The organism is Mycobacterium sp. NAZ190054 (assembly GCF_001545925.1).
Lineage (GTDB): Bacteria > Actinomycetota > Actinomycetes > Mycobacteriales > Mycobacteriaceae > Mycobacterium.
This window is the reverse complement of sequence record NZ_LMVQ01000101.1, coordinates 1-41,071: the sequence shown is the minus strand read 5'-3', so window position 1 is coordinate 41,071 and position 41,071 is coordinate 1. Positions and strand designations below refer to the sequence as shown.

General features: G+C 69.8%; 24 protein-coding genes and 2 pseudogenes. 20 read left to right on the top strand and 6 right to left on the bottom strand.

Annotated elements, in window-relative coordinates:
- Positions 1–3,526: SDR family NAD(P)-dependent oxidoreductase (locus ASJ79_RS09115; RefSeq protein ID WP_082753739.1), on the top strand; the 3,526-nt coding region annotated here is incomplete at its 5' end.
- 9 nt (positions 3,527–3,535) lie between these two features.
- Here ASJ79_RS09115 and ASJ79_RS34970 read toward each other — a convergent pair.
- A pseudogene (locus ASJ79_RS34970) lies at positions 3,536–4,907 on the bottom strand (HNH endonuclease signature motif containing protein).
- A 223-nt stretch (positions 4,908–5,130) separates the two neighbouring features.
- On the bottom strand, positions 5,131–6,783 hold the full coding sequence (locus ASJ79_RS09105) for a (2,3-dihydroxybenzoyl)adenylate synthase (protein WP_067954386.1): 1,653 nt from the start codon (positions 6,781–6,783) through the stop codon (positions 5,131–5,133).
- Positions 6,784–6,895: 112 nt separating this feature from the next.
- On the opposite strand from ASJ79_RS09105, the gene ASJ79_RS09100 reads away from it, so the two are divergent.
- Genes ASJ79_RS09100 through ASJ79_RS09065 form a run of 8 tightly spaced genes read left to right on the top strand, consistent with a single transcriptional unit; the run spans position 6,896 to position 26,419 of the window.
- Positions 6,896–10,351: a non-ribosomal peptide synthetase gene (locus tag ASJ79_RS09100; protein ID WP_067954385.1), complete on the top strand. Its 3,456-nt coding sequence runs from the start codon at positions 6,896–6,898 to the stop codon at positions 10,349–10,351.
- Entirely contained in the window at positions 10,348–11,091 is a 744-nt protein-coding gene (locus ASJ79_RS09095) for a thioesterase II family protein (RefSeq protein WP_067954384.1), read from the top strand. Before ASJ79_RS09100 ends, ASJ79_RS09095 begins: the two co-directional genes overlap by 4 nt.
- A complete protein-coding gene (locus ASJ79_RS09090; RefSeq protein WP_067954383.1) occupies positions 11,088–12,398 on the top strand; it encodes a polyketide synthase in 1,311 nt (436 codons plus the stop codon). Before ASJ79_RS09095 ends, ASJ79_RS09090 begins: the two co-directional genes overlap by 4 nt.
- Entirely contained in the window at positions 12,398–15,319 is a 2,922-nt protein-coding gene (gene mbtD / locus ASJ79_RS09085; protein WP_067954382.1) for a mycobactin polyketide synthase MbtD, read from the top strand. Before ASJ79_RS09090 ends, mbtD begins: the two co-directional genes overlap by 1 nt.
- On the top strand, positions 15,312–20,441 hold the full coding sequence (locus ASJ79_RS09080; RefSeq protein ID WP_067954381.1) for a non-ribosomal peptide synthetase: 5,130 nt from the start codon (positions 15,312–15,314) through the stop codon (positions 20,439–20,441). The genes mbtD and ASJ79_RS09080 overlap by 8 nt, the downstream gene beginning before the upstream one ends.
- Positions 20,438–24,919, top strand: coding sequence for a non-ribosomal peptide synthetase (locus ASJ79_RS09075; RefSeq protein ID WP_067954380.1), 4,482 nt, complete (start codon positions 20,438–20,440; stop codon positions 24,917–24,919). Before ASJ79_RS09080 ends, ASJ79_RS09075 begins: the two co-directional genes overlap by 4 nt.
- A complete protein-coding gene (gene mbtG, locus ASJ79_RS09070; RefSeq protein WP_067954379.1) occupies positions 24,916–26,223 on the top strand; it encodes an NADPH-dependent L-lysine N(6)-monooxygenase MbtG in 1,308 nt (435 codons plus the stop codon). The genes ASJ79_RS09075 and mbtG overlap by 4 nt, the downstream gene beginning before the upstream one ends.
- Positions 26,201–26,419: an MbtH family protein gene (locus ASJ79_RS09065; protein WP_067954378.1), complete on the top strand. Its 219-nt coding sequence runs from the start codon at positions 26,201–26,203 to the stop codon at positions 26,417–26,419. The genes mbtG and ASJ79_RS09065 overlap by 23 nt, the downstream gene beginning before the upstream one ends.
- 55 nt (positions 26,420–26,474) lie before the next feature.
- Here the strand turns inward: ASJ79_RS09065 and ASJ79_RS09060 are convergent, their stop codons facing one another.
- A complete protein-coding gene (locus tag ASJ79_RS09060; RefSeq protein WP_011781006.1) occupies positions 26,475–26,789 on the bottom strand; it encodes a type II toxin-antitoxin system VapB family antitoxin in 315 nt (104 codons plus the stop codon).
- Positions 26,790–26,957: 168 nt separating this feature from the next.
- Between ASJ79_RS09060 and hrcA the strand changes: the two genes are divergently transcribed.
- The 10 genes from hrcA to era all read left to right on the top strand — a co-directional run bounded on the left by hrcA (position 26,958) and on the right by era (position 37,528).
- Positions 26,958–27,989 (top strand): heat-inducible transcriptional repressor HrcA, encoded by a 1,032-nt coding sequence (hrcA, locus tag ASJ79_RS09055; RefSeq protein WP_067954377.1) that lies wholly within the window; start codon positions 26,958–26,960, stop codon positions 27,987–27,989.
- A 40-nt stretch (positions 27,990–28,029) separates the two neighbouring features.
- Positions 28,030–29,178, top strand: coding sequence for a molecular chaperone DnaJ (dnaJ, locus tag ASJ79_RS09050; RefSeq protein ID WP_067954376.1), 1,149 nt, complete (start codon positions 28,030–28,032; stop codon positions 29,176–29,178).
- Between the two features lie 6 nt (positions 29,179–29,184).
- Positions 29,185–29,925: a 16S rRNA (uracil(1498)-N(3))-methyltransferase gene (locus ASJ79_RS09045; RefSeq protein ID WP_067954375.1), complete on the top strand. Its 741-nt coding sequence runs from the start codon at positions 29,185–29,187 to the stop codon at positions 29,923–29,925.
- Between the two features lie 110 nt (positions 29,926–30,035).
- A complete protein-coding gene (locus ASJ79_RS09040; RefSeq protein ID WP_082753738.1) occupies positions 30,036–30,455 on the top strand; it encodes an MmpS family transport accessory protein in 420 nt (139 codons plus the stop codon).
- The gene (locus ASJ79_RS09035; RefSeq protein ID WP_067954373.1) at positions 30,452–33,292 is read left to right on the top strand and encodes an RND family transporter; all 2,841 of its coding nucleotides are present in this window, start codon (positions 30,452–30,454) and stop codon (positions 33,290–33,292) included. The genes ASJ79_RS09040 and ASJ79_RS09035 overlap by 4 nt, the downstream gene beginning before the upstream one ends.
- A gap of 76 nt (positions 33,293–33,368) precedes the next feature.
- Entirely contained in the window at positions 33,369–34,424 is a 1,056-nt protein-coding gene (locus ASJ79_RS09030; protein WP_067954372.1) for a PhoH family protein, read from the top strand.
- An 8-nt stretch (positions 34,425–34,432) separates the two neighbouring features.
- Positions 34,433–35,005, top strand: coding sequence for an rRNA maturation RNase YbeY (gene ybeY / locus ASJ79_RS09025; RefSeq protein WP_067954371.1), 573 nt, complete (start codon positions 34,433–34,435; stop codon positions 35,003–35,005).
- A complete protein-coding gene (locus ASJ79_RS09020) occupies positions 35,002–36,300 on the top strand; it encodes a hemolysin family protein (protein WP_067954370.1) in 1,299 nt (432 codons plus the stop codon). The genes ybeY and ASJ79_RS09020 overlap by 4 nt, the downstream gene beginning before the upstream one ends.
- Positions 36,297–36,614 (top strand): cytidine deaminase, encoded by a 318-nt coding sequence (locus tag ASJ79_RS09015; protein WP_067954369.1) that lies wholly within the window; start codon positions 36,297–36,299, stop codon positions 36,612–36,614. The genes ASJ79_RS09020 and ASJ79_RS09015 overlap by 4 nt, the downstream gene beginning before the upstream one ends.
- Complete coding sequence (gene era, locus ASJ79_RS09010; protein WP_067954368.1) at positions 36,611–37,528, top strand: GTPase Era; 918 nt, start codon at positions 36,611–36,613, stop codon at positions 37,526–37,528. The genes ASJ79_RS09015 and era overlap by 4 nt, the downstream gene beginning before the upstream one ends.
- Here the strand turns inward: era and ASJ79_RS09005 are convergent.
- Complete coding sequence (locus ASJ79_RS09005; RefSeq protein ID WP_067954387.1) at positions 37,525–38,391, bottom strand: helix-turn-helix transcriptional regulator; 867 nt, start codon at positions 38,389–38,391, stop codon at positions 37,525–37,527. The two genes, era and ASJ79_RS09005, sit on opposite strands and share 4 nt — an antisense overlap.
- A gap of 124 nt (positions 38,392–38,515) precedes the next feature.
- On the opposite strand from ASJ79_RS09005, the gene ASJ79_RS09000 reads away from it, so the two are divergent.
- Positions 38,516–39,445 carry an SDR family NAD(P)-dependent oxidoreductase gene (locus ASJ79_RS09000; protein WP_067954367.1) on the top strand — a complete coding sequence of 310 codons (930 nt, stop codon included), beginning with the start codon at positions 38,516–38,518 and terminating at the stop codon, positions 39,443–39,445.
- Here the strand turns inward: ASJ79_RS09000 and ASJ79_RS08995 are convergent.
- Both ASJ79_RS08995 and ASJ79_RS08990 read right to left on the bottom strand, forming a co-directional pair.
- The gene (locus tag ASJ79_RS08995) at positions 39,442–39,861 is read right to left on the bottom strand and encodes a CAP domain-containing protein (protein WP_231750793.1); all 420 of its coding nucleotides are present in this window, start codon (positions 39,859–39,861) and stop codon (positions 39,442–39,444) included. The genes ASJ79_RS09000 and ASJ79_RS08995 overlap by 4 nt on opposite strands.
- A 76-nt stretch (positions 39,862–39,937) precedes the next feature.
- Positions 39,938–40,948: pseudogene (locus ASJ79_RS08990) on the bottom strand (amidase); the annotation flags it as partial.
- Positions 40,949–41,071: the final 123 nt, after the last annotated feature.

Below are 41,071 nucleotides of genomic sequence, written 5' to 3'. Positions count from 1 at the left end.
TCATTCACTCGCGTCCTCGATCCCGGCGAACAGGTCGGTCTCGGGCAGTACCACCGGCACCCTGGACCTGGCCAGCTCGAACTCCTCGGTCGGCCACAGCCGCTGCTGCCATTCCATCGGCGTGGTGGACCACGTGTTCGGCAGGGAGCTCGGTTTCTCGGCGCGGGACGCGCTGACCACCGGCGAACTGGGCGGCACGGACCGTATCCAGGCGCTCACCTTCGCGATGCAGGTCGGGCTCGCCGCGGTGCTGCGCGAGCGCGGCATGGAGCCGGCCGCGGTGATCGGACACTCGGTCGGTGAGGTCGCGGCATGTGTGGCCGCCGGCGTGTTCGACCTGTCCCACGGCGCGTCGATCGCGTGTCACCGCGCGCGGGGATTCCGCGCGGTGGCAGGTGAGGGCGCAATGGCGTTGGTGCGCTTGCCTTTCGGTGAAGCCGAACGCCGGCTCGGTGGCCGCACCGACGTGGTCGCGGCCATCAGCGCTTCCACCGAGTCCACGGTGGTCTCGGGGACGGTGGCCGCGGTCGACGAGATCGTCGAGGTGTGGACGGCCGCGGGGGTCATGGTCCGGCGCGTCAACACCGACGTGGCATTTCACAGCCCGGCGATGGACGCGCTCACCGGTGAACTGGCCCGGATGGTCGCGACGCTGCCCGCGCCGGGACGCGCCCGGGTGCCGCTATATACGACGGCGCTGGAGGATCCCCGGTCAGACGCTGCCCGCGACCCGGGCTACTGGGTGGCCAACCTGCGCGGCCGGGTGCGCTTCGCCGAAGCGGTGCAGGCGGCCGCGCAGGACGGGCGGCGGTTGTTCCTCGAGGTGTCCGCACATCCGGTGGTGGCCCATTCGATCGTCGAGACACTGACCGGCCTCGGCATGGACGACCACGCCGTGGTGCCGGTGCTGCGGCGTGGGCAACCCGAGGCCGATGCCGTCGAAGCCGCCGTCGCGACGCTGTACTGCCACGGCGCGCCGATCGCGCACGGGTACACCGCGACGATGCCGTGGGCCCCCGAGCTGCCGGGCACCCGATGGCAGCACCGCCGGTTCTGGCGCACACCGACCCCGCCGCCCAACACCCGTGCGCTGCACGACCCCGCGTCGCACACGCTGCTCGGCGGTGTCGTCGACGTGACCGGCGAGGTGCCGTCACGGGTGTGGCAGACCCGGCTCGACATGAACAACCGTCCCTACCCCGGCGACCATCCCGTCCAGGACACCGAGATCGTCCCTGCGGCAGTGCTTCTCAACACATTCCTGACCGCGGCGGGATCGGGTCTGACCGATGTGCGGTTGCGCACGCCGGTGCCGCCCGGCCGGGCCCGCGACATCCAGGTGGTTCTGCAGGACCGCTCGTTGCGGATCTCGTCGCGGCTCACCGACGACGACGCCGAGTCCGGATGGCTCACCCACAGCAGCGCGGTCGTGGCGACCGACGAGGACTTCCAGGGCGAGCTCAACGAGCTGATGGGCAGCGGCGTCGACGCGGCCATCTGGGACCGCTGCACCGAACAGCTGCCTCCGGGCCACGTCGTCGACACGCTCGCGACGCTCGGGGTGGCGGCGATGGGCTTCGGCTGGGAGGTGCTCGAAATACGCCGGGGTGCAGACGAACTCCTGGTGCGTGTCCGTGCCGAGGCGGACGGTTCGGCGCCGCGGACCTGGGCCGGCGTGCTGGACGCGGCGACGTCGGCGGCGTCCACGGTGTTCGACGGGCCGCCCCGGTTGCGGATGCCCGCCCGCATCGACCATGTGCACGTCTGCGGCTCGCCGCCCGCCGTCGCGCTGCTGCACGTTCGGCGTCGGGAGGGCACCACCACCGACGTCGCGATCGCCGACGAATCGGGGGCGGTGCGGGCGTCGCTGACGGCGATGACGTTCGAGGAGCTGGAGAGCGCCGCGGGTGCCGATACGGCACGGATGCTGCACCACGTGGCGTGGCATGAGACCGCGTTCGACGACGGCGACCGGCCCGCCGAGGTCGTATTGGTCGGCAGCGGGGTCGAGGCGGTGCTGCGTGACCTGGACGACGCCGCGGTGCCCCATCGCGTCTACGAAAGTGTCGACCAGGTGCCCGGCGACACCGGGCCGCGGTCGGTGGTGCTGTTGCTGCCGCGGCACGACGCACCCGAGGCTGCCGCCGAGCAGGTGTTGGGTGCGCTGAAGCACCTGAACGACAACGGGTCTGAGGCACGGTTGTGGGTTCTGACCCGCAACGTGCATGAGGGCGCCAACCTGGTGCACGCCCCGTTGTGGGGGATGTCGCGGGTGGCCGCGGCCGAACATCCGCATCTGTGGGGCGGCGTGCTCGACCTCACCGGCGGGGGAGTGCCCGTCGGGGTGCTGGCCTCGCTGCCCGGCCACGGCGTCGTGGTCTTCCGTGACGGTGCGGCGATGACGGCGCGGCTGGCCCATGCGCGGCCCGGCGGCGGCGCCCCGATGACGTGTACACCCGGTGGTACGTACCTGGTCACCGGTGGCACCGGGGCGCTGGGGTTGCGGATCGCGCACCGCCTCGCCGACCTCGGGGCCCGCCGGCTGGTGCTGCTGTCGCGGTCGGGTATGCCACACCGCGAGCAGTGGGCGCACGCCCCCACCGAAGCGATCCGCGCGGTGTCCGCGCTGGAGGAGCGCGGTGTGTCCGTGCGCGTCGCGCCGATCGACATCGGTGCCGAGGAGGCCGGCGACGCACTGCGTGCGGTGCTCCGCGACCTGCCGCCGGTACGCGGTGTGGTGCACGCTGCGGGTGTGGAAGCCGGTGCGCTGCTGTTGAATACGTCGGACGAAGACCTCCGCACCGCGATGCGTCCGAAGGTCGCCGGCACGTTGACCCTGCACGAACTGTTCCCGCCCGAGCAGCTGGACTGGATGGTGCTGTTCTCGTCGTGCGGTTATCTCGCGGGCTTCCCCGGGCAGGGGGCGTATGCGTGCGCCAACGCGTTCCTCGACGCGACCGCGCGGCACCGGCGCAGTCTCGGGGACAACACGGTCAGCGTCGCGTGGACGGCGTGGCGCGGTCTGGGCATGGGGTCGACGTCGGGGTTCGTCGCAGCCCAACTCGAAGCGCTCGGCATGGGTACGGTCGGGGCGGACGACGCGATGCGGGCCCTGGATTCGGCGATGCGCGGTGAGGAGCCGAATGTCGTTGTGCTGCCGCTCCTTCCCGAGGCGGCGGCGGTGCCGATCCTGGCTGATGTCGCACCCACCGGGGAGGACGACGCGGGCGATGTCGCACCGGCCGGCCCGGGCGACGCCGATCTCGGTGAATGGGTGGCCGAGCAGGTCGTCGACGCGGTCGCCGGCGAACTCGGGCTGGCGGCGGCCGATGTCGATCTGCGAATACCGTTGGTAGAGGCCGGTGTCGACTCGATCATGACCGTCGCGCTGCGGCGCGCCCTGGAGAAGCGCACGGGTCTGTCACTGCCTCCGACCCTGCTCTGGGAGCATCCGACAGCATCCGCGGTGATCGGCCGGATCGTCGAGCTACTCACGCCGCAGTCCGAAAAGGCCGATGTCGGTTAGACATTCACGCTACGGTCCTTCGTCGTTTTCGGGGAGTAGGTGGCGTTCGGGGTGGTGGTAGCCGTTGACGCGGTGCTGACCGGTGTCGAGTTCGGGTGGGGGGATCCATTCGGTCTGGTTTTTGGCGTTTTTGCGGGTGGTCCAGCCGGTGTTCTCGATCATCCGGTTGTCCGGACCGCAGGCGAAGGTGAGGTCGTCGATGTCGGTCTGGCCGTCGTTCTTCCAGTCCGCGACCGCGTGATGAACCTGGGCCCAGTAGCCCGGCACGGTGCAGCCGGGCCGGGTGCAGCCCCGCTCCCGGGCGTGCAGCACCAGTCGTTGGGCGGCGTTGGCCAACCGTTTGGCCCGACCCAGATACAGGGACTGGCCGGTGTGCCCGTCGAACACATACAGATAGTGATGCGCATCAGCGGCCATCCGGATCAGATCCGGCATCGGTAGCAGTGATCCGCCGCCGGTGACCGCGACCCCGGCGCCCTTCTCCAGTTCTTGCAGCGTGGTCGACACGATCACCGTCACCGGTAACCCGTTGTGGGTGCCCAATGCCCCGGATTCCAGGTTGCGGCGCAGCAAAGCCTTGAGGCCGTCGTGATTGCGCTGCCCCTGGGTACGGGTATCCCGGCCCGCCGCCTCCGATGACGGCGCGCCCTCCCCGGCCGGTTCCCGCGGGCTCCTGGGCGGGCATGTTGGCGCCGGGGGCGGCGTCTTTGGCCAGGGCGGCGTCCAGGTAGGCGCGGGTTTCGGCGTCGATGTAGCCGCTGATCTTGGACGATCCGTCGCGCTGCTGCTTGCCGATCTTGACCCAGCGTTTCCGGGCCCGCTCCTGCTCGGTGGGTTCGGGGCCGTCCTGATCGATCATCAGCAACAACCGCCCGGCGGCCTCGTCGAGTTCTTCGGGGCTCATTCCTGCACCCTTGCCCGCCAACTGCCGGTCGGCGTGGGCGCGGGTATCGGCATCCACCCAGGCCGGCAGGTTCTTGTGGAACGCCGCGATGACCTTGATGTGCTCCTCGTCCACCAAGCCCAGGGCTTGGGCGGCCGCGGTGGCCTCCCACACCGGCGCCAACGGTTCCCCGGTCATCGCCCGCCGCGGCCCCAACATCTTGGCCCGCCGTAGCCGCCGCTCGGCTTCAGCACCGCTGACCCGCAACGCCGTGGTCAGCACTTTCTTCCACGACGACGCCTCACCCAGCCGCGACGGTTCGGTCTCGTCCATCAACCGGGCCAGCACCTTGTGCTCGACCACCGGGACGCTGCGCAGCACCGTCGTCAACTCACTCAACAGCCCGATCAGCTCACGATGGGACAACTCGTCGGCAGCCTTCGACAGCACCGCGACCTGCTCGGCGATCGCCCCCACCGCCTCCGACACCAACTCCATGACCCGAACACTAGTTCGAAGGTCCGACAAAAACGGGTCCCGGCTGCGGGTGCGACCAAGAAAATTGTGGAAGATGTTCCGAAGTGCGGGCGGAAACGGAGGGCTGGGTGACATCCGGCGGTTTCGATCTGTCCATGGACCCGGCGCCGTCCGGCAGAAGCCGAGTTCGCCAACTGATGTCCAGGTTGGACATCGCCCTTCGGTCGGCTCCGCCCCAGAGCGCTCAGGACGTCAACTGAGCCACCAGTCGCTTCTTGTCGACCTTCCCGACCGCGGTCATCGGCAGTGACGGCACCGGTTTCAGTACGTCCGGGCGCGCGTGCATGGAGGCCCCCCGCTCGTCGAGGAACGCGTTCAACTCGGTCAAGGTAAGCGGCTTGCCGCGGAAGATGACAGCTGCACAGATCTTCTCGCCGAGATATTCGTCGGGAAGCGCGACGGCCGCTGCGGCGTAGACCGCCGGGTGGGTGTGCAGGTGGTCTTCCAGGTCGGTCGCCGAGACGGTTTCACCGCCGCGGTGGATCACGTCCTTGACCCGGCCGGTGACCTCCACGTAGCCGGCGCGCGGACCGTCGGTGAAGATGCGCACGCGGTCACCCGTGCGGTAGAAACCGTCGGGGGAGAACGAGCGGGCGTTCGCGTCGTCGGCCCGGTAGTAGCCGTTGAGCGTGTACGGTCCGCGCACCAGCAGTTCGCCTTCCTCGCCCGGAGGGACCTCGTCGCCGTTCTCGTCGACGACGCGCATCTCGTCGTGCGGGGACATCGGACGCCCCTGGGTGTGCACGACGACATCCTCGGGATCACCGGGCCGGGTGAAGTTCAGCATCCCCTCGGCCATCCCGAAGATCTGCGACATGCCCGGCGTCAACCGTTCGAGGATGAACCGAGCCTCCTCAGGGCTCATCCGCGATCCGCCGACCTGGACGAACCGCAGCGACGTCGGCAGCACCGGCTCCCACTCGCACGCCTGCGCCCACAGCTTGGCCAGCGCGTTCACCAACCCGGTCACCGTGATCTTGTACTTGTCGATCAACGCGAACGCGTTCTCGGGGCTGGGGTCGGCGGTGAACACCGTCGGCGCGCCGACCGTCATCGAACCGAGCAGCCCGGGGCAGGCCAACGGGAAGTTGTGCCCGGCAGGAAGCGCGACGAGATAGGCGTCTTCACCTGTCATATGGCAGGCCTGCGCGCATGCGGTGGCGTTGTAGACGTAGTCGTCGTGCGTGCGCGCGATCAGCTTGGGCAGGCCCGTGGTGCCGCCGGAGACCAGCAGCAACGCGGGCAGCGCGGGATCGACCGGACCCCGGTCGACCGGCGGGCCGTCGAAGTCGCGGACCGCCGACCACGCTACGAACGGGCCGTGTACGCCGTCGACGATCACATGGCGCAGCGTCGGGTGATCGTCGGCCAACGAGGCCGCCATGTCCCGGTAGTCGAACCCGCCGGCCTGGTCGGGGACGATCAGCGCCACCGCGCCGCTGACGTCGGCGAAGTGGCCGAGTTCGGCCGTCCGGTGCCCGATCAGGCACATCACCGGCACCGCGCCGGCACGCAACAGGCCGAACAGGGCAACAGCGAACTGGCACGAGTTCGGCAGCTGGAGCAGCACGCGATCGCCCGGGCGGATGCCCAGATCGGCCAGACCGGCGGCCGCCCGGTCGGCGACCGCATCAAGCTCGGCGAACGTGTAGCTCTGTGAAGCGTCGATGATTGCCGGCTTGTCCGGCCACCTGGCCGCGGCGTCGGTCAGGATGGAGTCGACGGGTCGGCCCGTCCAGTAACCGGCCTGCCGGTACACCGCGGCCCTGTCCTCGGGGAACGGGACGAAGCCGCGTGCCAGGTCATTGCCCTGCTCGGTCGGGAATCCGGCGCTCATCAGTCAAAATCACCGCTCTGGGTAGGAGTTTTGGGTGACCCGAATATAAGGTAGCCTCCTCAAAGTTAGGACAGCCTGCACTTAATTCCGACGGGGTTCGAGGAGGTTCGGTTTGGCGTCGACGACTGCACGGTCTGTCCGCGACGAGGTTGCCGAGCTCCTCGGCGTCAACCCCGCCGACCTCGACCCCGAGGCCGATCTGATCGCCTCCGGCCTCGATTCGATCCGGATGATGTCGCTGTCCGGCCGCTGGCGCAGACAGGGCATCGACGTGGGCTTCGCCGCGCTCGCGGCAAACCCCACCGTGGCCGCCTGGACGGAGCTCGTGGCCGGCGGTGCCACGCAGCCGGCGCAGGACGCCACCGCCCCGAAGGCCCAAGACGAGGACGACACATTCCCGCTCGCCCCGATCCAGCACGCGATGTGGGTCGGCCGCAACGACGATCAGCAGCTCGGCGGGGTCGCCGCGCACCTGTACGTCGAATTCGACGGGACCGGAGTGGATCCCGCGCGGCTTCAGGACGCGGCGACCAAGCTCGCCGCGCGGCACCCGATGCTGCGCGTCGAGATCCTGCCCGACGGCACCCAGCGGATCGGTGACCGCGGTCTGCCGGTCACGGTGTACGACCTGCGCGACCTCGACCCGTCGGCTGCCGAAGGACGCCTCGACGAGATCCGCGACGAGAAGTCGCACCAGATGATGCACGGCGAGGTGTTGCAGTTCTCGCTGTCGTTGCTGGCCGATGGCCGGACCAGGCTCCACGTCGACATGGACATGCAGGCCGCCGATGCGGTGAGCTACCGCAACTTCATGGCCGATCTTGCCGAATTCTACGGCGGGGCAAGCCTTCCCGAGCTCGGTTACACGTACCGCGAGTACCGGGCGGCGCTGACGTCGACGACCACCGAATCCGAGGAGGACCGCCGCTGGTGGGCCGAACGGATGCCCGACCTGCCCGAAGGTCCCGCACTACCGCTGGTGCCCCGTGGCGAGCAGGCCAATCCGAAACGGGCCAGGCGGCGGTGGCACATTTTCGACGTCGCCACGCGTGACGCGTTGTTCGCGGCGGCGCACCGGCGCGGGATCACCCCGGCGATGGCGGTGGCCGCCTCCTATGCGGGCACCCTCGCACGCTGGTCGACGAATCGGCGCTTCCTGCTGAACCTGCCGATGTTCGGGCGCGAACAGTTCCATCCCGACGTCGACAGACTGGTCGGCGACTTCACCTCGTCACTGCTGCTCGACGTCGACCTCACCGGCGCCGACACCCCGATCGCACGGTGCCGCGTGCTGCAGGACACGCTGCACGCGACGGCGCGGCATTCCAGCTACTCGGGTCTGTCGGTGCTACGCGACCTGACCCGTCACCACGGCACGCCGGTTCTGGCGCCGATCGTGTACACCAGTGCGCTGGGCCTCGGAGATCTGTTCGCCGGAAAGGTCACCGAGCACTTCGGTCGTCCGGTCTGGACGATCTCGCAGGGGCCTCAGGTCCTGCTCGACGCGCAGGCCACCCCCGTCGCCGAAGGGCTGATGATCAACTGGGACACCCGTGAGGACGCGTTCCGGCCGGGTGTTGCCGATGCGATGTTCGCCCACCACCTCGCCGAGCTCCAACGTCTTGCCACCGATGAATCGGCCTGGGAGGAAACAGATTTCTCGGCGGTGACGCCCGATCAGCGGGCGGCGCGCGACGCGGTGAACGCGGTGACGGACGCGCCGAGCGGTGACGTGTTGCACGACGGCTTCTTCCGCCGCGCAGAAGCCACCCCGGACGCGCCGGCGGTGTGGAGCCGTGCCGGGAACCTCACCTACGGCGAACTGCGTGAGCAGGTGCTGGCTGTCGCCGCGGCACTGCACGTCGCCGGTGTCAGGCACGGTGACACGGTCGCGGTGATGGGGCCGAAGAACTACGAGCAGGTCATCGCGCTGCTCGCGATCTCGACGGTCGGCGCGGTCTACGTCCCCGTCGGTGTCGACCACCCGGCCGAGCGGGCATCGCGCATGCTGGTCAATGCAAAGGTGCGGATGGCGTTGGTGTGCGGTGACGAGCCGCCGACCGCACTGCCCGCGCTGACCGTCGCCGAGGCGCTGCGCGTGGGACGCCGCGAGACCGGGTTCACGCTGCCCACAGTCGATCCCACCGACCTGGCGTACATTCTGTTCACGTCCGGTTCGACGGGGGAGCCCAAGGGCGTCGAGATGACCCACGACGCGTCGATGAACACCGTGGAGTTCATCAACGGCCATTTCGAGATCGGCCCCGCCGACCGTTGCCTGGCGCTGTCGACGCTGGAATGCGACCTGTCCGTGCTGGATGTCTTCGGCATGCTGCGCGCCGGGGGTTCGATCGTCGTCGTCGACGAGGAGCAGCGTCGCGATCCCGACGCGTGGGCCCGCCTCATCTCCGAGCACGGCGTGACGGTGCTGCACTTCATGCCGGGGTGGCTGGAGATGCTCTCGGAGGTCGACGGCGACCTGTCCTCGGTGCGGGTGGTTCCCACCGGTGGTGACTGGGTGCGCCCCGAGCTGGTCCGGGCATTGCGGAAGCGGGCACCGCACATGCGTTTCGCCGGCCTCGGCGGCGCCACCGAAACGGCCACGCACAACACGATCTGCGAAGTGGTCGGCGACATCCCGGCCGACTGGACGTCGATCCCGCTCGGGGTGCCGCTGCCCAACAACGCCTGCCGCGTCGTCGGGCCGGACGGCCTGGACTGCCCCGACTGGGTGCCCGGGGAACTGTGGGTCGGCGGCCGCGGTGTGGCCCGCGGCTACTGTGCGCGCCCCGATCTGACCGCGGAACGTTTCGTGCGCCACGACGGCAAGAACTGGTATCGCACGGGCGATCTCGTGCGCTACCGGCCCGGCGGCCTCATCGAGTTCGTCGGCCGCGCCGACCACCGCATCAAGATCAGCGGCTACCGGGTGGAACTCGGTGAGGTCGAGTCCGCGCTGCGCCGCATCGCCGGCGTCGACTCCGCGGTGGCAGCGGTCGTGACCGTCGACGGCGGCCGCGATGTGCTCGCCGCACTCGTCAGCGCGGACAGCGGCCAGGCCGCGCCGGATCCGGACAAGGTCACCGCGCAGATGGCCGAACTCGTTCCGCCCCATATGATTCCGCAGATCGTGGTGGCGACCGACCAGATCCCCTACACCGTCGGCGGCAAGATCGACCGCGTCGCGGTGGCGCGGCGGCTCAACGAGGCCGACGTGCTGGTCGGCACCGGGTTCCGGGCTCCGGCGACGCCGCTGGAGACCGCGCTGTGCGCGATCATCGGCGCGGTCCTCGGGCGCGACAGGATCGGGGCCGACGACGACTTCTTCGCCTCCGGCGGCGACTCGGTGTTGGCGACGCAGGTGGTCTCGCGGGTGCGCACCTGGCTGGACACGCCGTCGGTGGCCGTCGCCGACATCTTCGCCGCCCGAACCGCCGCGGCGCTGGCGGCCCGACTGGTCGGCAATGAATCGGACGGCGCGCGGCTTACCGAGGTGGCCGAGCTCTACCTGGAGGTCTCGGGGATGGACGGCGCCGAGGTGCTCTCCGCACTGGATTCCGGACGATGATCGGCGAACGGGACCAGCTCGAGCTCAGGCCGTGGATCAAGAGGTTCCCCGGGGAGCCGGGCACCTCCACGCTCGTGTTCCCGCATGCCGGTGGCGCTGCGGCGGCCTATCGCGGTTTCGCGTCGGCGTTGTCGGCCAGGGGCGTCGACACCTTCCTGGTGCAGTACCCCCAGCGTGGCGAGCGACTCGCCCATCCCGCGCCGGAGACCATCGCCGAGCTGGCCGCCGACCTGCTCGACGCCGTCGACTGGGTGCAGCTGGGCCCGCTTCGGCTGTTCGGGCACTGCATGGGCGCGCTGGTCGCTTTCGAGTTCACCCGGGCGGCGGCGCACCGCGGCGTCACCGTCCGCGAGCTGTGGGCATCGGCTAGCCAGGCGCCGTCGACCGTCGAGGGATCGCGGCCCGTGCCGACCACCGACCGTGAAATGCTGGCCGACATCGTCGATCTCGGCGGCACCGACGCCCGTCTCCTCGAGGACGAGGACTTCCTGGAGCTGTTGCTGCCTGCGGTACGGGCGGACTACCAGGCGTTCAATCGCTACACCTGTGGACGCGACGTCCGCATCGACGCTGACATCCACGTGCTCGGCGGCGAAGCCGACCGCCGTGTCGACCATGCCCTGTTGCGGCAGTGGGAGATCCACACCGACGCGGCGTTCACCTTCACGATGTTCGACGGCGGTCACTTCTACATCGACGATCACCTCGACGAGGTCGCCGAGCTGGTGAGCTGCACATGACCGACGACCCCGTCGTCATCGTCGGCATGGCGGTCGAGGCGCCGGGCGGGGTGCAGGGCACCGACGACTACTGGACCCTGCTCGCCGAGCAGCGGGAGGCGTTGACCCCGTTCCCCACCGACCGCGGGTGGTCGTTGCGGACTCTGCTCGACGGCTCGCGCCGGGACGGCTTCAAGCCGATCCACAACCTCGGTGGCTTCCTCGGCAGCGCGGGGCATTTCGATCCCGAGTTTTTCGGCATCTCCCGGCGCGAGGCCGTCGCGATGGATCCGCAACAGCGCGTCGCGCTGCGGGTCGCGTGGCGGGCACTGGAAAGCGCCCTGATCAATCCGGACGACCTCGCCGGGCATGACGTCGGGTGCTATGTCGGCGCGTCGGACATGCGCTATGGGCCGGCCATGGACGAGTTCTCGCACCACAGCGGCCATCTCATCACCGGAACCTCGCTGGGCGTCATCTCCGGGCGCATCGCCTACACCCTCGGCCTGGCCGGTCCGGCCATGACCGTCGACACGTCGTGTTCGTCGGCGCTGTCGGCGCTGCACCTCGCGGTGCAGGCGCTGCGCTCCGGCGACTGTGACCTCGCGCTGGCCGGTGGCGTGTGCGTGATGGGGTCCCCGGGCTACTTCGTCGAGTTCTCCAAGCAGCACGCGCTGTCCGACGACGGACACTGCCGGCCCTACAGCGCGCACGCCAGCGGCACGGTGTGGGCGGAAGGCGCGGGGATGTTCGTGCTGCAGCGCAGATCGGCCGCGCTGCGGGACCGCCGCCGGATCCTGGCCGAGGTGCTGGCCAGTTGCGCGAATTCCGACGGCAGGTCGGTCGGGCTGACCGCACCCAGCCAGGAGGCGCAGACCAGACTCTTCCGACGCGCCATCACCGCCGCGGGCGTCGATGTCGACAGCGTCGGCATGGTGGAGGGCCACGGCACCGGAACGTCGCTGGGGGACCGCACGGAACTCAACGCTCTCGCCGCGACCTACGGTTCGGGCACGCCGGGGCAGGGACCGCTGCTGGGCTCGGTCAAGTCCAACGTCGGGCACACCCAGGCCGCCGCAGGCGCACTCGGACTGGCCAAGGTGCTGCTCGCCGCCGAGCACTCCGCCGTCCCCGGCACCCTGCACGTCGACGAACCGAGTCATGAGATCGACTGGGAGAACACCGGTTTGCGGCTGGCGCGCAAGCTGACCCCGTGGCCTGCCGTCAACGGCAGGCGCACCGCCGCGGTGTCGGCGTTCGGGATGAGCGGCACCAACACCCACGTCGTCGTCGCGGTGTCCGATACGGCGCACGGCGGGACGGCCTGATGGCGGCCGGCTGGTTGCCCGACGGGCGCATCGCCGTTCCGCTGAGCGCACACGACGAGGAGCTGGTGCCCGCCGACGCCCGTGCGATCCTGGACTACCTGCAGCGCACGCCGTCCGAGCCCGCACAGGTCGCCGCCCACCTGGCGGCCACGCGGCGGCTGCGCCGCCACCGCGCGGTCGTGCGCGCCGGTGACTGCGACGAACTCGCCGCCGGTCTGCGGGCGGTAGCCGAGAACCGCGAGCACCCACTGGTGACCCGGGCGGGCGGGCGGACTGCCGGCCGCACCGCGTTCGTCTTCCCCGGGCAGGGCAGTCAGTGGCCGGCGATGGGCGCCGAGTCCTACCGCGAGCTACCGGCCTACCGTGCCGAGGCCGACCGGCTCGACGCCGCCTTCTCCGCGGCCGGGCTGGCGTCACCGCTGCCGTTCCTCGTCGGGGACTACGAGGCGCCGGCGGCCGCGTCGCATCTGGAGCTGCAGGCGGCGCAGTTCGTCCACTCGGTCGCGCTGGCCGCGGTGTGGCGCGCATGCGGCATGGTGCCGGACGTGACCATCGGGCACAGTCTCGGTGAGGTGGCGGCCGCCTACGTCGCCCGCGCCATCACCCTCGACGACGCAGTGGCCGTGCTGGCGGCCAGAGCCGCAGCGATCGCAGCCGTCCCCGGTGAGAACGGTGTCGCAGTACTGGGCGTGGACACCGCGGAGGCGGCCGAACTGATCGCCGCGACCGACGGTTGGTTGGAGCTGTCCGCGGTCAACGCGCAGACCTCGGTCGCGGTGGCGGGGGAGCGCACCGCGGTGGCCGCGATCGTTGAGGCTGCCCGCGCGCGGGGCCGGTTCGCCCGGGAGCTCGCGATGAGTTTCCCGGCGCACACCACCGTGATGGAGTCCCAGCGCGAGGAGCTGTGCCTGCGCCTGCCCGCATCGGTGTTCACCGACTCGCCGGTGCAGTTCGTCGGCTCCGCGACCGGACAGGTCGTGGCGCCGGGCACCGACTTCGGCCGGTACTGGTATGACAACCTGCGCAACACGATCCGTTTCGATCAGGCGGTGCGGACCGCGATCGGCCTCGGTGTCGGGATCTATATCGAACTGTCGGCGCACCCGTCGCTGCTGTTCGCGATCGAAGACGGTGTCGAACGTGCCGGTGCCACCGCGGCCGTGCTGGTCGGCTCCGGCCACCGCGACACGCCTGTGCGCGACAGCCTCGCGGCGAACGTCGTGGCCGCCGCGGCGGCCGATCCCGGCCACCGCTGGGCAGACCTGCTCACCGGTGAACCGGCGCGGCTGTACGGCTTTCCCGGCGCGCCGATGCGCGCGGAGCATCTGTGGGCGCAACCCGAACCTCTGCCCGCGGTGACGGGATTGACCGTGACCACCGAGAGCTGGCGGCCACGGGGTGTCCGCCCCGTCTCCGCGGGTACGCCCCGCAGGATTGCGGTGGTCGAAATCGGCGACGCCACAACGCAGGCCGCAGCGCTGCGGGCGGCCGTCGACGCGCACCCCGGCGCGTCGCTGACGAGCGCTGCCGACGCCGATCTCGTCATCGCGGTCGCACCCGCCTTCGCCGGCACCGACCCGGCCGGATGTGTGGATGCGCTGGCCGATGCGCTCGACACGGGACTGCTCGGTTACGCCGACGGCTTGGGGCCGCGCTGCCGTGACGTCTGGCTGGTCACCGTAGGAGCCGAGAACGTCACCGCTGACGACCCCGTCGCCGACATCGGGCAGGCCGGGCTGGCCGCGATGCACCGCTGCATCGGGTTCGAGTACGCCGACGCGAGCTTCCACCACCTCGATCTACCGGCCGGGACGGTGACGGACGCCGCTGTGGTCGACGTGATCCTCACCGGCGCAGGAGAACTGGCGTTGCGGGGCGACGGCACCGTCTACGAGCGCATCCTCGGCGAGGACGCAGCCACGGCCCCACCGTGGAAACTGGACGCCGAAGCCCTCGACAACGTCGTGATCACCGGTGGATCCGGGGCCATCGGGCTGAGCTACGCCCGGTTCCTGGCGGCCCGCGGCGCCCGGCGGATCGTGCTGCTGAGCCGCCGCGGCGTCGCCCCGGCCGTGCTGGACGGGCTGGGCGGCGAGATCTGCGCTCCCGCATGCGATCTGCGGGATCCCGGACAGGTCGCAGAAGTCGCCGCGGCGTTCGCCGGCGGTCCCGCGTCGCTGCTCATCCATGCCGCGGGCACGGCGACGTTCGCCAACCGGGCCGAGACCACGGGCGCCGCCGTGGTCGACATGGCCGCAGCCAAGATCGTCGGGCTGGAGTCGCTGACCCGCGCGTGGCCGATCCGCGACGACGCGCGGATCCTTCTGTGTTCGTCGGTGACCGGTGTCTGGGGCGGTAAGGGGGTCGGCGGCTACGCGGCCGCCAACCGGATGCTCGACGTGATGGCCGGCAGACTGCGGGCCGACGGACGCAACTGCACCGCGGTGCGGTTCGGGCTGTGGGAGGGCAGCGGGATCGTCGACGCCGCGGAGATCGCCCGCGTGGAACGCACCGGCCTGCGGCAGATGAAGCCCGAACTCGCGGTGGAGGCCAGCCTGTGCGATTTCGCGCGCGATCCGCTGGTGCTGTCGGCGGATCCCGACCGGATGCGGGTGTTCTTCGGGGAGGAACCGGTCCAGACGCAGCAGCACGCCGGTGCAGAAGCCGTCGCCGCGTCGATGACGGCGCCCGATGCGGTGCGCAGCCAGCTCGCGGCCGTGCTGGGGGTGGACGCCGGCGCACTGGATCTCGACTCGTCGCTGTTCGACCTCGGCGTCGATTCGCTGCTCGCACTGGATCTGCGCAAACGGCTGAAGCGGCTGACCGGACACACGGTTGCGCTGGCGACGCTGCTCGGCGGGATCACCGGTACGGATCTGATCGCCGGTCTATCAGAGAAAGTGGACTCTTCGAGTGACTGACATCGACACCGGAGCACAACTCGACGAGCGTCGGCTGGAATTGCTGCGACGCCGGATGCGGGAGCGTGGGCTGCGCGCCGGCACGGACGGCGTTGACACCACGGGCGACTCCGACACGCTGACCGAGGGCCAGCTGCGGATGTGGTTCGTCCACGCGGCCGACCCCAGTGGCGCGCTGCTCAACGTCTGCCTGTCCTACCGTCTGACCGGTGATATCGACGTCGACCGGCTGCACGATGCAGTCGACGCGGTGGCCCGGCGGCACCCCGTGCTGCGCACCACCTACCGCACCGAGGCCACCGGTTCCGGTGACACCGGGCTGCCGCTGCCCACCGTGCATGTCGACCTGATGCCGGGCTGGGCCGAGCACGACCTGTCGGAACTGTCCGAGCGCGCCCGCAGGTTGCGGCTGGAGGTCCTCGCCCAGCGGGAGTTCGCCAAACCGTTCGACCTCAGCGCCGAATCTCCGCTCCGGATCACCCTGATCCGCACAGGTGCAAGCGAATTCGTGATGCTGCTGGTCGCTCACCACATCGCCTGGGACGACGGCTCGTGGGAGGTCTTCTTCGAGGATTTGACCCGCGCCTACCTCGGTGAGGAGCCGCGTCCGGCGCCCCGTGCGGTCCTGGCCGCCGCGGGATCCGAGGAGGACGTCGCGTACTGGCGCGCGGTGATGGCCGATCCGCCGGAACCGCTCGAGCTGCCCGGTCCGAACGGGTCCGCCATCCCGACGAGCTGGCGCTCGCAGCGCACCACGGTGCGGCTCGACGGGGACATCGCGCGCCGGGTGACGGCCCTGGCCGACGAGGTCGGCGCGACACCCTACGCGGTGCTGCTCGCGATGTTCGGCGTCCTGGTGCACCGCTACAGCCATGTCGACGATTTCCTGGTCGCCACCCCGGTGCTCAACCGCACCGGTGACACCGACGACGTCATCGGCTACTTCGGCAACACCGTCGCGATGCGGTTGCGGCCCCGGGCTCCGATGACGTTCCGCGAGTTGCTGGTCGAGACCCGGGACACCGTCCTCGGCGCGTTCGCCCACCAGCGGGTCGGCCTCGACCGGATGGTGCGCGAACTCAATCCGGACCGCCGCCACGGGGCGGAGCGGATGACCCGGGTCAGCTTCGGATTCCGTGGCCGCGACCGATTCGGTTTCACGCCGCCCGGCGTCACCTGCGAAAGAGCCGAGCTGCGCTCGCATCTGACGCACCTTCCGCTGGGCTTCATGGTCGAGTTCGACGCCGACGGCATCGCAGTCGAGCTTGAGCACCTGGTGGAGATCATCGAACCCGGTCTGGCCCACCAGCTCCTCGACCACTACACCGTGCTCGTCCGCAGCGCGCTGGCAGCGCCCGACACCCCGCTGAGCGGGTTGCAGCTGATGAGCGACGACGACCTGGACTGGCTGCGCGCGGTGTCCTCCGGTCCGCGGTTCGACACCCCGCCGGCCACCATCACCGATCTCATCGAGGGTCAGGCCCGGCGTACCCCGGACGGCACGGCCGTGGTGTACGAGGGGCGCCACTTCACCTACCGCGAGATCAACGCGGCGGCCAACCGCGTCGCGCACTGGCTGATCGGGCAGGGCGTGGGTGCCGAGGACCGCGTCGCGGTCCTGCTCGACAAGTCTCCGGACCTGGTCGTGACCGCGCTCGGCGTCCTCAAGGCCGGGGCGGTCTACGTTCCGGTCGATCCCACCTACCCGCAGGACCGGCTCGATTTCATCCTCGGTGACTGTGACGCGAAAGTCATTGTCCGCGAACCGATCACCGATGCCGGAGGTCACCGCGCCGACGATCCGAACGACAGTGACCGGGTGCGGCCGGTGAGCCCCGACAACACCGCCTATCTGATCTACACCTCCGGGTCCACCGGTCTGCCGAAAGGGGTCCCGGTCCCGCACCGCCCCGTCGCCGAGTATTTCGTCTGGTTCGCCGACGAGTACCAGGTCGACGAGAACGACCGGCTGCTGCAGGTCGCCTCACCGAGCTTCGACGTGTCGATCGCCGAGGTGTTCGGCACGCTGGCCTGCGGTGCTCGACTGGTGATCCACCGCCCCGGCGGCCTGAACGACATCGGCTATCTGACCGCGCTGCTGCGCGATGAGGGCATCACCGCGATGCACTTCGTGCCGTCCCTGCTCGGGCTGTTCCTGTCCCTGCCCGGTGTGAACCAGTGGCGCACCCTGCAGCGGGTGCCGATCGGCGGGGAGGCCCTGCCCGGCGAGGTGGCCGACAAGTTCCACGCCACCTTTGATGCGCTGCTGCACAACTTCTACGGCCCGACCGAGACCGTGATCAACGCGACCCGGTTCAAGGTCGAGGGCAGGCAGGGCACCCGGATCGTCCCGATCGGCAAACCGAAGATCAACACGCAGATCCACATCCTCGACGACGCGCTGCAACCCGTGCCGGTCGGCTCCATCGGTGAGATCTACATCGCCGGAACCCATGTGGCGCGCGGCTATCACCACCGGACGGCGCTGACCGCCGAGCGTTTCGTTGCCGACCCGTTCACCCCCGGCGCCCGCATGTACCGGTCCGGTGACCTGGCGCGCCGCAACGCCGACGGCGACATCGAGTTCGTCGGCCGCGCCGACGAACAGGTCAAGATCCGCGGATTCCGCATCGAACTCGGCGACGTCGCCGCGGCGATCACCGTCGACCCGAGTGTGGGGCAGGCCGTGGTGGTCGTCAGCGATCTGCCCAACCTGGGCAAGAGCCTGGTCGGCTACCTGACCCCCGCCGACGGTTCCGGAGTCGACGTCGACCGGATCCGAGCCAGGGTGGCCGCCGCGCTGCCCGAGTACATGACACCGGCGGCATACGTGGTCGTCGACGAGATCCCCATCACCGCGCACGGCAAGATCGACCGCGCCGCGCTGCCGGAGCCGGAGATCTCGGCGACCACCGCGTTCCGTGAACCGGCGGCCGGCACCGAAGCGCAACTCGCGCAGGTGTTCGCCGACCTGCTCGGCCACGAGAAGGTCGGCGCCGACGACTCCTTCTTCGATCTGGGCGGCCACTCGCTGCTCGCCACCAAGCTGGTGGCCGAACTACGGAGCCGGTTCGACGCAGACGTCGAGGTGCGGGACATCTTCGAGAACGCCACCGTCGCCCGGCTTGCCGGCCACATCGAGGCGGTGACGAGCGGCGAGGGCACCACGACCCGGCGGCCGCGGCTGGTGGCCGCACCGGTGGACGGTCCCGCGCCGCTGTCCTCGTCGCAGCTTCGCTCCTGGTTCGGCTACCGCATCGAAGGCCGCAGCCCGATCAACAACATCCCGTTCGCCGCGCGGCTGACCGGACCCTGTGACGTCGACGCGTTCGTCGCGGCCGTCCGCGACGTCGTCGAACGGCACGCCGTCCTGCGCACCACCTACCGCGAGATCGACGGCGTGCCCTACCAGATCGTCAACCCGATCGCCGACGTGCCGGTCCGGCGAGCCCGCGGCGACGGCGAGAAGTGGCTGCAGGCCGAACTGGACCGCGAACGCAAGCACACGTTCGACCTGGAAGAGGACTGGCCGATCAGGGCGGCGGTCCTCACGGTCGGAAGGGAACATGTTCTCTCGCTGGTGATCCACCACATCGCCGGTGACCACTGGTCGGGCGGCGTGCTGTTCACCGATCTGGTGACCGCCTACCGCGCCCGCAAGGCCGGGGAGCGACCGAACTGGGCGCCGCTGCCGGTGCAGTACACCGATTACGGCGCGTGGCAGGCGCAGCTGCTCAGCGAGGACACCGGGATCATCGGTCCGCAGCGCGAGTACTGGGCCCGCCGGCTCGCTGACGCCCCGGCCGAAGCCGGCCTGCCCCTGGACTTCCCGCGGCCGCGGCTGCCCAGCGGCAAGGGCGATGCCGTCGAGTTCACCATCGACGGTGAGGTCCGGCGCAAGATCGCCGAACTGTGCCGCGATCTCGGCATCACCGAGTTCATGCTGCTGCAGGCCGCGGTCGCGGTCACACTGGCCAAGGCCGGTGGAGGACTCGACATCCCGCTGGGCACTCCCGTGGCCGGCCGCTCCGAGGCCGAACTGGAGCAACTCGTCGGCTTCTTCGTCAACTTCGTGGTGCTGCGCAACGACCTGAGCGGCAACCCGACCCTGCGCGAGGTGCTGGTCCGGGCCCGCGACATGGCGCTCGGGGCGTACTCCAACCAGGACGTGCCGTTCGAGCAGGTTGTCGACGCGGTGAACCCGCCGCGCACCCTGGCCCGCAATCCGCTGTTCCAGGTGGTGGTGCATGTCCGAGAACAGCTTCCGCAGCGCCAGATGATCGACGACGACACCCAGTTCACCGCGCTGGAGCCGACATTCGACATCGCCCAGGCCGATCTGTCGCTGAACTTCCTGGCCGGGGACGGCTCGGACCGGGACGGCGCCGGCTACCGCGGCTACCTGATCTACCGTCCCGAGTTGTACGACCGGCGCAGCGTCGAACGCCTCGCCCGCTGGCTGACCCGGGTGGTGACCGCGTTCGTCGACACCCCCGACCGCGCACTGCGTGACGTCGATATCCGTTCGGCCGAAGAGCGGCAACGGATTTCCCAGGAGTGGAGTACCGGCGCCCGGGTCCAGATCCTCGGCGCCGACCTGGCGCCCGTCCCGGTCGGTGTGTTCGGCGACCTGTACCTGACCGGCGGCCCGTTCGCCGAAGCGGCGCCCTACCGCACCGGCGACCGGGCCAGGTGGGGCTCCGACGGACGGCTGGAGATCATCGCCGCCGACCGCGTCCCCGGCGGCCCCGTCGCCGACGCGGCCCCGGCCACCGCGGTCGAATTCGAGGAACCGCAGACCGACACCGAACGCGCTCTGGCCGTGCTGCTGACCGACCTGCTCGGCGCCGAGCGGGTCGGCCGGCGCGATGACTTCTTCGGTCTCGGCGGCGACAGCGTGCTGGCGGTGCAGCTGGCCGCGCGGGCACGCGACGCCGGGCTGGACCTGACCGCCCGCACGGTCTTCGAGCATCCGCAGCTCGCCGAGCTCGCGGCAGCGCTGGACAGCGGTGCCGCACCGACGGCCGAGAAGCGGGACACCCACCACGCGCCGATGTCGGTGTCAGGGTTGCCCGAAGACGAGCTCGCCGCGCTGGCCGCATCGTGGGGCAGCAGGGAATGACCCAGCCCCAGCCCGACGTCGAGCCGCCCGTCATCGAAGACGTGTTGGCCCTGAGCCCGCTGCAACAGGGGCTCTTCTCAATGGCGACGCTGTCCGAGGGGCGTGACGACGACCCATACGTCATCGCGATGGCCGCCGACGCGACCGGTGATCTGGACGCCGACCTGCTCCGGCGGTGCGCGGGCGAGCTGCTGGCGCGGCACGCCAACCTGCGGGCCAGCTTCGTCAAGGGCAACCTCAGCCGCGCCGTGCAGGTCATCCCGCAACGGGTCGAGCTGCCGTGGCGCCACGTCACCGCCGCTGACGCCGCCGAGCTCGACGAGATCGAAACCGCGGAGCGGACAACGCCGTTCACGCTGGACCGCGGACCGGTGATCCGTTTCCTGCTCATCGAGGCCCCGCAGCGCTGGCGGTTCGTGGTGACCGCCCATCACATCCTGATCGACGGCTGGTCGCTGCCGTTGTTCATGGGGGAGTTGCTGACGCTGTACCGGGGTGGCGGAGACGTCGCGGTACTGCCGGAGGCGCCGCGCCCCTACCGTGACTACATCGGCTGGCTGGCCGGTCGCGACGAGGATGCGAGCCGCGAATTGTGGCGCAGGCACCTGGCCGGTGTCGACGGGCCGACGCTGCTCACCCCGGCGCTGACCTCCGCGGCCCCGCTCCCGGGCCGCCCCCGGCTGACCGAGGTGACGCTGGATGCCGAAACCACCCGCCGGCTCGCCGAAGCTGCCAGGAGCCGTGGTGTCACAATGAACACCCTGGTCCAGATGGCGTGGGCGACAGTGCTTTCGGTGATCACCGGCCGCACCGACGTATCGTTCGGGGTCACGGTGTCCGGCCGCCCAGGCGAACTGGCAGGCGTCGAACGGATGGTGGGGTTGTTCATCAACACCGTGCCGCTGCGGGTACGGCTGGATCCCGCCGAGCGTACCGGGCAGCAATGCCTGGCGCTGCAGCGCGAAGCCGCGGCGCTGCGTGACCACGGTTATCTGAGCCACTCCGAGTTGCGCGCGCTCGGCGGCATCGGCGAGATGTTCGACACGCTGCTGGTCTATGAGAACTTCCCGCCCGGCGGGCTGGTCGGACAGACCCGGTTCGAAGCCAACGGGGCCACTTTCGTGCCGTCGGCGCTGGAGAGCCTGTCGCACTTCCCGGTGACGATCGCCGCCCATCTCGCCGACGACCGGCTCACCGTGTTCGTCGAGGTGATCGACGGTGCACTCGGTGCGCTGCGGCCCGGCGACCTCGGCAGGCGGGTGCTGCACGCCGCGCAGCGCCTGATCGACTGCTGGGACAAGCCGCTGCGCGCAGCCGGGATCTTGCTGCCCGGTGAACACGCGCCGGAGCCGGCAGCAGCGGAACTGTTGCCGGCTGACGGTATTCACCGGCGATTCGCCCGGATCGCCGGCGGCCGGCTCGGGTCGGTGGCGCTGAGCTGGGACGCCGGCGGGCGCAGCGGAACGCTGACCTACCGGGAACTCGACGAGGCCGCGGACCGGATGGCGGCCGCGCTGACCGCCGCCGGGGTCGGCGCCGAGACACCGGTCGCGGTGCTGCTGAGGCGCGGACCCGACTATGTGGTGGCGATGTTCGCGGTGCTCAAGGCCGGTGGAGTGATCGTCCCGCTGGACCCGGCGATGCCCGCCGAACGCATCGCCGACATCCGCGAACAGTCCGGGGCCGCCGTGGTGGTCGACGAGGAGTTCGTCGCCACGGTGCCCGTCACCGAGCCGCCGGCCGACTACCGGCCCGCCGAGGTGTCCGCCGATCAGGCGGCCTACATCGTGTTCACCTCCGGTACGACGGGCAGACCGAAGGGCGTCGTGGGCACCCACGGCGCGGTGCTCGCATACGCCGAGGACCACGCCGCCCATGTGCTGCGTCCGGCCGCCGCGCGGATCGGCCGCCCGCTGCGGGTCGGCCACGCGTGGTCGTTCACGTTCGACGCCGCCTGGCAACCGCTCGCGGCGCTTCTCGACGGTCATTCGGTGCACCTCGTCGGTGATGAATCACAGCGCGACGCAGAGGCTCTGGTGCAGAGCATCGGCCGTTTCGGCATCGACATGCTCGACACCACCCCGTCGATGTTCGCCCAGCTGTACGACGTCGGCCTGCTGAGCACCGTTCCGCTCGCGGTGCTCGCCCTCGGCGGGGAGGCCGTCAGCCCCGCGACATGGCGGCTCATCGGCGACGAATGCGCCCGCACCGGTATGACGGCCTTCAACTGTTACGGGCCCACCGAGACCACGGTCGAGGCGGTGGTCGCGCCGATCGACCGGTATCGGCGGCCCTCGATCGGGGGCCCCACCCGAACCACACGTGCCCACGTGCTCGACGCGTGGCTGCGCCCGGTGCCCGACGGGGTCGCCGGAGAGCTGTACCTGTCGGGACAGCAGCTGACCCGTGGTTATCTGGGCCGTGCCGGCGAGACCGCGGGGCGGTTCGTCGCCGACCCGTTCACCCCGGGGCAGCGCATGTACCGCACCGGCGACGTGGTCAGGCGCGGCGCCGACGGTGGGCTGCAGTTCCTGGGGCGCGCCGACGACCAGGTCAAGATCCGCGGGTTCCGCGTCGAACCGGGGGAGATCGCCGCGGTGCTCACCGGGCATCCCGACGTCACCGACGCGCACGTCGCCGTCGACCGGCGCGGCGCGCAGACCCGGCTGACCGCCTATGTGGCCGCCGGCACGAACCCGCCGGCCGTCGCGGATCTGCGCGCCCTGATGGCAAACCGGTTGCCGCGCTACATGGTTCCGCAGCGCGTCGTCGTGCTGACCGAGCTCCCGTTGACCGCGCACGGCAAGATCGACGAGGCCGCGCTCGCCGCCATCGCGATCGACGACGCTCCGTCGGCGGTGCCGCAGACGCCGACCGAGACAGCGCTGGTCGAACTGCTGTCCGAAGTCCTCGACGACGACGGGGTCGACGTCGAGGCCGACTTCCTGGAGATGGGGCTCGACAGCATCGTCGCGCTGACGCTGGTGCAGGCGGCTCGCCGCCGCGGCATCGAGATGCGTGCCCGGCTCATGCTGGAATGCAACACCATTCGCGAGCTGGCCACCGCGATCGACTCCGGTCGACACGGTCACGACCCCGCCGCGGTCACCGCCGACCGCTTCGGCGAGGTCAAGCCGGCCCCGATCATGTCCTGGATGTACGAGCACGGCAACTTCCGCCGCTTCACCCAGAACGTGCTGATCTCGCTGCCCGAGGGCCTCACCGGGCAACGGCTGGAGCAGATACTGCAGGCGCTGCTCGACCGGCACGACATGCTGCGCTCGATCCTCGACGAAGGCGGCCGGCTGCTCACCCGGCCGCCGGGTACGGTGCGGGCCGCCGACGTGCTCCGCGCCGTGGACACCGCCGCCGGCACCTCGCTGGATACGGAAGTCGCTGCGGCACTTGATCGTATCGACCCGGCCTCCGGTGCGATGGTGCAGGCGGTGTGGTTCCGGCAGGGCCCGCCGGTGCTGCTGTTGTGTGTGCACCACCTGGCCACCGACGTGGTGTCGTGGTACGTGATCCTCGGCGCGCTGGCCCAGCTCGATGCCGAGCTGGCCGCGGGCCGGACGCCGGACCCGGCCACCGAGTACACCACCTACCGGGACTGGACACGGCAGCTGCACCAGCGCAGTCGCACCGACACCGTCGAACGCGGGCGCGAGTACTGGATCAAGCAGCTCAGCGCACCGGACCCGGTGCTCGGCCGACGTCTCCCCGACCCGCTGCGCGACACCTGGGCCACCCTGCAGTCGACCGACATCCTCACCGACACCGCGACCACCCGGCAGATCCTCGACCGGCTCGACGGCGCCGGCCTGGAGATGCGCGACTTCCTGCTCACGGCGCTGACTTTGACGCTGGCCTCGTGGCGGATCGAGCGCGGGCAGCCCGCCCACCACGGCGCCCTCGTCGCGCTGGAAGGACACGGCCGTGAGGACAGCCTCTTCACCGGCGTCGACACCTCCGCCACCGTCGGTTGGTTCACGTCGGTGTACCCGGTACGGCTCGGCGCCGGGGAGGCTGCGATCGGCGTCGACACCGCCGGGCAGAATCCGGCCGCGGCGCGGACACTGTTGCGCGCGGTCGGCCGTCAACTTGCCGAGGTGCCCGACCGGGGACTGGACTACGGACTGCTGCGGTACACACGGCGCGACGAAGCGCTCGTCGCTCTGCCCGACCCGCAGGTCGAGTTCAACTACATCGGCCGCTACGACCTCAGTGCCGACCAGACCACGCGAGCCTGGTCCCTGATCACCGACGAGACCCTCAACGCGCACATGCCGGCAGCTGCGGAACCGGATCTCCCGCTGCGTTACACCTTCGACGTGATCTCGGTGGTCGCCCGCGGCGCCACCGGCCCTGAGCTGCGGACCAGCTGGCGATGGAGCACCGCGTTGTCCAGCGCCGCAGAGCTGGACCGGATCATCGCACTGTGGCAACAGGCGGTCACCGTGCTCGGAGAGGCGCTATGACATCACCTACCGCCCCGACCCTCGCCGTCGTCGGTGCCGGGCCGAAAGCGATCGCGGTGGCGGCCAAGGCGGCCGAGCTTCGCGCCATGGGTGTGGACGCACCCGACGTGGTGGCCGTCGAGCGCAGCGTCGTCGGCGCCAACTGGCAGGCCGTCGGCGGCTGGACGGACGGCCAGCACCGGCTCGGCACCAGTCCCGAGAAGGATGTCGGCTTCCCGTATCGCTCGTCGCTGGTGCCGCGCCGCAACGCCGAACTCGACGAGCGGATGATGCGGCACAGCTGGCAGTCCTATCTGGTGGCCAGTGCACAGTTCGCCGAATGGATCGACCGGGGCAGGCCGGCGCCGACGCACGCCGGCTGGAGCCGCTACCTGCGCTGGGTCGCCGACAACATCGGGATGACGGTGATCACCGGTGAGGTGCAACGCATCTCGACCGACGGTCATCGCTGGGAACTGATCACCCCGCAGCAGAGCGTGTACGCCGACGGCGTGATGATCACCGGCCCGGGCCAGGCTCAGCGCTCGATTCTGCCGTACGACCCGAGGGTGTTGTCCATCGCGCAGTTCTGGGAGCGCGCCGCCCGGCCCGACCTGATCGTCGCCGAGCGGGTCGCGGTCATCGGCGGCGGCGAAACCGCCGCGTCGATGCTCAACGAACTGTTCCGGCACCGGGTTTCGACCATCACCGTGATCTCGCCGCAGGTCACGCTGTTCACCCGCGGGGAGAGCTTCTTCGAGAACGCGCTGTTCTCCGATCCGACGGACTGGACCAGTCTGACGATGGCCGAGCGGCGCGACGCGCTGGGCCGTACCGACCGCGGCGTGTTCTCCGCGCGGGTGCAGGACGCACTGCTCGCCGACGACCGGATCCGGCACCTTCGGGGCCGGGTCGCGCACGCGGTCGCCCGGGACGAGCGGATCCGGTTGACGCTCAGCTCGAACCGCGGGGGCGAGGCGCTGGAGACCGTGCACGGTTTCGACCTGGTGATCGACGGGTCCGGCGCCGACTCGATGTGGTTCGAGCCGTTGTTCGGTCAGGATGCGCGCGACCTGATCGAGTTGGCACTGCGTGCTCCGCTGACGGGTGACTCGCTGCAGGAGTCCATCGGCCACGACCTGTCGGTCGCCGCGCTGACGCCGAAGCTGTTCCTGCCCGGCCTGTCCGGGCTGATGCAGGGCCCGGGCTTCCCGAACCTCAGCTGCCTCGGGCTGCTGTCCGATCGAGTGCTGGGCGCCCGCTACCCGGGTGCGGCGCAACCCCCTTCGACGAGGAGAACCGATGAGCACCAACCCGTTCGATGACGACAACGGCACGTTCTACGTGTTGGTCAACGAGGAGGAGCAGTACAGTCTGTGGCCGACCTTCGCCGACGTGCCGGCCGGGTGGCGGGTGGTGTTCGGGGAGAGCACCCGCGCCGATTGCCTGGCCTACGTCGAAGAGACCTGGACGGACCTGCGCCCCCGCAGTCTGCGCGAGGCGATGAACGCGAACCCCTGACCACGGCGTGGCGGCCTCAGACGCGCCCGCTCGCGCAAAAAAGCAGCGGTGACTGTCAGCTGGGCTGGGGGACCGCCATGTCCATGTCGAACACCCGGGCATGCAGCACCGTGCGGTTGCGCAGCGCGGCGCGCACGGCGCGGTGCAACCCGTCCTCGAGGTAGACGTTGCCGCGCCACTTGACCGCGTGCGGGAACAGATCGCCGTAGAAGGTCGAGTCCTCGGACAGCAGCCGGTCGAGCGCCAGCACGGTGGTGGTCATCACGAGTTCGTCGAGGCGGATCTGCCGGGGCGGGATCTGGGCCCACTGGCGGTGCGACAGCCCGTGGTCAGGGTAGGGCCTGCCATCGCGAACTCCTTTGAAGATCATCGATGCGCCTTCGCTGCCCGTTGCCCCGTGGTTCTGTCTAGTCCGTTAGGGTAGCCTCCCCGCGCCGGGCGCGCCCGCGCTGTCTGCCGGACGCTCGTTCGACGACAGATTCGGTGATCACCGTAAAATGAACGCGACCAGGACGTGTCTTCTTCAGGTGGGTGAACAATGGGCAGCGCCGACGAACGTCGTTTCGAGGTTCTCCGGGCCATCGTCGCCGATTTCGTCGCCACGAAGGAGCCGATCGGATCCAAGGCTCTCGTGGAACGTCACAACCTCGGCGTCTCCAGTGCGACCGTGCGCAACGACATGGCGGTCCTGGAGGCCGAGGGATACATCACACAGCCGCACACCAGCTCGGGACGGGTGCCGACGGAGAAGGGCTACCGCGAGTTCGTCGACCGGCTCGAAGACGTCAAACCGATGTCCGGGGCCGAGCGGCGCGCGATCCTGTCCTTCCTGGAATCCGGCGTCGACCTCGACGACGTGCTGCGCCGGGCGGTGCGGCTGCTCGCACAGCTCACCCGGCAGGTCGCGGTCGTCCAGTACCCGACCCTGACCACCTCGTCGGTGCGGCGCCTCGAGGTGGTGGCGCTGACGCCAGCCCGGCTGCTGTTGGTCGTGATCACCGACACCGGGCGGGTGGACCAGCGCATCGTCGAACTCGGCGACCCGATCGACGACGCGCAGCTGTCTCAACTGCGCGACCTGCTGGGCCAGGCGCTGGAAGGCAAGCCGCTGACGGCGGCCTCGATCGCGGTGTCGGACCTGGCCTCGCACCTCAACGGGCAGGGCGGGCTGGCCAACGCGGTCGGCAGGTCGGCCACGGTGCTCGTCGAGACGCTGGTCGAGCACACCGAGGAGCGGCTGCTGCTGGGCGGCACGGCGAATCTGACGCACAACACCGCGGACTTCGGCGGGTCGTTGCGGTCGGTGCTGGAAGCCCTGGAGGAGCAGGTCGTGGTGCTGCGCCTGCTGGCCAAGCAGCAGGAGGCGGGCAAGGTGACCGTGCGGATCGGTCACGAGACCGAGGCCGAGGAGATGGCGGGCACCTCGGTGATCAGCACCGCGTACGGCAGCGAGGGCAAGGTGTTCGGCGGCATGGGTGTGTTGGGTCCCACACGGATGGACTATCCGGGAACCATCGCGAACGTCGCCGCAGTTGCTCTCTATATTGGCGAGGTCTTAGGAAACCGCTGACCCGCCCTTGGGCGGATCGGTCGGGTGGGAAAGGTTGAGCGTGGCACGCGACTATTACGGGCTGCTCGGAGTGAGCAAGGGCGCGAGTGATTCGGAGATCAAGCGCGCCTACCGCAGGCTCGCCCGCGAACTGCACCCTGACGTCAATCCGGATGAGGGCGCCCAGGCCCGCTTCCAGGAGATCAGCGCCGCCTACGAGGTGCTCAGTGATCCGGAGAAGCGGCGCATCGTCGACCTCGGCGGGGACCCGTTGGAGTCGGCCGCGGCCGGCGGCGGGGGTTTCTCCGGGTTCGGCGGCCTCGGCGACGTGTTCGAGGCGTTCTTCGGTGGCGGCGCGACATCGCGCGGACCGGTCGGGCGCGTCCGGCCCGGTTCGGACTCGCTGCTGCGCATGCGCCTCGACCTCGAGGAGTGTGCGACGGGGGTGACCAAGCAGGTCACCGTCGACACCGCGATCCTGTGCGACCTCTGCCACGGCAAGGGCACCCACGGCAACTCCTCGCCGGTCACCTGCGACACCTGCGGTGGTCGCGGCGAGATCCAGACCGTGCAGCGGTCCCTGCTCGGGCAGGTCATGACCTCGCGGCCGTGCCCGGTGTGCGGTGGCGTCGGCGAGGTGATCCCGAACCCGTGCAACCGGTGTTCCGGCGACGGCCGCGTGCGGGCCCGCCGCGAGATCAGCGTCAAGATCCCCGCCGGTGTCGGCGACGGCATGCGGGTGCGGCTGGCCGCGCAGGGCGAGGTCGGGCCAGGCGGCGGACCGGCCGGCGACCTCTACGTCGAGGTGCACGAGAAACCGCACCCGACGTTCGTCCGGGACGGCGACGACCTGCACTGCACGGTGTCGGTCCCGATGGTCGACGCCGCGCTGGGCACCACGGTGGTCGTCGACGCGATCCTCGACGGGCCGACCGAGATCACCATCCCCGCGGGCACCCAGCCCGGTTCGGTGACCACACTGCGCGGGCACGGCATGCCGCACCTGCGGTCCGGGGTGCGCGGCGATCTGCACGCCCACATCGACGTCGTCGTGCCGTCGCGGCTCGACCACGAGGACATCGAGTTGCTGCGGGCTTTCAAGGAACGCACCAAGGACACCGCCGAGGTGCGGTCGGCCCAGAACGGCAACGCGTCCACACACGGGGGTGGGCTGTTCTCGCGGCTGCGCGAGACGTTCACCGGTCGCTAGCCCGGCGTGCGCGCCCTCTTTTATGTCGACGCAGTCCCCGCGCCGGGGGAACTCGCCGTCGTGGACGGCGACGAGGGGCACCACGCGGCCACGGTGCGGCGCACCAGGCCGGGGGAGGAACTCGACCTGGCCGACGGTGCCGGGACGGTCGCGCACTGTGTCGTCGAGGACGTCGCCAGGGGACGGCTGACCGCCCGGGTGCTGGACCGCCACACAGTGCCGGCGCCCACACCCGCCGTCACCGTCGTGCAGGCCCTGCCCAAGTCCGACCGCTCGGAACTGGCGGTCGAACTGGCCACCGAGGCAGGCGCGGACGCGTTCGTCGCGTGGCAGGCGTCGCGCTGCGTCGCGCGCTGGGACGGTGCGGCCAAGGTGGACAAGGGCTTACGACGCTGGCGCGCGGTGGCGCGGTCGGCGGCCCGGCAGTCGCGACGCCCCTACATCCCCGCGGTGGACGGTCTGGTGTCCACCCGCGACCTGATCGAGTCGACTCGGTCGGCGCCGCCGGGCACTGTGCTGGTGCTGCACGAGTCGGCCACCCGACCGCTGGCCGAACTGCCGGTGGCGCATGCTGATTCGCTGAGTCTGGTCGTCGGGCCGGAAGGCGGCGTCGCCGACGACGAACTGGCCGAGCTGACCGGAGCCGGGGCCGTCGCGGTGCGGCTCGGGCCCTCGGTGCTGCGCACCTCCACGGCCGCCGCGGTCGCCCTCGGCGCGCTCGGCGCGCTGACCGGACGTTGGTCGTAGTAAACCCCCGGGGGGTAGTCACCCGGTCGAATCTTAGATAGGTTAGCCTTCCCTCTGGCTGTAAGAACCCGAGGACTGCCGATCTCGAAGGACTCCCGATTCTCACCCGTCTGACCAGAGCGTGGATACCGCTCGTACTGGTGCTCGTGCTCGTGGTCGGCGGCTTTTCGGTGTGGCGGATCCGCAGCATCTTCGGCTCGCACCAACTGCCGACCTATGCGGGGAGCATGTCCGAGGATTCCAACAGGTCCGACCCGAAGATCGTGCGCTACGAGATCTTCGGCGAGCCCGGCGCCACCGCCGACATCAACTACATCGACGCCGAGGGCGATCCGAATCAGGTGGTCGGCGCGCAGTTGCCCTGGTCGATCGAGGTCGAGACGACCTCGCCGGCCATGGTCGGCAACGTGGTGGCCCAGGGTGACGGCGACTTCATCGGTTGCCGCATCTCCGCCGACGACGTGGTCAAGGACGAACGCACCGCCTACAACGTCAGCGCCTACGTCTACTGCTTCACGAAGTCGGCATGAGACCGTCAACGCACGCCGGCAGGTCCCTGCAGGACCCCACGCCCGTCGCCCGCTGGATCCGCCGTCTGGCGGTCCCGATCATCCTCGGATGGGTGCTTCTGGTCGCGGCACTGAACCTGCTGGTGCCGCAACTGGAGGTGGTGGCGGCGCAGAACGCGGTGTCGATGAGCCCCAGCGATGCGCCGGCGATGCGGGCGATGTCGGACATGGGCCGGCTGTTCGGCGAGTCGGACTCCGACTCCATCGCGATGGTGGTGCTCGAAGGGGACCGGCCGCTCGGTGACGACGCGCACGCCTACTACGACCAGCTGATCGAGAAACTCGAGGCCGCCCCGGAGCACGTCCGCAACATCCAGGACATGTGGGGCGACCCGCTGACCGAGGCCGCCGCGCAGAGCACCGACGGCCACGCCGCCTACGTCGCGCTGAACCTGGCCGGGAACATGGGCGAGACGAAGTCCAACGAGTCGGTCGCGGCCGTGCGCGACATCGTCGCCGACTCACCACCGCCGCCCGGGGTGCAGGTGCACGTCACCGGGCCCGCGGCGCTGACCGCCGACGTCAACATCGCCGGCGAGAGCAGCATGGCGCTGATCCTGCTGGTCACGTTCGTCGTGATCATCGTGCTGCTGCTGTTCTTCTACCGCTCGATCACCACCGTGGTGCTGCTGCTGATCATGGTCGGCGTCCAGATGTCGGTGGCCCGCGGGGTGGTGGCGGCGCTGGGGCACTTCCAGGTCATCGGGCTGTCGACGTTCGCGGTGAACCTGCTGATCTCGCTGGCCGTGGCGGCCGGCACCGACTACGCGATCTTCCTGGTGGGCCGCTATCAGGAAGCCCGCGCGTCCGGGGCCGACCGCGAGGCCGCCTACTACGAGATGTTCCACGGCACCGCCCACGTGGTGCTCGGCTCCGGGTTGACCATCGCCGGCGCCATGTACTGCCTGTCGTTCACCCGGATGCCGTACTTCCAGAGCATGGGCGTGCCCTGCGCGGTGGGCATCCTCGCCGGGGTGGCCGTCGCGCTCACCCTGGGGCCGGCGATCGTCACCGTGGGCAGCCGGTTCGGCCTGCTCGAACCCAAACGCGCCATGCGGATCCGGTCCTGGCGGCGTGTCGGTACGACCGTGGTGCGCTGGCCCGGGCCCATCCTGGTGGCGTCGTTGGCGCTGGCGCTGATCGGGCTCGCCGCACTGCCCGGCTACCAGACCAGCTACGACGACACCCGCTACATCCCTGAGTCCATCCCCGCCAACGCGGGCCTGCAGGCGGCGACGAAGTACTTCTCGCTGTCGCGGATGAGCCCCGAGGTGCTGATCGTCGAGGCCGACCGCGACCTGCGCAACTCGTCGGACTTCCTGATCCTCGACCGGCTGGCCAAGCGGGTCTTCAACGTCGAAGGGGTGGCGCGGGTGCAGGCCCCGAGCCGGCCGGACGGCGCGCCCATCGCGCACACCTCGATCCCGTTCCTGATCAGCATGCAGGGCGTCGGTCAGCAGCAGAACATGAAGCTGATGAAGGACCGCATCGCCGACATGCGCGTTCAGGCCGACGACATCGGCGAGACCATCGCGACGATGAAGACGATGTACGGCCTGATGACGAGGTTCTCCGACCTCACCACCGTGATGATCGACGACATGACGGAGATGCGGGACACCGTGCACCAGTTGCGGGACATGGTGGCCAACTTCGACGACCAGTTCCGCCCGATCCGCAACTACTTCTACTGGGAACCGCACTGCTACAACATCCCGCTGTGCTGGTCTTTCCGGTCGCTGTTCGACTCCATGGACGGCATCAGCACGATGACCGACACCTTCGACAAGGCCGTCGTGAACATGGACCAGATGAAGGCGCTGCTGCCGCAGATGCTCGCGACGTTCCCGCCGATGATCGAGACCATGGAGAGCATGCGTCAGATGATGCTGACGACCTACGCCACCATGGGCGGCTTCTACGATCAGATGGACGAGCTGACCCGCGACTCCACCGAGATGGGCAAGGCCTTCGACGCGGCCAAGAACGACGACTCGTTCTACCTGCCGCCCGAGGTGTTCGAGAACGAGGACTTCAAACGGGCGATGGAGAGTTTCTTCTCGCCCGACGGCAAGACCGTGCGGATGCTCATCGCCCACCGCGGCAACCCGACCACCGAGGAGGCGCTGCAGCGCGTCGAACCGATCAAGATCGCGGCGATCGAGGCGCTCAAGGGCACCCCGCTGGAGAACGCGAACATCCAGCTGGGCGGCACCGCCGCGACGTTCAAGGACATGTCCGACGGCTCCCGCTACGACCTGTTGATCGCGGTCATCTCGGCGCTGTGCCTGGTACTGATGATCATGCTGGTGCTCACGCGCAGCCTGGTCGCCGCGCTGGTGATCGTCGGGACCGTGACGCTGTCGCTGGGCGCGTCGTTCGGGATCTCGATCCTGATCTGGCAGCACATCGTCGGCATCGAACTGCACTGGATGGTGCTGGCGCTGTCGATCATCGCGTTGATCGCCGTCGGCTCCGACTACAACCTGCTGCTGGTCTCCCGGTTCAAGGAGGAGATTCCGGCCGGGATCAAGACCGGCATCATCCGCGCGATCGGCGGCACCGGCAGCGTGGTGACGGTCGCCGGGGTGGTGTTCGCACTGACCATGGCGTCGATGGTGGTCAGCGATCTGCGGGTGATGGCGCAGGTGGGGACCACGATCGGGCTGGGCCTGCTGTTCGACACGTTCATCGTCCGCGCGTTCATGATGCCGTCCATCGCGACGCTGCTGGGCCGCTGGTTCTGGTGGCCGCTGGTGGTGCGGTCACGTCCGCTGCGTGTACCGCCGAGGTCATAAGCATTGGGCGCTCGCCGTGGGCGGCGCTAAACTGAGGATTCCGTACCCGACCCAGGAAGCAGGCAGAAAACCTCACGTGGCGCCCCGCGAGAACGCAAGCTCGGACGCATCCTCCACATCTCCTGGATCGCCGGTCCGCAGCACCATCACAGTTCCGCCCGAATACGTCATGGGCCTCCTGGGATCCTCCGACGAGAATCTGCGCGAACTCGAAGAGCTGCTGTCCGCCGACATCCACGCCCGAGGCAACGACATCACGCTCTATGGTGAGCCCGCCGACGTCGCGCTCGCCGAGCGCGCCATCGCCGAGCTGGTGGAGGTGGTCGGCAGCGGTCAGCGACTGACCCCCGACGCGGTGCGGCGCGGGGTTGCGATGCTGACCGGCGCCGACGACGAGTCGCCGGCCGAGGTCCTGACGCTGGACATTTTGTCGCGGCGGGGCAAGACGATCCGGCCCAAGACGCTGAACCAGAAGCGCTACGTCGACGCGATCGACGCGAAGACCATCGTGTTCGGCATCGGGCCTGCCGGCACCGGCAAGACCTACCTGGCGATGGCCAAGGCCGTCAGCGCGCTGCAGTCCAAGCAGGTCAGCCGGATCATCCTGACCCGCCCCGCGGTGGAAGCCGGTGAGCGCCTCGGCTTCCTGCCCGGCACGCTGAGCGAGAAGATCGACCCCTACCTGCGACCGCTCTACGACGCGTTGCACGACATGCTGGATCCCGAGCTGATCCCGAAGCTGATGAGCACCGGGGTGATCGAGGTGGCGCCGCTGGCATATATGCGTGGCCGGACGATCTCGGATGCGTTCATCATCCTCGACGAGGCGCAGAACACCACCGCCGAACAGATGAAGATGTTCCTGACCCGGCTGGGTTTCGGCTCGAAAATCGTTGTGACGGGCGATATCACGCAGGTCGACCTGCCCGGCGGAGCGGCGTCCGGGCTGCGTGCGGCGATGCGCATCCTCGACGGTATCGACGACATCCACTTCGCCGAACTCACCAGCGCCGACGTGGTGCGGCACCGGCTGGTGTCCGAGATCGTGGACGCGTACGCGAAGTTCGAGGAGCCGACGCTGATGAACCGGGCGCAGCGGCGCTCGTCCGGCGCCGGACGCCCACGGCGGTAACGGTTTCCATGAGCATCGAGGTGTCCAACGAGTCGGGGTTCGACGTCTCCGAAGAGGAGCTGATCAGCGTCGCACGGTTCGTCATCCGCAAGATGGACGTCAACCCGGCCGCGGAACTGTCGATGGTGCTCCTCGACACCGCCGCGATGGCCGATCTGCACATGCGGTGGATGGACCTGCCCGGGCCGACGGACGTGATGAGCTTCCCGATGGACGAGCTGGAGCCCGGCGGGCGGCCCGACGCGCCCGAACCGGGACCGTCGATGCTCGGTGACATCGTGCTGTGCCCGGAGTTCGCGGCCAAGCAGGCCGCCGACGCCGGTCACACGTTGGGCCAGGAGCTGGCGTTGCTCACCGTGCACGGCGTGCTGCACCTGCTCGGCTACGACCACGCCGAACCCGACGAGGAAAAAGAGATGTTCGCGCTGCAGCGCCGCCTTCTGGAGGAGTGGGTCGCCGACCAGGTCGAGGCATACCACCAGGACCGGCAGAGCGAGAAGGACCGCCGGCTGCTGGACAAGTCGCGATACTTCGATGACCTGCCGCACGGCGGCGAGCTGAGGGACGGCGACACTCCGTGAGCCCGGCCGGCCAACTGATCAGCGCCGTCGTCCTGGTCCTGCTCGGTGGTGTGTTCGCCGCCATGGACGCGGCGCTGAGCACGGTGTCGATGGCCCGTGTCGAGGAGCTCGTCCGCGACGAACGGCCCGGCGCCGTGCGCCTGGCCCGCGTGATGGTCGAACGGCCGCGCTACATCAACCTGATCGTGCTGCTGCGCATCACCTGCGAGGTGAGCGCGACGGTGCTGCTGGTCGCGTTCCTCGACGGCGGGCTCGGCGTGACGTGGGGGCTGGCCGCCGCCGCGGCGATCATGGCGGTCGTCAGCTTCGTCGCGGTGGGCGTCGGTCCCCGCACCCTGGGAAGGCAGAACGCCTACTCCATCGCGTTGGTGACAGCCCTTCCGCTGCAGGCGATCTCGGTGCTGCTGCTGCCGGTCAGCCGGTTGCTGGTGTTGATCGGTAATGCGCTGACACCGGGCCGCGGTTTCCGTAACGGTCCGTTCGCGTCGGAGATCGAGCTGCGGGAGGTCGTGGATCTCGCCCAGCAGCGCGGCGTGGTGGCCGACGACGAACGCCGGATGATCCAGTCGGTGTTCGAACTCGGCGACACCCCGGCCCGCGAGGTCATGGTCCCGCGCACCGAGATGGTCTGGATCGAACACGACAAGACCGCCGGGCAGGCCACCTCCTTGGCGGTGCGCAGCGGCCACTCCCGCATCCCGGTGATCGGGGAGAACGTCGACGACGTCGTCGGGGTGGTGTACCTCAAAGACCTCGTGCAGCGCACGTACTACTCGACGAACCGGGGCCGGGACACCCCGGTGTCCGATGTGATGCGCAAGCCCACCTTCGTGCCCGACTCCAAACCGCTGGACGCGCTGCTGCGCGACATGCAGCGCGACCGGGTCCACATGGTGCTGCTGGTCGACGAATACGGCGCGATCGCCGGGCTGGTGACGATCGAGGACGTGCTGGAGGAGATCGTCGGCGAGATCGCCGACGAGTACGACACCGACGAGGTCGCCCCGGTCGAGGACCTGGGCGATCAGCAGTACCGGGTCTCGGCCCGGCTGTCGATCGAGGACCTCCGCGAACTCTACGATCTCGACTTCGACGAGGATCTGGACGTCGACACCGTCGGCGGGCTGGTCGCGCTCGAACTCGGTCGCGTCCCGCTGCCCGGTGCCGAGGTGACCTGGGACGGACTGCGGCTGCGGGCCGAGGGCGGGCCGGACCCGCGGGGCCGGGTGCGGATCGGCACCGTGCTGGTCAGTCCCGTCGAACCACAGCCGGCGAACGCGGAAGGACAGGAATGAGCACGCTCGATCCCGAGGACGCCAAGCTGGTGGTGCTGGCCCGAGGCGCGATGGGTCGTGCGGAGGCGGGTACCGGGGCCGCGGTCCGCGACGCCGACGGGCGCACCTACGCCGGGGCACCGGTCAGGCTCGAGTCCCTCGGCCTGACCGCATTGCAGGCCGCGGTCGCGGCGGCGGTGTCCAGCGGCGCCACCGGGCTGGAAGCCGCTGTGCTGGTGGGCGGTTCGGCCGAGGACCCCGGCGTCGCCGCGGTACGTGAGCTCTCGTCCGGGGCCGCTGTCATCGTGACCGACCGCGCGGGAAACCCGCTGTGACCGAAGAACCCGAATTCCGGTCCGGCTTCGTCTGTTTCGTCGGCCGGCCCAACACCGGCAAGTCGACGCTGACCAACGCGCTGGTCGGCACGAAGGTCGCGATCACGTCGAACCGGCCGCAGACCACCCGGCACACCATCCGCGGCATCGTGCACCGCGACGAGTTCCAGATCGTGCTCGTCGACACCCCCGGTCTGCACCGGCCGCGCACCCTTCTGGGTCAGCGGCTCAACGACCTGGTCAAGGACACCTACTCCGAGGTGGACGTCATCGGGTTGTGCATCCCGGCCGACGAGAAGATCGGCCCCGGGGACCGCTGGATCTACGAGCAGATCCGCGCCGTCGCACCGAAGACCACGCTCGTCGCGATCGTCACCAAGATCGACAAGGTGTCCAAGGACCGCGTCGGTGAACAACTGCTCGCCGTCAGCGAACTGGTCGGCCCGGACACCGAGATCGTGCCCGTCTCGGCGACCTCGGGCACTCAACTCGATGTGCTGACCGAGGTGCTGGCCGCTCAGCTGCCGCCGGGACCGGCGTTCTACCCCGACGGTGAACTCACCGACGAACCCGAAGAGATGCTGATGGCCGAACTCATCCGGGAGGCCGCGCTGGAAGGGGTCCGCGACGAGTTGCCGCACTCGCTGGCCGTGGTGATCGAGGAGGCCGAACTGCGGCCGGGCCGCCCCGAGGACAGCCCCTTGATGGATGTGCACGCCATCCTCTATGTCGAACGCGACTCGCAGAAGGGCATCGTGATCGGCAAGGGCGGGGCGCGACTGCGTGAGGTCGGCACCGCGGCGCGCACCCAGATCGAGAAACTGCTCGGCACCAAGGTGTATCTGGACCTGCGTGTCAAGATCGCCAAGAACTGGCAGCGCGACCCCAAACAGCTTGGGCGGCTGGGGTTCTAGACCCGCCTCGGATCCTTGTCGGCAGTCATGTTGTCGCCGTTGGTGACTCGGACGAGGCTGAGCTTGGATTCGTCCTCGCTGCCGACTGCAGCGGTGAACGTCACGATGCGAAGATCCGCCGCCGGCACGCTGAGCACGTCGCAGTCCAGGGTGATCTCCCCGACGGCCGGGTGCACGATGGTTTTTCGTGCGCTCGTGTGTGGGGCGGGGGCGCTGTCGTCCCACCACCGGGCGAACCGGGGCGACGTGGCCCGCAGATCCTGAACCAGTGCGCCCAGCCGGGCATCGTTCGGGTAGTGGGTCACGGCGTGCCGGAGGTCGGCGACGATGCTCTTCTCGAACTCATCGGTGTTCTGCGATCGCGATTGCCGGAGCGCGTCATGGGCGGGACCGGTGCCGAAGATCGCCCGCGCCAGATTCCGCTCGCCGACAGGTAGCCGGGCCGGCTCGCCGAGCAGAGCCGCCCACGCGGCATTCCAGGTCAGCAAGGTCCAGTCCGCTGCGAACACACCTACCGGAACGTCGCCGATCCGGCTGATGAGGCGGGCGACGCCGGCCGGGATGTGGGTGCCGACGGTGCCGTCCCGCGGAGGCATCAGCCCCGCGCTGACGAACAACTGATCGCGCTCCTGACGGGAAAGTTGCAGCGCGCGGCTCAACGCGGTGACGACCTGCGCCGACGGTCGTCTGGCGCGCCCGTGTTCGAGCCGGACGACGTAGTCGACGGAGAGGCCGGCCAGGGAGGCCAGCTCTTCGCGCCGCAGTCCGGGTGCCCGCCGCTTCGAGGTGACGGGCAGCCCCACATCGTCCGGTGAGAGCCGGTCACGCCATTGACGCACCAGCTGACCGAACGCCGTCTTCATGACGTCCATTGTGGAACGCGCACGCTCGACATGCCTGGTACTGCCGGTCCTCAGGTTGCGGGCAGCGCTGGCTCATTTCTCGGGCGAACCGAAGACTTGCCGCCACACACATGAGGAGGCAGAAATGACCCACACCATCGTCATGACCGGAGCGACCCGCGGGATAGGCCGCGCCGCAGTCGACGAGATACTGGCCGCGGATCCCCGGGCCCATCTCGTGCTGCTCGGCCGGGGCGAGGCCGTAGCAGCCCTGGCAACAGAACTCGCCGGAAATGGGCGGACCGTGTCGTCCGTCGACACCGATCTGTCCTCGTTGGGCAGCGTCCGGGCCGCCGTCGAGGAGATACGCGCTCGGCTGGATTCGGGGGAGTTGCCGGTGCTGCGCGCGCTGGTCGCGAACGCCGGAGTCCAGTACACCGACGACACGACGCAGACCCGGGACGGGTTCGAGGCGACATACGCCGTCAACGTGCTGGCCAATCACGCGTTGATCCGGGGTCTTGAGGACTGCTTCGGGACGCCCTCGCGGATCGTCATCACGGTCAGCGACACCCATTTCGGTGACTTCAAGCACAATCTCGGCATGGTTCCCGCCCCGGTGTGGCAGGACCCCGGATCCCTGGCGCGGGTGCGGTCGTTCCCTGCCCCGGAGACCGTCAGGGCGGGCCGCACCGCGTACTCGACGAGCAAGCTCGCCGCGATCTACCTCGTGCACGAATACGCGCGACGGCTGCCGCGGGGAGTCGACGTCGTCGCGTTCAACCCCGGGTTCGTCCCCGGGACCGGGCTGGCGCGTGACGCCGGTCCGCTCGCCCGGCTCGCGATGCGATACCTGCTGCCGGTCCTCACCGTGACACCGATGGCGACCAGCCCGCAGGTCGCGGGACGTAACCTGGCCGATGTGGTGCTCGGGCGCACTGTGGCGCCGAGTGGATCCTATGTCGACCGTACGGCAGTGGGTGACTCCTCACCGGAGTCTTACAGCGCCGATCGTGAGCGTGAAACATGGTCGGCGGCAGAGCATTTGGTGCGACCGTGGCGAACGCGGGACTAGCCCGGCCGGCCGTAGACCGCGACCACGACCGAGCGGTCCAGGCTGTTCTCCGACCACACCCCGATCTGGGTGTTGGCGCAGTCGCTCATGATCGCCATGTAGTCCGGCCGGTAGTACCACTGGTTGAGGATCTCGATGCCGCTGATCGCCAGGGCCGGGTTGATCGCGACGGTCTCGGCGACGGTGCCGACGAAACCCGCCCGGTTCGCGCGGTCCTGCACCGTGGACCCGTCGGACCCGATGTCGCCGTTCAGCGCCCGGTTGCGGAGCACGTCGTTGGTGTGCCACTGCGCGGCCAACTGCAGCTGCGGGTTGATCTTGATATCGGTCTCGCAGTCGTTCTGCTGCTGGATCGTGTAGACGTTCACCACGACGCTCTCGTTGAGCCGCCGGTTGTCCGCCGCCGCGCCGGGCATACCGGCGACGGCCGCGCCGGCCAGCGCGACGGCAGGCAGCGCGCGCGTGAACTTGCTGACGATCACAGACCGCAGGTTACGCGACCTGACCGGCCACCGAGTCCGCTGCGGCGATATCCGGCGCCTGGGCCGGCGGCCCGGGCGTCCACCAGTCCTCGGGCTGGTGGGCCGCCCACCCGTTGAGGGCCTCCAAAGCCGCGGCCAGCGACACCAGCAGGGGTTCACTGTCGGCCGGGCCCATCAACTGCACGCCGATCGGCAGACCGTCGGAGGTGAACCCGGCGGGCACGTTGATCGACGGCCAGCCCAGCAGGTTCCACGGCCACGTCACCGGGCAGGCCTTGATCATCATCCGGTCGGTCGCGAGCCCGCCCAGCTCATCGAAGGCGTGCACCTTCGGCGGCGGTTGCGCGGTGGTCGGGGCCAGCACGACGTCGGCCAGGTTGAAGATCCAGCCGATGCGCTGCTGGGTCTCGGCTTCGCGGGCGCGGGCCTTGCGCAGCACGTTCTGCGACAGCAGCCAGCCCATCCGGGCGTTCGACCGGGTGCGCCGGTCCCACCGCACACCGGGGCCCATCCGGTCCATCCACTCCGGGATGCCCGACGTCGAGCGGGCCAGGAAGTTCCACGACATGCGCAGGTTGTAGTCCGGTTCGGCGGCGACGATGGTGTGTCCGAGCTGGGTCAGCTGGTCGGCCACGGTGTCCACGGCCGCACGGATCTCGGGGTGCAGCCCCGCCCGGAACCCGGTGAACGGGAACGTCGTCGACTTCGCGATGCGCAGCGGTCCTGGCGCGCGGGAGACGTAGTCCGACACCCGCACCGGTGGCGGCGTGTGCAGATCCCCCGGGGCATTGCCCGAGGCCGCGTCGAGCAGCAGCGCCGCATCGGCCACCGTGCGCGCGAGCACGCCGTTGACCGTGATGCCGTTGAACGCCTCGGGCAGGGGCCACGTCGAGATGCGTCCCCGTTGCGGCTTGATGCCGACCAGATGCGTCCACGCCGCCGGGATGCGGACGCTGCCGGCGCCGTCGGAACCGATCGCGGCGGCCACCAGCCCGGCGGCCACCGCCGCGGCGCTGCCGCCGGGTTCTCGAAGCTGACCACCGTGGACAAGGCCACCGTGATGGGCAGCCTGGAATCCGACGGCCAGGTCGCACTCTTCGACCAGATCGAGCAGAGGCAGCTACCGAACATCTGCTCGTCGTGT

Coding starts and splice junctions, on each gene's coding strand:
- ASJ79_RS09000 (WP_067954367.1), top strand. CDS start 38,516: ATGACCCACACCATCGTCATGACCGGAGCGACCCGCGGGATAGGCCGC.
- ASJ79_RS09060 (WP_011781006.1), bottom strand. CDS start 26,789: ATGATCTTCAAAGGAGTTCGCGATGGCAGGCCCTACCCTGACCACGGG.
- ASJ79_RS09095 (WP_067954384.1), top strand. CDS start 10,348: ATGATCGGCGAACGGGACCAGCTCGAGCTCAGGCCGTGGATCAAGAGG.
- ASJ79_RS09065 (WP_067954378.1), top strand. CDS start 26,201: ATGAGCACCAACCCGTTCGATGACGACAACGGCACGTTCTACGTGTTG.
- ASJ79_RS09015 (WP_067954369.1), top strand. CDS start 36,297: ATGAGCACGCTCGATCCCGAGGACGCCAAGCTGGTGGTGCTGGCCCGA.
- ASJ79_RS09005 (WP_067954387.1), bottom strand. CDS start 38,391: ATGAAGACGGCGTTCGGTCAGCTGGTGCGTCAATGGCGTGACCGGCTC.
- mbtD (WP_067954382.1), top strand. CDS start 12,398: ATGGCGGCCGGCTGGTTGCCCGACGGGCGCATCGCCGTTCCGCTGAGC.
- hrcA (WP_067954377.1), top strand. CDS start 26,958: ATGGGCAGCGCCGACGAACGTCGTTTCGAGGTTCTCCGGGCCATCGTC.
- ASJ79_RS08995 (WP_231750793.1), bottom strand. CDS start 39,861: ATGCCCGGCGCGGCGGCGGACAACCGGCGGCTCAACGAGAGCGTCGTG.
- ASJ79_RS09075 (WP_067954380.1), top strand. CDS start 20,438: ATGACCCAGCCCCAGCCCGACGTCGAGCCGCCCGTCATCGAAGACGTG.
- mbtG (WP_067954379.1), top strand. CDS start 24,916: ATGACATCACCTACCGCCCCGACCCTCGCCGTCGTCGGTGCCGGGCCG.
- ASJ79_RS09105 (WP_067954386.1), bottom strand. CDS start 6,783: ATGAGCGCCGGATTCCCGACCGAGCAGGGCAATGACCTGGCACGCGGC.
- ASJ79_RS09090 (WP_067954383.1), top strand. CDS start 11,088: ATGACCGACGACCCCGTCGTCATCGTCGGCATGGCGGTCGAGGCGCCG.
- ASJ79_RS09035 (WP_067954373.1), top strand. CDS start 30,452: ATGAGACCGTCAACGCACGCCGGCAGGTCCCTGCAGGACCCCACGCCC.
- ybeY (WP_067954371.1), top strand. CDS start 34,433: ATGAGCATCGAGGTGTCCAACGAGTCGGGGTTCGACGTCTCCGAAGAG.